Source organism: Streptomyces sp. NPDC057438 (assembly GCF_042802995.1).
Lineage (GTDB): Bacteria > Actinomycetota > Actinomycetes > Streptomycetales > Streptomycetaceae > Streptomyces.
Genome location: NZ_JBHVDD010000045.1, coordinates 1 through 57,671 on the forward strand (window position 1 = coordinate 1; position 57,671 = coordinate 57,671).

A 57,671-nucleotide genomic window follows, 5' to 3' on the forward strand; every position below is an offset into this window, starting at 1 on the left:
CACGGGTACGTCCCCGTGCGCGCCGGGGCTCGAACCAACTGGACATTTCTCCCATGCGCACGAACACGAAGAAGAAGACGTTCGCGGCCGGCGCCCTGCTGGTCACGGCCGTCCTCGGCCTCTCGGCCTGCGGCTCGGGCGGCGCCTCCACGACGTCGGTCGCCGAGGTCACCGACACCGGCCCCCAGAGGCACTCCACGGTCCTCGACCAGCCGTTCACCAAGCCGGACCTGGTCCTCACCGACACCCACGGCAAGCCGTACGACCTCCGCAAGGAGACCGAGGGCAAGCCGACACTGATCTACTTCGGCTACACCAACTGCCCCGACGTCTGCCCGCTGACCATGAACAACCTGGCGGTCGCGAAGAAGGAGGTGGCAAAGAAGGTGCCGAAGTCGCAGCTGGCGAACCTCCGGCTGGTCTTCGTCACCACCGACCCCGAGCGCGACACCCCGGCGGAACTCGGCAAGTGGCTCAAGGGCATCGACCCCGAGATCGTCGGTCTGACCGGCGACTTCGACGACATCCAGCAGGGCGCCCTCCGCCTCGGCATCTCCATCAACCCGCCCACCAAGAAGAACGGCAAGGTCGTCTCCGAGCACGGCACCCAGGTCATCGCGTTCTCGCCGAAGACCGACGGCGGCTATGTGCTGTACGACGACGAGGCCACCGTGCAGGACTACGAGAAGGACCTGCCGAAACTGCTCAAGGGCGAGAACCCGTGAGGTCACGGCTCGTCGGCCCCGTCCTGGTCACCACCGCCGCACTCGTCCTCGCCGGGTGCGGCTCCGCCGGCTCCTCCTCCGCCGCCGCGAAGCTCTCCGTGAAGTCCGCCTACATGCCCCAGCCCGTCACGGACTCCCTGGCCGCCGGCTATCTCGTCATCGAGAACGACGGCGGCAGGGCGGACGAGCTGACCTCCGTCACCAGCGACATCGCCCAGGACGTCACCGTGCACGAGACCACCGGGCAGTCGATGCAGGAGGTCACCGGTCTGAAGGTGCCCGCCGACGGCGAACTCGTGCTCAAGAGCGGCGGGAACCACCTGATGTTCGAGAACCTGAAGCGCAAGCCGAAGGAGGGCGAGACGGTGTCCCTGCGGTTGAACTTCACCAAGTCCAGGGCCATCACGGTCGAGATGCCCGTGAAGTCGGCGACGTACCAGCCGACCAGCGGGCACTGAGGGAGGGAGCACGGTGAGCCGGTTGAGGCCGTTGCTGTTGCTGTTGTTCGCCGCCGTCGGGGTGCTGCTCGCCGGCGCCGTGCCCGTCTCCGCGCACGCCGCGCTGACCGGCAGCGACCCTCAGCAGGGGTCGGTGGTCCAGGACGCGCCCGACCAGGTGTCGCTCACCTTCTCCGAGAAGGTCGCGATGTCCGACGGCGCGGTGCGCGTGTACGACCCCAAGGGCAAGGAGGCCGACACCGGCAAGGTCACCGAACTGGGCGGCAACAGCTACTCGGTCGGTCTGCACTCGGGCCTGCCCGACGGCACCTTCACCGTCACCTACCAGGTCGTCTCGGCGGACAGCCACCCCGTCTCCGGCGCCTTCACCTTCTCCGTGGGGGCGCCCTCCAAGACGACCGTCGCGGTACCCGAGCAGCAGGCCGGCGGCGGGGTCGTCGGCGGTCTCTACGGATTCGCGCGCTATCTCTCGTACGCCGGTTTCATCGTGCTGGTCGGCGGCGCGGCCTTCGTGCTGGCCTGCTGGCAGCGCGGTGCCGGCGTACGGCCGGTGCAGCGGCTCGTGGTCTCCGGCTGGCTCACGCTGACCACCGCCACCCTCGCCATGCTGCTGCTGCGCGGCTCCTACACCGGCTCCGGCAAGCTGGGCGACGTCTTCGACCTCGACCTCCTGAGCCAGGTCCTCCAGACGAAGACGGGCGCCGCCCTGGTCTCCCGCCTGCTGCTGCTCGCCGCGGCGGCCCTGTTCATCGCGGTGCTGTTCGGCGCGTACGCACGGCGGGACGAGGAGGTCGAGGAGGAGTCCGGGGAGCCTGGCGATCCTGGGAAGACCGTGGAGGCCGTGGAGGCCGACTCCGCGCCCGGGAGCGAGGACGAAGGGGACGAAGGGGACGAGAGCGAAGACGAGGTCGAGGACGACGGCTCGTTCCGACGGGATCTCACCCTCGGGCTGGCCATCGGCGGGGGCGTGGTCTCCGCGGGTCTCGCCGCGAGCTGGGCGATGGCCGAGCACGCCTCGACCGGCATCCAGACAGGCATCTCGATGCCCGTCGACATCCTGCACCTGCTGGCGGTCGCCGCCTGGCTGGGCGGCCTGGCGACACTGCTCGTGGCACTGTTCCGGGTGCCGGTGGACGCCCAGATCGAGAGCGCGGCCGTACGACGGTTCTCACGGGTCGCGTTCGGCAGCGTGCTCGTACTGACCGCGACCGGCATCTACCAGTCATGGCGCCAGGTCGGCACCTGGTCCGCGCTCACCGGCACCTCGTACGGGCAGTTGCTGCTCGTGAAGATCGGCCTGGTCGCCGTACTGGTCGGGATCGCGTGGATCTCCCGCCGGTGGACCGCGCAGCTGGCGGAAGCACCGGCGGCAGCGGAGACGGATACCTCCGAGGCCGCGGAGAACACGCAGAACGCACCGGACGCGGGAGCCGTGGCGGAGAAGGAGCCGGCGGCTGCGCGTGCCACCGTCGGGTCCGCGGGGAGCACGAGCGGTGGTGCCGGAAAGGCGGCCGACGACGGTTCCGAGCGGGCCGCCCAGCTCGCCCGGCAGCGCGCCGCGGTGGCGAGCACTCGGGAGAAGCGCCTTCGCAACGCCGATCCCGGCCGTAGGGGGCTTCGCCGGTCCGTACTGGCGGAGGCCGGCGTCGCCGTCATCCTGCTCGCCGTCACGACGGCGCTGACCGCTGCCGAACCCGGCCGCACGGTGGAGGAGGCCAAGGCGGCCAACGCCGCCGTGCGGCAGGAGAACGAGACGTCGGGAGCCCTGGCGCTGGACATGTCGTTCGACACGGGCGGCAAGAACGGCAAGGGCGTGGCCCGGCTGCAGATCGACCCCGCGCGCGTGGGCGCCAACGAGATGCACGTCTACGTGCAGGGCCCCGACGGCAAACCCTTCGACGTCCCCGAGGTGAAGGTGGCCTTCACCTTGAAGGCCAAGGAGATCGGCCCCCTGCCCGTCGTCCCCGAGCGCGTCACCACCGGTCACTGGACGGCGAACGGCGTCCAGATCCCCATGGCGGGCGACTGGAACATCGAGATCACCGTACGGACATCTGAGATCGACCAGGTGACCGTCAGCAAGAACGCGAAGATCGGCTGAAACACACCATGGCTGACCAGGATCTTGTCGAAGGCGGTTCCGTCACACCGGACGGGGCGCGGGGCGGTGACGGGCATGCGGCCGGCGCCGGCGCTGATGACAGCGCGGGCTCCGGTGCGCATGCCGGACTCGCGGTCCGTGCCGGGCGCACGGTCGGTGCCGGGCAGGCAAACGGTGCCGCACGGTCGCGAGCGGCCGAGCACGACGCGCGGCCGTCGTCCGGCCCTTCGGGGGCGGGAGGAAACGGTGACACCTCCGCCGCCGGTGGGGCCATCTCACGCCGCCTGCTGCTGGGTACCGCCGGCGCGACCGGCCTCGCGCTGGGCGCGGCAGGCGCCGCCGCCGGTTACGCGGCCGGGTCCTCCTCCTCGTCCTCCTCGGGCGAGAAGGTCACGCCGCTCTCCTCCCTCGGTGCGGGGGAGGAGAGGTTTCACGTGAAACATCAGCCGGGGATCACCACTCCCCTCCAGGCCCGCGGCCACCTCGTCGCGTTCGACCTGGCCGCCGGGGTGGGGCGCAAGGAGGCGGCCGCCCTGCTGCGCCGCTGGTCGGACACGGCCCGGCGGCTGATGGCGGGCGAGCCCACGGCTCAGGACGACACCGATATCGCCCGTGACGCCGGACCGTCCTCCCTGACGGTCACCTTCGGGTTCGGACACAGCTTCTTCGCCCGTACCGGTCTGGAGAAGCAGCGCCCGGAATCCCTGGATCCGCTGCCCGACTTCTCCTCGGACCAGCTCGACAGGACGCGCAGCGACGGCGATCTGTGGGTACAGATCGGAGCCGACGACGCACTCGTCGCCTTCCACGCCCTGCGCGCGATCCAGAAGGACGCGGGCAGCGCGGCCCGGGTGCGCTGGCAGATGAACGGCTTCAACCGTTCGCCGGGCGCCACGGCCCACCCCATGACGGCACGGAACCTGATGGGCCAGATCGACGGCACCCGCAACCCGAAGCCGGCCGAGTCCGACTTCGACGAGCGGATCTTCGTACCCGCGTCCGCCTCCCCGGCCACCTCCGGCGACCCGGAGTGGATGGCGAACGGCTCCTACGCCGTCGTACGCCGCATCCGCATGCTCCTGGACGACTGGGAACAGCTCTCGGTCAAGGCGCAGGAAGGTGTCATCGGGCGGCGCAAGTCCGACGGCGCGCCATTGAGCGGCGGCAAGGAGGCGACCGAGACGACCGCGATGGACCTGGAGAAGACCGACGCCCAGGGCAATCTCCTCGTGCCGATCAACGCGCACGCCCGTATCACCCGTCCGGATCAGAACGGCGGCGCGGCCATGCTCCGCCGCCCGTTCTCCTTCCACGACGGCATCGACGCGAAGGGGGTGCCCGACGCCGGCCTCCTCTTCGTCTGCTGGCAGGCCGACCCCCTCCGCGGCTTCGTCACCGTCCAGCGCAAACTCGACCGCGGCGACGCCCTCTCCACGTTCATCCGCCACGAGTCCAGCGGCCTCTTCGCGGTGCCCGGCGGCGCGGCGGAGGGGGAGTACGTGGGGCAGCGGCTACTGGAAGGGTGACCGGTGCGTAGCCGGCCGGTGGGTGGCCGGCCGGTGCGTAGCCGGCCGGTGGGTGGCCGACCGGTGCGTAGCCGGCCGGTGGGTGGCCGACCGGTGGGCGGGTGGCCGGTGCGTAGCCGGCCGGTGGGTGGCCGACCGGTGGGCGGGTGGCCGGTGGGTGGGTGGCCGACCGGTGGGTGGGTGGCCGGTGGGTGGTGAGCCGGCCCGTAGGTGCGACGACCGCCCTCGGAATCTCGGGATCGGTCCGACGCCGGGCCCCGAGGAGGCATGCGGGTGCCTCGCGACTCCCCCCGCGGGCCCTGCGTCGCTCGCAGGGGTGGTGGGACCGCATGCGTGCGCCGGGGCCCCGCAAGGCCATTAGGGTGAGCCCATGCCAGCCAGCTACGTGTACCTCGGCCCCGAGGGCACCTTCACCGAGGTCGCCCTGCGCACGCTGCCGGAGGCCGCGACCCGCGAGCTCGTCCCGATGGTGTCCGTTCCCGCAGCGCTCGACGCCGTCCGCAACGGCGAGGCCGAGGCAGCGTTCGTCCCGATCGAGAACTCCGTCGAGGGCGGCATCACGACCACCCTCGACGAGCTGGTCGCCGGCGCCCCGCTGATGATCTACCGCGAGGTGCTCCTGTCGATCACCTTCGCGCTGCTGGTCCGGCCGGGCACCAAGCTGTCGGAGATCAAGACGGTCACCGCGCACCCGGCCGCCCAGCCGCAGGTCCGCAACTGGATGAAGGCCCACCTCTCCCCGGACGTCGTCTGGGAGTCCGCCGCCTCGAACGCCGACGGCGCCCGCCTCGTCCAGGAGGGCCGTTACGATGCCGCCTTCGCCGGGGAGTTCGCGGCCGCGCGGTACGGCCTGGAGGCACTGCAGACCGAGATCCATGACGCGGAGAACGCCCAGACCCGGTTCGTCCTGGTCGGCCGCCCCGCCCGGCCCGCCGCCCCGACGGGCTCCGACAAGACGTCCGTCGTCATCTGGCAGCGCGACGACCACCCCGGCGGACTGCGCGACCTCCTCGGCGAATTCGCCGTCCGCGGCGTCAACCTCATGCTGCTGCAGTCCCGCCCGACCGGCGAGGGCATCGGCAACTACTGCTTCGCCATCGACGCCGAGGGCCATATCTCCGACCGCCGGGTGGCCGAGGCCCTGATGGGCCTCAAGCGGATCTGCCTCCAGGTCCGTTTCCTCGGTTCGTACCCGCGTGCGGACGCCGCCACCGCGAAGATCCGGCCGACTCTGCCGGGCACCTCAGAGGCCGAGTTCGTGGCCGCGGCGGACTGGGTGGCGCGCTGCCAGGACGGCCGGTTCTAGAGCGACGGGCCCCACTGGCAGCGGGCCCCCGCTGATGGCGGATGCAGGACAGCTTCTTCCCGGGATCCGAGCCGGCGCGCCTGCCGCGCAGGTAGACCCGGCGCGCCTGCCGCCAGTCCTACCTGCCTATTTTCTTTGTCCACAGAAGTTATCCACAGGGCGGCTTCTCGACCTGGGGACAAGTCGACAACACATCACTACACAGTCGACAAATCCCCTTGGTGGCCGCCGGTGCGTCCACAACCCCGTAGGTCACTCTTCGTCCACGCGTTTCCCCCGTCAATCCTTTAGAGCGACCCATTTACCTGCGAATCCACTCGAAAGTGGGCGTGAAGGCGGTTTGAGCCGGGAATCCTCAAGCGGGCCCCCGACGCCCCTGCCGACCCGCCCCGTAGTCCACAGATCTTTCGCACAGCCTGTGGATAACTCTGCGAGACTGCGGACCGCTGTGGACGACCGATCCTCAAGTCCCCTACGCGACAAGGGAGTCGAGTCAACCAGGCGCCGCGATCCCCCCTCTTTCAGGGGGCCGCCCTCCCCTCATTGACTTTCACCACCCCTGCCGCCTGGTCCGCCTCGGGGCCCGCCTCCCCCTCTTCCGCCCTCGACATTCCGGTCGAAAACCCACAGAAAAGGTCATGCGGTGAATTCGATTCGTGGGCCGGAAGCACGCACCGGTAGCCTTGGAGGGTGATTGACCTTCGCCTGCTCCGTGAGGACCCCGACCGTGTGCGCGCCTCCCAGCGCGCCCGTGGAGAGGACGTCGCGCTCGTCGACTCCCTCCTGTCCGCCGACGAGCGGCGCAGGTCCTCCGGCGTCCGCTTCGACGAGCTCCGCGCCGAGCAGAGGTCGCTCGGCAAGCTGATCCCCAAGGCCTCCGCCGAGGAGAAGGCCGAGCTGCTCAAGCGCGCGGAACAGCTCAAGGCCGACGTCAAGGCCGCCGACGCCGAGCGCGACGCGGCCAACACCGAGACCCAGGAGCTCCTCCTCCAGCTCGGCAACCTCGTCCACCCCGACGTCCCCGTCGGCGGCGAGGAGGACTTCGTCACGCTGGAGACCCACGGCGAGATCCGTGACTTCGCGGCCGAGGGCTTCGAGCCGAAGGACCACCTCGAACTCGGCACGATCCTCGGCGCCATCGACACCGAACGCGGCGCCAAGGTCTCGGGCTCGCGCTTCTACTTCCTGACGGGCGTCGGAGCCCTCCTCGAACTCGCCCTGGTCAACGCGGCGATCGCCCAGGCCACCGCGGCCGGCTTCACCCCGATGCTGACCCCGGCGCTGGTCCGCCCGCAGTCGATGGCCGGCACCGGCTTCCTCGGCCAGGCCGCCCAGGACGTGTACCACCTCGACAAGGACGACCTCTACCTGGTCGGCACCTCCGAGGTCGCGCTGGCGGCGTACCACATGGACGAGATCATCGACGCCGACCGCCTTCCCCTGCGCTACGCCGGTTTCTCCCCCTGCTTCCGCCGCGAGGCCGGTTCGCACGGCAAGGACACCCGAGGCATCTTCCGCGTCCACCAGTTCGACAAGGTCGAGATGTTCTCGTACGTGGCGCCGGAGGACTCCCAGGCCGAGCACCAGCGCCTGCTGGACTGGGAGAAGCAGTGGCTGACGTCGCTGGAACTGCCCTTCCGCGTCATCGACGTCGCCTCCGCCGACCTCGGCTCCTCGGCCTCGCGCAAGTTCGACTGCGAGGCGTGGATCCCCACCCAGGGCAAGTACCGCGAGCTGACCTCGACCTCCGACTGCACCGAGTTCCAGTCGCGGCGTCTGCAGATCCGCGTCCGTGACGGCAAGCAGGTCAAGCCGCTGGCCACGCTCAACGGCACGCTCTGCGCCGTCCCGCGCACGATCGTGGCCATCCTGGAGAACCACCAGCAGGCTGACGGCTCCGTCCGCGTCCCCGAGGTCCTGCGCCCCTACCTGGGCGGCCGCGAGGTACTGGAGCCGGTGGCCAAGTGAGCGAAGCGGCTGCCGCCGGGGGTACCACGGACTCCGGGACGACCGCGACGACCGCGCCGTCCGGAACGACCGCGCCGTCCGGGACGCCCGAGGTCCGCGCATCTTCCGTGCGGCCCTCGGGCTTCCCGTACAAGCTGATCGCGACCGACCTCGACGGAACGCTCCTGCGCTCCGACGACTCCATCTCCCGGCGCACCCGTGAGGCGCTCACCGCGGCCACCGCCGCGGGGGCCGCCCACATCGTCGTCACCGGCCGCGCCGTCCCGTGGACCCGCCACATCCTCGACGACCTCGGCTACACGGGCCTGGCCGTCTGCGGCCAGGGAGCCCAGGTCTACGACGCCGGTGAGCACCGTCTGCTCACGGCCGTCACCCTGGACCGGCAGCTCGCCGCCGTGGCCCTCGCCAAGATCGAGGCGGCGGTCGGCCCCCTGCATCTGGCGGCCAGCCGGGCGGGCCTGGAAGGCGAAATACTCGTCGGCCCCGGGTACGCCCTGCACGGATCCCTCCCCACCACCCCGCTCACGGACGTGTCCGACCTCTGGGCGGCCCCGCTGAACAAGATCTACATACAGCACCCCACCCTGACCACCGACGAGCTCGCCGAAGCCTCCCGCCAGGCCGCCGGCGGCTTCGTCACGGTCGCCATGGCCGGCGAGGGCATCGTGGAACTCCTCCCGCTCGGCCTCACCAAGGCCACCGGTCTCTCCCTCGCCGCCCGCCGCCTCGGTGCGAAGCGCACCGACACCATCGCCTTCGGCGACATGCCGAACGACATCCCCATGTTCACCTGGTCCACCCACGGCGTGGCCATGGCCAACGCCCACGCCGACCTCAAGGCCATCGCCGACGAGGTCACCGCCTCCAACGACGACGACGGCATCGCCGCGGTACTGGACCGCCTGCTCGCCTAGCCCCCGCCCGAACGCACGGCGCCCAGCCGGACCAGCCGGGACACACCGAGACCCCGGGCAGACCGGACGGGCGTCGGCACGGGGCATCGGGACGGGGCATCGGGACGGGGTGCGTTCGCCTTACGGCCTGCGGGCCGCCGGGGGCCGACGCCACCGCACGCTGGGAAGCCGCGGGAGCGGACGACAGCGAGACCACCCGGTAGCGGGCGGCGCGAACGGCGGGGTGAGCGCGGTGTCGGGCGGAGTCGACAGCGGCGCGAACGCGGGGCGGGGTTGCGGAAGCCTGCCCCCCGGGCAGTGGAACGTGCGGCCGGGCAGCCGGTGCCGGGCGCCACGATGTGTGCGGCGGCCCCAGCACAGCCGGAGTGCCCCGGCGCGTACCCCCAGCCCAGAGGTCGGGCCAGGTCACGGCTCCAGCGAAACGGCGGAGGATGCACGAATCGAACGTGCGCGGGCAAAACCCGACCACGGCTTAGCAAGCCGGTGCCTTACCACTCGGCCAATCCTCCGGGTGGGCGGCCCACGCGAGGTGACTCGCGCGCTCGAAGCGGCCGCCCCGGGCAGCCCCCCGCTGGGGGTGCGGACTCGACGGAGGGGTAACTACTCCGGAACCCGCCGTAGGCTGCCCTGCGGGGAACTCGACGTACTGCGCCTGAAGGACAGCATCATCGGGCTCCTCTCCCAGCACGTGGCGCCGACTCGATCCGGCGACCTGGACATCAACCACTCTGCCCGGCGGGCGAGTTGTCCGCCACCGAATATCCCTCGCCCGGCCGCCGCCCGACGGGGACTGTCACCGGCGGCGCCACCTGCGACGCCGCGCCTTGCTGAAGAACCACCCGGCGGGCGGCTCGTCCGAACGCCAGGGCTGAGGATCGGGCGCCTCCTGCCGCCAACGCGCCGCGAGCATCCGTGCCCGCGCCGACGGCTCGGCGGTCTCGGCGTCCCGTATGAAGTCCTCGTCCAGTACGACGTCGTCCCAGGCGCCCTGCCCTGGGACCGCTCCTCGCCCGGGGCCCTCCTCGGCACCCGCCACCCCGCCGGAGCCCGAACCCGCACCGGCCCCGAAGCCACCGCCTGCCGTGGCTGGGCGTTCGACACCCCCTCCGGACAACGAGCCCGGGTCATCCCTGCCGGTGCCGTCGGCCCCCGTCCTCGGTGCGTCGCCGCCCTCGGGCGCCACCTCTGTCGCCATCCCCGTGCCTCCTGCCTCCGGGCCGCCCCTTCCGGCCGCGTACGCCTCCGTGTCTCCCGTCGCCCAGTGTGCCCGGACGCGCGTGAAGCCCTGGTCAAGATCGGAGAGGTGGGTCTCCGGGGCTGAGCGCCCCGGAGCGTGCCGTCACTCCTCGCCGGCCAGCTTCAGTGTCCGCAGCTTCTGCCCCGCGTACCAGGTCGCTCCCGCCGTGACCACCGTCAGCAGAATCACCGCGGTCGGCAGCCCCACGTCGGACGTCACCAGACCGCCATCGGTGACTTTCTGAGCGACGGCGAGCGACCACTGTTGAACACTGAGCGTGCGCGCCCCGTCCACCAAGGACCCGAAGAGCGCCTCCCAGACGAGCGCGTACACGAGCCCGAAGACGACCGCGTGCCGGGTGACCGTACCCAGCAGCAGGAACATCGCCGCGTACGCGATCGAGGCCACCAGTGCCGCCACCATGTAGGCGACCGCGATCTGTTGTCCGTTGCCGTTCAGGATCAGGCCCGCGACGAGGGTCGGCACGGCCGAGAACGCCATGGTCACGGCGATGGCCACGATCAGCTTGGTGAAGATGATCGTCGGCCGCTTCACCGGCTTCGCCAGCAGATACACCACGGAACCGTCGTCGATCTCCGGCCCGATCGCACCGGTCCCGGCGATGACGCCGATGATCGGCACCATCGTGGCGAGAGCGAACCCTCCGAGGAGGTCCGCGGCCACCTGGTCGTCGGCTCCGCTCAGGGCACGTACGGCCACCGAGAGCAGGATCAGCAGGGCGGGAAGCGCACTGAGAATGAGAGCCCGACGGCGGCCGAGCAGAGCCCGGTAGGTGAGCCGGGCGACTGTGGGGTCGTACATTTTCGGCCTCCTACGCCGCGACGAGATACGAGAAGACGGACTCGAGCGACTCGTCCGACGGCGAGACCGTGAGCAGACGGATGCCGTGGTCCCGGGCCACCCTCGGCAACAGCGTCGTGAACCTGCCGAAGTCGACGGCCTGGATACGCAACGCGCCCTCGGCCAGGTCCACCTCGATCCCGGCGGTCGACGGGTCGGCGATCAGTGCGGCGGCCAGTGCACGGTCGTCGCTGGAGCGCACCAGATAGCGGTGCGGGCGGTCGGTCATCAGGCGGCGAATACGCCGGAAGTCACCGCTCGCCGCGTGCCGGCCGGCGACGATCACCTCGATATGGGCCGCCAACTGCTCGACCTCTTCGAGGATGTGGGACGAGAACAGCACCGTGCGGCCCTCGTCGCCCATGCGCCGCAGCAGATCCATGAGCTGCATGCGCTGACGGGGGTCCATGCCGTTGAAGGGCTCGTCCAGCAGGAGCAGGGACGGCTCGTGGACCAAGGCGGACGCCATCTTCACTCGCTGGCGCATGCCTTTGGAGTACGTCGAGATCTTGCGGTCCTGCGCGTACTCCATCTCCACCGTGGCGAGCGCCCGCTGGGCGGCCCTGGCCCCGAGGCCATGCAACTCGGCATTGGCGACGACGAACTCGCGGCCGGTGAGGAAGTCGTACATCGCCTCGCGCTCGGGGACGATGCCGATGTGCTTGTAGATCTGCTCGTTGCGCCACACCGGCGTCCCGTCGAGGGTGACGGAGCCCGTGGACGGGGCGAGGAATCCGCCCATCATGTTGATGAGGGTGGACTTGCCGGCGCCGTTCGGGCCGAGCAGGCCGGTGACACCGGGGCCGATCGTCATCGTGACGTCGTTGACCGCCACCACGTTGCCGAACCAGCGTGAGACGTGGTCGATGTTGAGGGTGGTCACAGCCCGACCTTCCGGTAGCGGCGCATCAGCAGGCCGTAGGAGCCGACGATGAGACCCAGGACGACGAAGAGGTAGAGGACTCCCTGCCCGCTGGAGGGCCCGTGTCCGCCGGGGAAGGCGGAGGCGGCGCCCAGGAAGGCGGTCTGTACGCCGTCTATCAGGGTGATCGGCGAGAAGAGGCCGAGCCAGGGCACAGCGCCGGCACTGGACTGCTCGTCCGCGATGGCCTGGACGACGGACACGGCCCCGTAGGAGATGGTCAGAACGGCGATGACGGCCGCGATGCCGAAGCCGCGTCGCGGAGTGACCGCCGAGATCACCAGGCCGATGCCGGCGAAGAGGAGCGACAGCAGTGCCACGGCCACCAGTCCCTGTGCCAGTCCCTTGGTCTGGTCGGTGAAGTCGAACTTGGCCAGCAACGCGCCCACATAGAGCACGAGCAGGGGCACCGCGGTCAGGATGAAGAGCGCCGAGGTCAGCGCCGCGAACTTCGCGCGTACGTAGTCGGCGGTCTCGATCGGTCGCGAGAAGTAGAGCGGGACGGTCTTGAAGCGCAGGTCGCGCGAGACGGCCTGCGGTGCCTGGGAGGCGACATACAGGCCGATGACGGCCTGCATGATGACCGCGTACTCGGTGTACTTGACGGGCAGGTCCGTGATGGGCAGGCCCTGGGACTGGGTGGCGATCGCAACCGCCACCATGATGGCCGCCGGCACGCACATCACCGCGAACAGCAGCATGGGCAGCACCTTGGACTTGGCCGAGCGGCCCAGTCCATAGGCACCGCGCAGGGACTGGGAGTACAGCGAGCGGCGGGCGTAGGCGCGACCCAGGCGGGGGCCGTCGTACGAGCGGTATCCGATGTTGTGGATGCGGCTCTGCTCGCCCGTGCGAGCGGGCTGTCCGGTGAGGGCCGATGCTGCTGCACCGTGCTGCTCAACCGCCATGGCCGACCGCCTCCTTCCCTGCGTCCTGGGCGCTGCGAGTGCCCGTCTGCTCGTCGTTGTCCTGGAAGACCTCGGCGATCTGGTGCCTGCGCTGCTCCATGCGGACGAGGCCGAGCCCCAGGTCGGCGACGACGTCGCGGACCAGGTCGTAGGTTTCGTCCCCCTGGGCGGTGATCAGCAGGATGTGTCCGGCGCCCGGGAGGCCGCTTCCCTCGGACACGGTCACCCCGCGTGCGTGGAGCGCCGTGCGCAGGGCATCAGTGCCGTCGGGGTATTCGTCGCTGTCGGTGACCTCGATCGCGAGGGTCGCCGTGCTCTGGGTGAAGTCCCTGGTGGAACTGGACCGCAGGAGCTTGCCGCCGTCGACCACGACGACGTGGTCGCAGGTGCGTTCCAGCTCGCCGAGCAGATGCGAGGTGACGAGCACCGAGATGCCGAAGTCGGTGTGGATGCGGCGGATCAGGCCGAGCATCTCGTCCCGGCCGACCGGGTCCAGGCCGTTGGTCGGCTCGTCCAGGAAGACCAGCTGCGGGTCGTGCACCAAGGCCTGGGCGAGTTTCACCCGCTGCTTCATGCCCGTGGAGTAGCCGCCTATGGGGCGGTACCGCTCCTCGTACAGGCCGACATGGCGCAGGGTGTCCGCGGTGCGCTCACGCGCGGCCGTCGGAGGGAGTCCCGACATGCGGGCCATGTGCACGACGAACTCGGTGGCCGAGACGTCGGGCGGCAGGCAGTCGTGCTCCGGCATGTACCCCACGCGCTCACGGATGGTGCCGCCCTTGGTGGCGACGTCCAGTCCGAGCACCTCGGCACGGCCCTCCGAGGCGGGGGACAGACCCAGCAGGATTTTGATCAGTGTGGACTTGCCGGCGCCATTGGCACCGACGAGTCCCGTCACACCGGGTCCGATGTCCACGGAGAGCCGGTCAAGAGCGGTCACCCTCGGGAACCGCTTGCTCAGGCTTTCGGTCGCGATCACAGTCACGATCTAGACATTAGGACCACGGACCCGCCGCGGTCGTCACCCCGCAGAGCTGTCTCCGCATCACTCTCGAGTCGTACGGGCCCGTAGGGGGCATCCACCGCCGGGCCCCCTAGGGGTCACCCTGAAGGTCGAACCGGGACGAGAGGCCGTGCCACAGGACGGCGGCCGTCATGGTGGGAACGCTCGGCATCGCCGTTTCGTGCCCAACCGGGCGTGCCCTTCTCGTCCTCGTGGGTTCTCCACAGCCGTCGCCACCCCATTGACGCAGCCGCCCATCACTGTCACATTCATTGATGTCACATTGCGAACACGGACCGTAGTCGATGAGGACAGGTGGGGCAGTGAGTGACATGACCTCGGCGTCGATCGGCGGACTCACCGCGGAGCTGCGAGGTTTCCGGCAGGTCCAGACGCTCGCGTACGAGTGCGCCGAAGCGGTCGCGGCTCAGCTGAAGCCGGGCGTGACCGAGCGCGAAGCGGCCCGGATGCAGCGCCGGTGGCTGAGCGAGCGCGGTGTGCGGGACTGGTTCCACCTGCCGTTCGCATGGTTCGGGGACCGCACGGCGTTCGTGAACTTCCGGGTGCCGCTGCAGTTCTTCCCCACCGACCGCCGCCTCGAAGCGGGAATGCCCTTCATCCTCGACATGGCCCCCATATACAAGGGCTATACGGCGGACATCGGCTACTCGGGCTGCCTCGGGCCGAGCCCGCTGCACGACAGGCTGATGACGGACCTTCGAGCACACCGCGAGCTGATCCTGCGCGAGGTGCGCGAGCGCCGGTCGTTGCGCGAGATCTATGAGGACGTGGACCGCCTCATGGTCCGTCAGGGGTATGCCAACCGCCATCGCGCCTACCCCTTCGGCGTCATCGCGCACAAGGTGGACCGGGTCAGGGAACGCCGCTGGTCACCGCAAGTGTTCGGGTTCGGTACCCAGGCGTTGAAGGGGCTCGCGTCCGACGCTCTGCGCGGGCACCGCGACGGCTGGTCGCCGCTGTGGTCGCCGTACCGGTTCTCCGATCACCCGCCCCGGCCGGGACTGTGGGCGGTCGAGCCCCACCTCGGCTTCCGGGGCACGGGCGTGAAGTTCGAGGAGATCCTCGTCGTCACCGACTCGAGAGAGGCCGAGGAGAGCGCATTCTGGCTCGACGACGACCTGCCGCACGTCCGGCGGTGGGCGGAGGAGACGTGCCGATGACCGAAGGGGGAAGCATGAGGGACGCGCTGGGACTCCAAGGCGCGCGTATGCGCCGGGTGCGCGCGGACGGGGTCGAGCTGTGCGTGGCCGAGCTGGGCGACCCCGAGCAACCGACCGTGCTGCTCGTGCACGGTTATCCCGACACCAAGGAGGTCTGGTCCGAGGTCGCCGCACGGCTGGCGGAGCGCTTCCACGTGGTGCTGTACGACGTGCGCGGGCACGGCGGGTCGACGGCGCCCGAGCCGCTGCGCGGCGGTTTCACCCTGGAGAAGCTGACGGACGACTTCCTGGCGGTGGCGGACGCGGTCAGCCCGAGCCGCCCCGTCCACCTGGTGGGGCACGACTGGGGCTCCGTACAGGGCTGGGAGTTCGTGACGGTCGAGCGCACCGAGGGACGTATCGCGTCCTTCACCTCGATGTCGGGCCCGTCCCTCGACCACATGGGGCACTGGATCAAGCGGCGGGTGAAGCGCCCGACCCCGCGCCGGATCGGTCAACTCCTCGGTCAGGGCGCCAGATCCTGGTACATCTACGTGCTGCACACGCCGGCACTGCCCGAGCTCGCCTGGCGCGGCCCCCTCGGTCGGCATTGGCCCGGCCTGGTCCGACGGGCCGAGAGGCTGCCCCGGGGCGGCTACCCCAGCCCGTCGCTGCCCACGGACGCCGCGCACGGGGCGTGGCTGTACCGGGACAACATGCGTACCCGTCTGGCCCGCCCCCGGGACGACGCGTACGCCCACGCGCCCGTGCAGCTCATCACTCCCTTGGGCGACCAGTTCCTCTCCGAGCAGCTGCACGACGACCTGGAATCGTGGGCTCCGCAGCTCACCCGCCGCACTCTGCCCGCCAAGCACTGGATCCCGCGTACGCGACCCGATCAACTCGCCTCCTGGATAACCGAGTTCGTCACGGCGACCGAGGGCGGGCGGCCCGCACCGGTGTCCACCGGGACGTACGCGGACCGGTTCGGTGGCCAGTTGGTGCTGGTGACGGGTGCGGCCTCCGGGATCGGCCGGGCCACGGCCTTCGCGTTCGCCGAGGCCGGGGCACGCATCGTCGCCGTCGACCTCGACGCCGAAGGAGCCGCCCGGACAGCGGAGTTGTCCCGGTTGATCGGGGCGCCCGCTGCCTGGGCCGAGGTGGCCGACGTCTCGGACGAGCAGGCCATGGTGAAGCTCGCCGAGAAGGTCGCCGCCGAGTACGGCGTGGTCGACGTGCTGGTGAACAACGCGGGAATCGGGCTGTCGGGGTCCTTCCTCGACACCACCACGGAGGACTGGCGGAAGGTCCTCGACGTGAACCTGTGGGGTGTGATCCACGGCTGCCGGCTGTTCGGCAGGCAGATGGCCGAGCGCGGCCAGGGCGGTCACATCGTCAACACCGCCTCGGCCGCCGCCTATCTGCCCTCCAGGTCATTGCCCGCGTACAGCACCTCCAAGGCGGCCGTCCTGATGCTGAGCGAGTGCCTGCGCGCGGAGCTGGCCGGACGGGGCATCGGGGTGTCGGCGATCTGTCCCGGCATCGTCAACACCAACATCACCTCGACGGCGCGCTTCGCCGGCGTCGAACCCGAGGAGGAGAAACGCCGGCAGCGGAGGACCGCGAGGCTGTACGGACTGCGGAACTACCCGCCGGAGAACGTCGCGGCCGCGGTTCTGCGCGCGGTCGTCCACAACCAGGCAGTCGTGCCCGTCACCCCGGAAGCCCGCGCGGGTCGTTTCCTGTCCCGGTTCGCCCCGCGGGCCCTGCGCGCACTCGCCCGGCTGGAGCCACCGCTGTGAGCCCCGGGGCGGGCGGGACCGGAAACAGGCACCACGGGGGCAGTCCACGCGGGGTTTCCCTCGACCGGCAGAGGAAGGAACGCGGGGCGGACGTCGCCCGCAGCCCGCGCGCGCACTCCCGCCCCTCGCGGGAGGGATCGCCGCACAAGAGAGCCGACCGCAGGGAGAGTTCACCGGCGGCGTCGCGGCACGCCACCGCCGGTGCGCGCACACCGGCGTGGACCCGGTGCGGGCACGTGCGGCAGCCCGACGCTCGTCGGCGGAGAGAGGCACGAGGGTGGTGAACGACCAACCGGCCGGGCCCGCTTACCGCATCGAGGACCTGGCGCACCACAGCGGCGCCACGGTCAGGACGATCCGCGCCTACCAGGATCGGGGGCTGCTGCCCCGCCCCCAGCGGCACGGCCGGGCCAACGTGTACGCGGACGCACATCTGACCAGACTGCGCCAGATCGCCGACCTCCTCGACCGCGGCTACACCCTGGCTTCCATCAAGGAGCTTCTGGAAGCCTGGGACACAGGCCGTGGCCTCGGCGGAGTACTGGGTCTGGCCGCGGAGGTCGACGGGCCGTGGACCGACGAGAAGGCGGTACGGATCTCACGGGCCGAGTTGGTCGAGCGGTTCGGCGGCGTTCCGGACGAGGCGGCGGTGGCGGACGCCATCCGGCTGGGTGTGCTGGAGCGGGTCCCCGGCGAGGAAGACCTCTTTCTCGTACCGAGCCCCCAGGAGCTGTCCGTGGCCGCGGAGTTGCACGGAGCAGGAGTGCCGCTGTCGGCGATCACCGGTCATCTACGGGAGTTGAGGGACCAGGTCGAACATATCGCCACCCGTTTCCTGGAGTTCACCACCGAGCACGTCTTCGCCCGCTACATCGGGGCGCACCAGCCACCGACCGAGGACGACGCGGTCGAGGCGGCGGCACTCGTCCGACGGCTGCGGCCGCTCGCTCAGCAGACGGTGGACGTCGAACTCGCTCGCGCGATGCGGCTGTTCGCCACGCGGCAGCTGCGCCGACACCTGAACCCCGGAGCCCCCGTCGAACCCGTCGACGAGTCGTGCTCCGTACGCATACCGGCCTCCACGATGCGGGCTGTCGAGAAGCTGGTTGGGTCGGCACGAGCTGCGGCTTTCATCACCGCCGCAGCCGAACGGGAGGTGCAGTCACGCACCTTGGATGCTCTGGCATCAAATATGCATGAAAGCAACAAACTTGACTAATTACCCTATATTCGGCGGCGAGTTGTCCACAGAATCTGCAATTCCCCTGTGGATAAACGCACTTCGCTGTGGATCAAACATCGGGATCAAAATCAAGTGCGTGACGCGGGTCTCTGCAGGCACGCTGACGGCATGAACGAACGACGCACCGTGAGAGTGTCCAAGTACCTCTCCAAGCACCTCCGGCACCAGCCGGAGAGGATCGGGATCACCCTCGACGAGGGCGGCTGGATCGGGATCGACACCCTCATCGAGGCGGCCGCCGCCCACGGCTTCCCCTTCACCAGGGCGGAGCTCGACCACGTGGTCGAGGCCAACGACAAGCAGCGCTTCGCCGTCCAGGGCGACCGCATCCGCGCCAGCCAGGGCCACACCGTCGACGTGGACCTCGGCCTCCCGTCGGCGACCCCGCCGCCGTACCTGTACCACGGAACCGTGTCGGCCTTCCTCGGTGCGATCCGTGCCGAGGGCCTGCGCCCCATGAACCGGCACGACGTGCACCTCTCACCCGACCTCGAGACCGCCACGCGCGTCGGTGCCCGCCGCGGCCGCCCCGTCGTGCTCTCGGTGGACGCCGGTGCCATGCACCGGGACGGTCACGTCTTCCGCGTGAGTGCCAACGGGGTGTGGCTGACCGAGGCGGTTCCGCCCCGGTACCTGCTGTTCCCCGAGGCGCGCTGAGCGGAACCGTCCGACGGCCGGACGTAGGCTCGTCGCATGAGTCTGCGCCTGAGCACCGTGATCCTCCCGTACCTCCGCTGGCACGAGGGGGGCCGTGACAACTGGCAGCGGGCCGAGCAGCTCGGGTTCCACACAGCGTTCACGTACGACCATCTGTCGTGGCGCACCTTCCGGGACGGACCCTGGTTCGGCGCCGTGCCCACCCTGACCGCGGCAGCCGCCGCCACCGAACGCATCCGCCTCGGCACGCTCGTGACCTCGCCGAACTTCCGGCACCCGGTGACCCTCGCCAAGGAACTGATCTCCCTCGACGACATCTCGGGCGGCCGGATCACCCTCGGCGTCGGGGCGGGCGGCACCGGCTTCGACGCCACCGCGCTCGGCCAGGAGCCGTGGACACCGCGTGAGCGCGCCGACCGTCTGGCCGAGTTCGTCCCCCTGCTCGACCGGCTGCTCACCGAGGATTCCGTCTCCTACGAGGGCGACCACTACTCCGCCCACGAGGCCCGCAACATCCCCGGCTGCGTCCAGCGCCCCCGGTTGCCCTTCGCGGTGGCCGCCAACGGCCCGCGCGGAATGCGGCTGGCCGCCCGGTACGGGCAGGCGTGGGTGACCACCGGAGACCCGAAGCTGTTCGAGTCGGGCACCCCCGAGCAGTCGGTCCACGCCATCCGCGGCCAGCTCGAGAGGCTGGCCGACACAGCCGCCACGCTCGGCCGGGACGCCGCCCGGCTCGACAAGATCCTCCTCACGGGCTTCACCCCGGACCGCGGCCGACCGCTCGAGTCACTGGACGCGTTCGTGGACTTCGCGGGCCGCCACACCGAACTGGGCATCACGGACATCGTGGTCCACTGGCCGGTCCCGGGCTCGGACTTCGCCGCGGACGAGAAGGTCTTCGAGCGGATCGCCATGGAGGCACCGGCGCAGCTGGCCTGAGAGCGGCGCGGATCGGCCGCGGACGAGGCGCGCCCCACCGGCCGCGCCCGCTCAAAGCGGCCCGCGGAGGGCTGCCGCGGCGTCACGGGCGACGGGCGTCCCGGACCAGTGATCACTCACCTGTGCGGCCGCCCGCACGACCGTGCGCGCATATGCGCGACAATGGGGCCCGTGACCTCAGCGACGCGACAGCCCGAGACCCCGGCCCCGACCGTCCCGCTCCGGCTGATAGCCACGGACCTCGACGGCACCCTGCTCCGTGACGACAAGTCGGTCTCCCCCCGCACCGTCGCCGCCCTCGCGGCCGCGGAGGAGGCCGGCGTCGAGGTCTTCTTCGTGACCGGCCGGCCCGCCCGCTGGATGGACGTCGTCAGTGAACACGTGCACGGCCACGGCCTGGCGATCTGCGGCAACGGCGCCGCGGTGGTCGACCTGCACGGCGGTCCCGGTGCCCATCGCTTCGTCAAGGTCCGGGAGCTGGCGAGAGAGAACGCGCTCGACGCGGTACGGCTGCTGCGCGAGGCAGCGCCGGGCACGGTCTACGCAGTCGAGCAGACGTTTGGATTCAATCAGGAACCCGAGTATCCGAAGCTCCACATGGAGATCCCCGGCACTCTCGCGCCCGCGGAGAAACTGCTGGCCCCGGGGGGCGTGGCGGACGACGAGCCGGTACTGAAGATCCTCGCGTACCACCCGTCGATCGACCCCGACGACTTCCTCGCCACCGCCCGGATCGCCGTCGGCGACCGTGCCACCATCACCCGTTCCAGCCCCAGCGCCCTACTGGAGATCAGCGGGCCCGACGTCTCCAAGGCCAGCACCCTCGCCCTCTGCTGCGCCGAGCGCGGCATCTCCCACGAGGAGGTCGTCGCCTTCGGAGACATGCCGAACGACGTCGAGATGCTCACCTGGGCCGGCCGGTCGTACGCCATGGGCAACGCGCACCCGGACGTCCTCGCCGCGGCTTCGGGCCGGACCGTGGCCAACAACGAGGACGGTGTGGCGGTCGTCATCGAGCAACTGCTGGCGGAACGCCTGTAGCCGACGCCCACCGACCCCACGAGCGCCGAGTCGCCATCGACGTCCGCAGACGGTGACCGCCCCGCTCCGGCCGACCGCCGCTCCGCCAGGCGCCCATGGCTGCTGGTGGCCGACCCGCCGGCTACAGCTCCACCCCGTGGTCCCGCAGCCACGGCTCGGGATCCACGCCCGACCCCAGCTCCGGAGTGACACGTACCTCGAAGTGCAGGTGGGGGCCGGTGGAGTTGCCGGTGGTGCCCGACTGGCCGATCCACTGTCCCGCCGTCACGCGATCACCCTGGTCGACGGTGACGGCGGCAAGGTGCGCGTACTGCGTGTAGTACCCGTCCGCGTGCTCGACGACGATCTGGATGCCGAAGGCGCCCCCGCACGAGACCTTGACCACACGTCCCGCCCCGACGGCCCGCACGGGCGTACCGATCGGCACCGCGAAGTCCTGTCCTGTGTGCCGACTGACCCAGCGCTCACCACCGCTGCCGTACCCCGCGGAGAGCTCGTACCGGTCCACGGGCGTGACCCACGCGCTCGAAGGCCCTTCGTCCGGCTGGTCGAGCCGGACGGTTCCCCGGCAGGCACCGGCCGAGACCGACGCGTCCGCCTCTCCCTGAAGCGTCCACTGCGCCTCCTCCAGCTTCTGGTGGATCGCCTGTTTGATCTCGCCGAGCCCGGTCCTCCACTCCTCCAGCGCCCGCCATGCCGCGGCCGCCTTCGCCTCGTCCCTGGCGAGCCTCGCCTCCGCGCGACGATTCCTGCTCACGGCGTTGTTGACCGCCAGATCGGCCTGCCAAGCGGCCCGCCGGCCGCGCATCAAGTCCTCGGGGTTCTCCGCGAGCAGCATCTGCGCGGTGTACGGCACGCCGCCTCCCTCCCGGTACTGGGCGCGCGCGATCCGGCCGAGATCGGCGTTCAGCGCCGCGATGTGCTTCCGCTCCCGGGCGAGCAGCTTCTCCAGCCGCCGCGCCTTCGTCCTCTGGGCCGCGGCGGCCCGTCGCCCCGCCTCGTACCGCTGGGTCGCCACCGCCGCCTCGTCGAACAGCCGCGCCACTCGGGCACTGGTCCCTGCCTCACCGGACGAGCCCGCGGCCTCACCGCTGTCGGCCATCGTCGGCCCGGCCTGGAGAACAGCCGCCGCGCAGAGCAGCACCACGGCGAACAGCGGGTTCCGGCGGGAGAGGCGCATGTCAGCGATCGTGACCCGGCCCGGCGCCGCAGTCCTGTCCGAGTCGTACGCCTGGGGGAAACGGTGCCTCGGACGGGTCAAGGAGCTGGGCCGAACAGGGGCCCTGATACGGCGTGTTCGGCGGAGACTTGCCGACGATCCCGGGCCCCCCGTGATGGGCCGGATCGCGGGTCGGCCGTCCGTCGCGACTCGCCTCCACGGCGAGGGCCGACGCGGCCGCTACGGCGCCCGGCGAAGCGTCAACCCCCCGACGCGGCCGCTACGGCGCACGGCCAAACGCCCGCCGGGCCGCCGCCATGGCGGCGGTGGCCAGGAGCGCAGCGACGCGCTCAGACTCGTGCCAGCAGCTCTCCCGCCGCCTCCCGCTCGGCCATCGCCCTCAAGGGCCCGTCCACCGCGATCAGTTCGGCATAGGCCCCGCGCTGCACGACGCGCCCCTCCGCAAGCACGACGACCTCGTCCACGGCCTCCAGTCCGGCCAGCCGATGGGTGATCAGCAGAGTCGTGCGGCCCTCGGTCGCGGCCAGCAGGTCCGCGGTGAGCGCATCGGCGGTCGGCAGGTCCAGGTGTTCCGCGGGCTCGTCGAGGACGAGGACCGGGAAGCCGGCCAACAGCGCGCGGGCGAGGGCGAGTCGCTGGCGCTGGCCGCCGGACAGCCGCGCCCCGTGTTCCCCGATCAGGGTGTCCAGCCCGTCCGGCAGTTCATCGGCCCAGTCGAGCAGCCGCGCCCGCGCGAGCGCGTCCCGCAGCTCCGCCTCACTCGCGTCCTTCCGAGCGAGCAGCAGGTTCTCCCGCACCGAGCTGTCGAAAAGGTGCGCGTCCTGGGCACACAACCCCACGAACCGCCGTACGGCATCTCCTTCGAGCGCGTGCGCGTCCACACCACCCAGCGTGTAGGTCCCCTCCCGTGCGTCCAGGAAGCGCAGCAGTACCTGTGCGAGCGTGGTCTTGCCCGCTCCCGAGACACCGACCACGGCGACCCTGCGCCCTTGTTCCAGGGTGAGATCCAGGTCGGCGAGCGCGTCACGGTCCTGCCCCGCATACCGCGCGCCGAGCGCTGCCAGCCGCAGCGGGAACGGCGAGACCGGTGCGTCGGCCGGCTCCTCCGGTTCGTGTACGGGTTCGGGGGCGTCCAGCACCTCGTACACCCGCTCCGCGCTCCTGCGCACCCGCTGGCGGAACTGCACGGCCGAGGGCATCCCCAGCACCGCCTCGAAGGCGGCCAGCGGGGTGAGCACGACGACGGCCATGGCCACACCGCTCAGCCGTCCGGTGGCGACGGCCTGTGCCCCGAGGAGCGCGGTGACGGCGACGGTGAGCCCGGACACGAGCGCGGTGAGCCCGTCGCCGAGCGCGGTGGCGGTGGCGGCGCGGGAGGTGATGCGGGTGAGCACCTGGTCGGCCTTCCGTGCCTCGGCCGTGCGCGCCGGCAGGGCACCCGCGACCGTCAACTCGGCGGTGCCGGTGAGCAGATCGGCCACACGGGTGGCGAGGACTCCGCGGGCCGGCGCCAGCCGGTTCTCCGCCCGCCTGGCCACGGCCCCCGTGACGAGGGGCACCCCGGCCCCGGCTGCGAACAGTCCGACGGCGAGCGCGGCTCCGGCCTCGGGCAGCAGCCAGGCCGTGAACCCGACCGAGGCCGCGGAGACCACCGTCGCGGCGCCCGCGGGAAGCAGCCAGCGAACCCAGTAGTCCTGCAGCGCGTCCACATCGGTGACCAACCGCGAGAGCAGGTCGCCCCGCCGTGTCGTCCGCAGCCCCGCGGGGGCCAGCCGCTCCAGCCGGCGGTAGACGGCCACCCTGGTGTCGGCCAGCATCCGCAGCACGGTGTCGTGCGACACCAGCCGCTCCGCGTACCGGAACACCGCCCGCCCGATCCCGAACGCCCGCGTCGCCGTCACCGCGACCATCAGATACAGAACCGGGGGCTGCTGAGAGGCTCGTGAGATCAGCCACCCGGATGTCGCCATCAGACCCACGGCGCTGCCCAGTGCGAGACTGCCCAGCAACAGGGCGAGGGTGAGCCGGCCGCGGCGCGGCCCGGCCATGGTGCGGACACGGCCGAGTACGGGTCGCCGGGAGGCGCCGGACGGCACCCCGGAGCGAGCCAGCACGCTCCCGGCACCGGCTCCTGCCCGCGGTCCTGCGTCCGCCGCAGCGGCATCCTGGGAGTCAAGCACGACTTCCGTGTCCGCCGCCCCCGCATCTAGGGCCCTCACGACCGCGCCACCGGATCGGCCGGATACCAACGACTCCTCGGCCGCCCGCCCCGCCAGCCGCACCACGCGGTCCGCCACCCCCAGCAGCGCCGGACGGTGGACCACCAACAGCACGGTCCGCCCCACCGAAAGCCGCCGTACCGCCTCCACGACCTCGGCCTCGGTCTCTCCGTCCAGCGAGGCCGTCGGTTCGTCGAGCAGCAGCACGGGCCGGTCGGCGAGGAACGCACGGGCGAGGGCGAGCCGTTGCCGCTGTCCGGCGGAGAGACCGGCGCCGTCCTCACCGAGGACCGTCTTGGCCCCGGCGGGGAGCGCGTCCACGAACCCCAGCGCCCCCGCATCACCGAGCGCCCGCCGTACGGCCGCGTCGTCCGCGTCAGGACGGGCCAGTCGCACGTTCTCGGCGATCGACCCGGCGAACAGGTGCGGCCGCTGCGGCACCCAGGCGATACGCGAACGCCACTCGGCCAGGTCGAGCGAGGAGAGGTCCGCCGCCCCGACCCGAACCCCACCCTCCGTGATCTTCGTGAACCCCAGAAGCACGTTCAGCAGCGTCGACTTGCCCGCGCCACTCGGCCCGACGAGGGCCACCGTCTCGCCTGAGCCCACGGTGAAGGACACGTGTGAGACGGCGTCGTACGACCGCTCGGGGTAGCGGACGGTCACCCCGTCGAAGTGGAGGCCACCGGCGTCCGGCACCGCCCCGGTCCCCGAGGCCGGCACCGGTGTCTCCAGTACCTCGAAGATCTCCTCGGCAGCCGCGAGTCCCTCGGCCGCCGCGTGGAACTGGGCACCCACCTGCCGGACCGGCAGATACGCCTCGGGGGCCAGCACCAGGACGACCAGCCCGATGTACAGGTCCATCTCGCCGTGCACGAGCCGCATGCCGATGGTGACCGCGACCAGCGCGACCGAGATCGTGGCGAGCAGTTCCAGGGCGAAGGAGGACAGGAAGGCTATTCGCAGCGTCCGCATGGTCGCCTGGCGGTACTCGCCGGTGATCCGTTTGATCGACTCGGCCTGGGCCTTGGCCCGACCGAACACCTTCAGTGTCGGCAGCCCGGCGACGACGTCCAGGAAGTGTCCCGACAGCTGCGACAAGAGCCGCCACTGACGGTCCATCTGCGCACGGGTGGCCCAGCCGATGAGCACCATGAAGACCGGGATCAGCGGCAGCGTGCCGACGATGATCGCCGCCGACACCCAGTCCTCGGTGACGATCCGTGCCAGCACCGCGACGGGCACGACGACGGCAAGGCCCAGCTGGGGCAGGTAGCGCGAGAAGTAGTCGTCGAGCGCGTCGACGCCCCGGGTGGCGAGGGCGACCAGCGAGCCGGTGCGCTGCCCGCTCAGCCAGCCAGGTCCCAGCGCGGTGGACCGCTCCAGCAGCCGCCCCCGCAGCTCGGACTTCACCGCCGCACTCGCACGGTGAGCCGCCAGCTCGGTGAGCCAGGAGACCAGGGCCCGCCCCAGCGCGACCGCCGCCAGGAGCAGCAGGGGAGTGCGGAGTTCACCGACCGGCATCCCGTGCTGGAAGGCGCCGACCACCACTTCCGCGATGAGCATGGCCTGCGCGATGACCAGCGTGGCTCCGACCACCCCCAAGCCGACGACGACCACCAGGAAGAAGCGGGTGGCGCGCGCGTACCGCAACAGTCGTGGGTCGATCGGTTTCACGTGAAACACCCTCTTCTTCGCAGGCATGTTTCACGTGAAACATGCCTCTTCAGCCGGGAGGGGGTGTGTTTCACGTGAAACATCACCGAACGCACCCCCGGCCATGACTCGGTACGGCTCGACTCAGTGCGCCGACTCGGCGATGTGCTGCGTACCGATCCGCTTGCGGAACACCCAGTACGTCCATCCCTGGTAGAGCATCACGACCGGTGTGGCGATGGCCGCACACCACGTCATGATCTTCAAGGTGTACGGGCTGGACGAGGCATTGCTGACCGTGAGACTCCAGTCCGCGTTCAGCGAGGACGGCATGACGTTCGGGAAGAGCGTCAGGAAGAGCATCGAGACGGCAGCCACGATGGTGACCCCCGACAGGGCGAAGGCCCAGCCCTCACGTCCCGCTCGCACCGCCGCCAGCGCGGTCAGCAGTGCCGCGACCGCCACGGCCGCCGCGACCAGCGACACACCGTCGCCCTTCTCGATCTGGGTCCACAGCAGGAAGATCAGTGCGAGCCCTGCCGTCACGGCTCCGACGCGCAGCGCCAGTTTCCGCGCCCGTTCCCGGATGGCCCCCACGGTCTTGAGGCCGACGAACACCGTGCCGTGGAAGGTGAACAGCGTCAGTGTGACCAGCCCGCCCAGCAGGGCGTAAGGGTTCAACAGGTCTGTCAGACCGCCCACGTACTCGAAGTCCCGGTCGATCTTCACTCCCCGCACGATGTTGGCGAAGGCCACACCCCACAGGAATGCCGGGAGCAATGAGGTCCAGAAGATCGCCGTCTCCCAGTTGCGCTGCCAGTTCTCCTCGGGCCGCTTCACCCGGTACTCGAAGGCGACTCCACGGACGATCAGGCAGACCAGGATGAGCAGCAGCGGCAGATAGAAGCCGGAGAAGAGCGTGGCGTACCACTCGGGAAAGGCGGCGAAGGTCGCGCCGCCCGCCGACAGCAGCCATACCTCGTTGCCGTCCCAGACGGGCCCGATGGTGTTGATGAGGACCCGCTTCTCCGGACGGTTGCGGGCCAGCAGTTTGGTGAGGACACCGACCCCGAAGTCGAAGCCCTCCAGGAAGAAGTAGCCGATCCACAGGACGGCGATGAGGACGAACCAGACGTCGTGAAGTTCCATGACTGTGCTCCCTCGGCCCGGTGCGGCCTAGTACGAGAAGGCCATCGGCTTGTCGGCGTCACGGGAGTCGCCGCCGATCTTGGTGGGCGGGTTGAGGTCGGCCTCCGTCAGCTCCGGCGGCCCCGCCTTGACGTACTTCACGAGCAGCTTCACCTCGACGACGGCGAGGACGGCGTACAGGGCGGTGAAGACGAGCATCGAGGTGATGATCTCGCCCTGGGAGACACCGGGGGAGACCGCGTCCTCGGTGCGCAGCACGCCGTAGACGACCCACGGCTGGCGTCCCATCTCGGTGAAGATCCAGCCCCAGGAGCTCGCGATCAGCGGGAAGCCCAGGGTCAGGACCGCGATGCGCCAGTACCACTTGGTGAGGGTCGGACCGAGGGCCTTCCCCGGCAGCAGCACCAGATGGGGCACCTCCTCGTCGCCGACCCGCAGGTGCTGAGGCAGCAGGAACTTCCGGCGGGTGAGCCAGAGGCCGGCCGCGCCGATCGCGACGGACGCCATGCCGAAGCCGATCATCCAGCGGAAGCCCCAGTAGGCGACGGGGATGTTGGGCCGGTAGTCACCGGGCCCGAACTTCTCCTGCTCGGATTTGTTGACGTCGTTGATGCCGGGGACGTACGAGTCGAAGTCGTCGTTGGCGAGGAAGGACAGCAGGCCAGGGATCTCGATGGCGACCTTGTTGTGCCCCTCGTCGACGTCGCCGTAGGCGAAGACGGAGAAGGGTGCGGGCGCCTCGCCGTCCCACAGCGCCTCGGCGGCGGCCATCTTCATCGGCTGCTGCTTGAACATGACCTTTCCGAGCAGGTCGCCGCTGATCGCGGTGAGCATGCCGGCGATCACCACGGTGACCAGGCCGAGTCGCAGCGAGGTCTTCATCACCGGGATGTGCTTCTTGCGGGCCAGATGGAAGGCGGCGATGCCGACCATGAAGGCGCCACCGGCGAGGAAGGCCGCCGAGAGGGTGTGAAAGACCTGGGTGAGCGCGGTGTTCTGGGTCAGGACGAGCCAGAAGTCGGTCAGCTCGGCCCGGCCCTTCGCCTCGTTGATCCGGTAGCCGACCGGGTGCTGCATCCAGGAGTTGGCCGCGAGGATGAAGTACGCCGACAGGATCGTGCCGATGGAGACCATCCAGATGCAGGCCAGATGGATCTTCTGCGGGAGCTTGTCCCAGCCGAAGATCCACAGACCGATGAAGGTGGACTCGAAGAAAAAGGCGATCAGTGCTTCGAAGGCGAGCGGAGCCCCGAAGACATCACCGACGAAGCGTGAGTAGTCGGACCAGTTCATACCGAACTGGAACTCCTGCACGATGCCGGTGACGACGCCCATCGCGATGTTGATCAGGAAGAGCTTGCCCCAGAACTTGGTGGCCTTGAGGTACTTCTCGTTCCCCGAGCGCACCCACGCGGTCTGCAGGCCGGCGGTGAGCGCGGCGAGCGAGATCGTGAGGGGGACGAAGAGGAAGTGGTAGACGGTCGTGATACCGAACTGCCACCGCGCCAGGGTCTCCGGCGCCAGAGCGAGGTCCACGTCTTCTCCTTCCATGCTGTGGCACTGCCGCAGCCTGTCCCGCCTGTCACGTACATCTCAGGGCAACCGGGACGCGCTTGTGAATGCATTCACATTCACAAGCAAGTATGACGCATGCCTGTTCGAGACGGGAGCGGGGGGTGCACAAAAGCAGGGGGCCCGGAGAAGAATCCCCGAACCCCCTGGTCAGAAGCGTCTGAACCCTCAGATCTCCTTGCGGAACTCCTCCGTCACCTTCAGGAAGATGTCGTTCGCCTCGGTCTCGCCGATCGTCACGCGCACGCCCTCCCCGGGGAAGGGCCGCACGACGACACCTGCCTGCTCACACGCGCCGGCGAATTCGACCGTGCGCTCCCCCAGCCGCAGCCACACGAAGTTGGCCTGGGTCTCCGGCACCGTCCACCCCTGGCCGCGCAGCGCCTCGACGACCCGCTTCCGCTCGCAGACCAGCGAGCCGACCCGGCCGATCAGCTCGTCCTCGGCCCGCAGCGAGGCGACCGCGGCGTCCTGTGCGAGTTGGCTCACACCGAACGGCACCGCCGTCTTGCGCAGAGCGGCCGCCACCGGCTCATGAGCGATCGCGAAGCCGACCCGGAGGCCCGCGAGGCCGTACGCCTTGGAGAAGGTGCGCAGCACACAGACGTTCGATCGCTCGCGGTAGAACTCGACGCCGTCCGGAACCTCTACATCCCTGACGAACTCCCGGTACGCCTCGTCCAGCACCACCAGGACATCGCCGGGCACCCGGTCGAGGAAGCGCTCCAGCTCGGCTCGGCGGACCGCCGTACCCGTCGGGTTGTTCGGGTTGCAGACGAAAATCAGCCGGGTCCGGTCGGTGATCGCGTCCGCCATCGCGTCCAGGTCGTGCACATCGCCCGGCGTCAGCGGCACCTGTACGGACGTGGCCCCGCTGATCTGCGTGATGATCGGGTACGCCTCGAACGACCGCCAGGCGTAGATCACCTCGTCACCCGGGCCCGAGGTCGCCTGCAGCAACTGCTGGGCGACGCCGACCGACCCGGTGCCCGTCGCCAGGTCCGTGACCGGCACACCGAAGCGGTCCGCGAGTTCGCTCACGAGCCCTGTGCACGCCATGTCCGGGTACCGGTTGAAGGACGCGGCCGACCCCGTCACGGTCTCCAGCACTCCGGGCAGCGGCGGATACGGGTTCTCGTTGGAGGACAGCTTGTACGCCACCGGGCCGCCCGCCGCGGCCGGCTTGCCGGGCCTGTAGGTGGGGATACCCTCCAGCTCGGCTCGCAGCTTGGGGCTCGTCTCGCTCACCGCAGTCCTCCTCGTCGACGTAATGCTTCTCACCTTATGAGGATTCGGCGCCGCTGCGAATGGCCTGTGGACAACCGCGTGCGCCCGATGCCCCCACCCCTGTCGTCACATCCGCCCCACGGGCATCAAGGCACGAAGGTGTACGAAATAGGGGGCGCATCGCTTCCGAGCGCACGCGCCGGTGGCTCACGCCGTAGCGCGCATCACCCGTGCAGGTGAGTTGAGACCTCTTCGAGACATGAGCTACTTGGCAGGCCCATGCGCGTCGACAAGTCACGTACTGGCATTGGATCGTTCAACTCCCTTGCAATGCAAGGAATTTGCACCCAAGTGACCATGCAGAAACGTGCCTGTCAACGACTGCATATGCGTCCGCACTACCCCACCGCATGAGCCCTACTATCGGCTCGCCATGACAGCAGCAGGGAAGCACCAGGTGAGCCGCGCGGAAACTCCCCGCCGAGGCAGCCGGTCAGGCCGGGCGGGCATCCGGGACGTGGCCGCCGCCGCCGGAGTCTCCATCACGACCGTTTCCGACGCCCTCAACGGCAAGGGCCGGCTCCCGGACGCCACCCGACGCCATGTACGCGAGGTCGCCGACCGACTTGGCTACCGCCCCTCGGCGGCAGCCCGAACCCTCAGAACCGGCAAGTCCGGCCTCATCGGCCTGACCGTGACCACGTACGGGGATGAACCTTTCACCTTCACCGAGTTCGCGTACTTCGCGGAGATGGCGCGGGCCGCCACGTCGGCCGCGCTCGCCCGGGGCTACGCCCTGGTCATCCTCCCCGCGACCTCGCGGCATGACGTGTGGTCGAACGTGGCCCTGGACGGCACGGTGGTCATCGACCCCTCCGACCACGACCCGGTCGTCAGTGAACTGGTCCGCCAGGGCTTACCCGTGGTCTCCGACGGCCGTCCGGGCGGCACCCTGCCGGTCACCGCGTGGGTCGACAACGACCACGAGGCCGCCGTCCTGGACATCCTCGACCACCTGGCCGACGCGGGCGCCCGCCGGATCGGCCTCCTCACGGGCACGACGACGGACACGTACACGCATCTGTCCACCACCGCATACCTGCGCTGGTGCGAGCGCGTGGGCCAGGATCCGGTGTACGAGGCCTATCCGGCGCACGATCCGTGCGCGGGGGCCGTGGCCGCCGACCGGCTGCTGGCCCGCCCGGACCGCCCGGACGCGGTCTACGGCCTCTTCGACCCGAACGGCACCGATCTGTTGGCCGCCGCCCGGCGGTACGGTCTGCGCGTCCCCGACGACCTGCTGCTCGTCTGCTGCAGCGAGTCCACCGTGTACGCGACCACCGAACCTCCGATCACCACGCTCTCGCTCAAGCCGCGCAGGATCGGCACAGCCGTGGTCCAGCTCCTCATCGACGCCATCGAAGGGCTCGAATCGGACCAACCGGTGGAGCAGGTGATACCGACGGAACTGATCGTGCGGACCTCGTCCGAGCGGCGCCCACCGCGTACGACGGTCAGTCCGCCACGGTCACCCGAAGAGGGTTGACGCCCGAACTGAGGATCCGAACGGGATTTGGGCGGGGAGAGCCCCGCCCAATTCGGGAGAAAACCGCGGTGAACTGGGGCCCTGCGCCATTTCACCACCCCTGGGTCATCACATGGCGCGATCCGCATTCCTATGATGGGCGCACACACCGGCGGGCCGCTGCGACCAGGCAGTCCGATCCGGTGCAGATGCGGGCGATGGTGGTGGAGGGGTCGATGACGCAGGGGGCCGGTCAGGGACCCGAGGTGCGGACGCCGACGGTGCGCGATTTCCGTGTGCCCGCGTACGTCCACGAGGCCGGTCCGTACGGACAGACCACAGAACCGGGCGAGGTCTCCGGGCCCGCCGACGAATCCGAGGGTTACCCCGAGGGGTACACCCCGACGCAGCGCGACCTGCCGGTGATCAACCGGGGTGACACGCTGCAGGTCGTGATCGACCCGGAGGCCGCGGTGGCCGAACAGCCCTCCGCCCGGCCGGGCCCCCTCTTCGTCGTCGGGGACGTCCACGGCTACCTCGACGAGCTCCTCGCCGCGCTCCACGAGAAGGGGCTCGTCGACGACGCGGGCAACTGGTCGGCGGGCACCGCCCGGCTCTGGTTCCTCGGTGACTTCACCGACCGGGGCCCGGACGGCATCGGCGTCATCGACCTCGTGATGCGCCTGTCCGCCGAGGCGGCCGCCGCCGGCGGCTACTGCAAGGCCCTCATGGGCAACCACGAACTGCTGCTGCTCGGCGCCAAGCGGTTCGGCGACACCCCCGTCAACTCCGGCGCGGGCACCGCCACCTTCCAGGCCGCCTGGCTCCTCAACGGCGGCCAGAAGACCGACATGGACCGCCTCCAGGACCACCACCTGCAGTGGATGGCCCGCCTGGACGCCATGGAGGAGGTCGACGGCCACCTCTTGGTGCACTCCGACACCACCGCCTACCGCGACTACGGCGACTCCATCGAGGCCGTCAACGACACCGTCCGCGAGACGATCACGCGCAACGACCCGGACGAGGTCTGGGACCTCTTCCGCAAGTTCACCCGGCGCTTCTCCTTCCGCGACGAGGGCGGCGCCGATGCGGTGCGCTCACTGTTGGAGACCTACGGCGGCACCCGCATCGTGCACGGCCACAGCCCCATCCCGTACCTGCTGGGTGAGGTCGGCTCGGAGGACGGCGAGGACGGAACGGGCCCCTCGGTCGACGGTCCGTACACCTACGCGGACGGTCTGGCCGTCGCCATGGACGGCGGTGTGACCATGGCAGGAAAGCTGCTGGTCCAGGAACTCCCGCTGCGTCCCTGAGCCGACGACGGGCAGGCGTGAGACGTCGGAAGACTTCGTCGGCCAGGGGCCAATTTCTTCGAACCCCCTGTCACCTCCTGCCGTCACCGCTCTACCATCGGCTTATCCGTAGCAGGCTCCCCTCCGTTTCTGCCCGACGGCTCGTCAGCATGCCGAGCCACAAGCCCTACGGAGCATCGGGGGATGCACATGAACAGCGTTCCGCAGCACCTGCTCAGTGAGGACCGCCAGGAGTTCGAGCGGATCCTCGGTGACGTGCTGCGCTCCGCACCACACCGCCCGGAATTCGCCGCCGGCCTCCAGCGGCTCAACACCGAACAGCTGCGCACCATGGCGCTCAACGCCACGGCGATCATCACAGCCGCCGCGGCCACCGAGTACCAGTACTACGTAAAGGTCCGCGACGAGTTCCGCAGCCCCCCGTCGGCCACCGCGCCCGCCCCTGAGCGGACGACGTCCGGCACCGGCGAACCGGACGGCACCGCAGTGAGCCTCGCGGCCACCGTGGGCGAGGTCACCGAGGCGGCCGGCGCGGGCGCCGGTGCCATCGCCGCGGTACTCGCTCCCGTCCTCGCCGGGACCGCCGCGGTGCTCTTCCTGCTGCTGGGGTATGTCATGAAGGCGCTCGACCCCGAGCGGGCGATCGCCGAGACCCTGCTCACCACGGGGTGGGTCTTCGGCGCGGTCACCGCGGCCGCGATCCTGGTGGCCGCCATCGGTCTCCTGCTCACCGCCCTGCGGAACAACGCCACCGCCCTCCTGGACGACGGAGCCCGCAGCGAGCTGAACGAGGAAGTGACCCGGGCCAGGGAAGCCTGGCGCGACACGCTTCTGGAGCGCGGCATCCTGCCGTTCCTCCGCGACGCCCTCGCCAACCCGAGCCCGGCACTGCTGAACGAGCCGGACCCGCCGGCTCCGCCCAGCCGTATGCCGCACCTCGGATACAACCGCCCGAGCTTCAGCAGCAGCCCGGACAGCGGCAGCTCACGCTCCCGCCCCAGCTTCAGCAGTCCGGACTTCTCCAGCCCGGACTTCGGCGGACCGGAACACCAGCCCGAATAGGACCGACGCGCCGGCCGCCCTCCCGGACATCTGGCGGGCACCGGCATCCTCCCGCCCAACCCGCACCTGTCCGCAGCAGACCGCACGGCAGCCGCCCGCCCAGGCGGCGCGCCCTTCTGTCCGAGGGGGCGCGGCCTTCTGTCCGGTGGCCGACCAGGAAGATCCCTCGTCGCACGGGCGGCGACGACCATGGTCCGCACCTCGTGCGTCGTCGGCGGCGGTCCCGGCTTCGACGCGCCCCGATCCAGGCCCGCCGCATGCCGGAGAGAGCCTCGCACAGCCATGGGAGAGCGCCGAGAGAAGCCCGAGATCATCGGATCAGATGATGCCCGCCCGACCGGCGGCAGTCACCCAGGCCGGGAACTCGGACAGGAGACGGTCGTACAGCTCCTGGTCGGGAACGGTACCGATGTCGTCCACGGCGAAGAATCCCACGTTGTCGACGCGACGGCCGGGCAACGTGTCGAAGCGTTCCAGCACTCCGTAGTTGGCCCGTCCCAGCCCCACGAACTGCCAGAAGATCGGCTCCTCTACGGCATCCCTCAGTTCTCGCTCGATCAGGGCGTCGCGGTAGACACCTCCGTCGGAGAAGAACAGGACCAAAGTGGGGGCATCGGCCGGATTTCCCCGGACGTAGGTACGAACCTGGGCGATCGCCTTCTGTTCCTCGTTCTGGATACCGACCGTCCGCATGTCGACCTGGCCTTCCACCAGCCCTCTGGCCGGCTTCTTGCCACGGCGGAAGAGGCTCATCTGCCCTACCCGCACATGCAGTTGCAGCCAGGCCGGAAGCTCCCCGATGCGCAGGTCGGGCAGCCGCGCCGCGTGCGAAGCGAAGGTCCAGGCCTGCATCTGACCGTCGTCGTCCAGCTGCGCGGCAACCGCCGCCATGCGCTCCACCACGTCGGCGACGATGCCCTTGGAGTAGAGGAAGGACATGGATCCGGAGGCATCCAGGACCAGAACGACGCGGGCGGTGACTCCCTCCGCACCGTGCTTCCTGAGACTGACGGCCACCTGTTCCTTACGCAGTGACAGACGCTTGCGCATGTCGACGGGCAGCCGTTCCTCGTCCTTGTCCAGACGCGGGCCTGCCGGTGCCGAGGCAGGCGCCGGTGACGGCGCTGCAAGAGGTCGCCCGGCGGCCGGAACGGTGGGTGCCGTGGCCGGAACAGGCGGCGTGGCAGTCGGCGGGACCACGGACGGATCCGAGGACGGGTCGTCGACGGTGATGCCGAAATCGGAGGCCAGCCCCGCGAGTCCTGAGGCGTATCCCTGGCCGACCGCACGGAACTTCCACTGCCCCGCCCGCAGATACAGCTCGCCGCCGATGAACGCGGTCTCCGTCCCCGCCTCCATGGCGAAGTGCGCGATCTCGGTCCGAGTCCCCGCGTCCCACAGCCGCAAGGTCAGTCCGGGCACCTGGCCGAATGTCCCGCCGTCGGCCGACGCACACAGCAGGACCCGCTCGACCACGGGTTCGAGCGCACGCAGGTCCACCTCGACCGTGTCGGTCAGGGCACCGTCGGCACTCTGCTTCCCACGGTGTGCCACGGCGTTCGACGCGTGCCGAGGCTGGTTGTAGAAGACGAAGTCACCGTCGTCGCGTACGCGTCCGACATCGGTGAGCAGCAACGCGGAAGCGTCGACATCGGGTACGCCGGGGCCTTCGGACCACGTCAGTTCGACACGTACCGAAGAGGAGTCGACGGGAAGGTTGGCACCCTTGCTCAGTGCTCTCGCTGTCATGGAGGCAGTCTGCCCGCCGAGGGCGCGGGAGGGCAGACCTGCCGCGATCCGGACAGACCTGCCGCGGTCCGCCGGCGGGTGATGCCCCGGAACGCCGGGGCATCACACGCCGGCCCTCACTCCGCCAGCGGCAGATACACCCGGTTCCCGCCCTGTGCGAACTCCTTGGACTTCTGGAGCATCCCCTCGGCTATCTCGTCCTGGGACGTCCCCTCGGCCGCCGCGCCACCGAACCGCTCCGTGATGCTGCGGCTGATCTTCATCGAGCAGAACTTCGGCCCGCACATGGAGCAGAAGTGGGCCGTCTTGGCCGGCTCCGCCGGGAGCGTCTCGTCGTGGAACGCACGAGCCGTGTCGGGATCGAGGGCCAGGTTGAACTGGTCCTCCCAGCGGAACTCGAAGCGGGCGTCCGACAACGCGTCGTCCCACGCCTGTGCGCCCGGGTGCCCCTTGGCCAGGTCCGCCGCATGAGCAGCGATCTTGTAGGTGATGACGCCCGTCTTCACGTCGTCACGATCGGGCAGCCCCAGGTGCTCCTTGGGCGTGACATAGCAGAGCATCGCGGTGCCCCACCACGCGATCATCGCGGCACCGATGCCCGAGGTGATGTGGTCGTACGCCGGGGCGATATCCGTGGTCAGCGGGCCGAGCGTATAGAACGGAGCCTCGTCGCAGATCTCCTGCTGCAGCTCGATGTTCTCCTTGATCTTGTGCATCGGGACATGTCCCGGGCCCTCGATCATCGTCTGTACCTGGAAACCCTTGGCGATCGCGTTGAGTTCCCCGAGCGTGCGCAACTCCGCGAACTGCGCCTCGTCGTTGGCGTCCGCGATGGACCCCGGCCGCAGACCGTCGCCCAGCGAGTACGTCACGTCGTAGGCGGCGAGGATCTCGCACAGTTCCGCGAAGTTCTCGTAGAGGAACGACTCCTTGTGGTGGGCCAGGCACCAGGCCGCCATGATCGAGCCGCCGCGCGAGACGATGCCGGTCTTTCGGTTCGCGGTGAGCGGTACGTACGCCAGGCGCACACCCGCGTGGACCGTCATGTAGTCGACGCCCTGCTCGGCCTGCTCGATGACCGTGTCCTTGTAGATCTCCCAGGTCAGCTCCTCGGCCCGGCCGTCGACCTTCTCCAGTGCCTGGTAGAGCGGCACGGTGCCGATGGGCACGGGGGAGTTGCGCAGCACCCACTCGCGGGTGGTGTGGATGTTCCGGCCCGTGGACAGGTCCATGACCGTGTCGGCGCCCCAGCGGGTCGCCCAGGTCATCTTCTCGACCTCCTCCTCGATGGAGGAGGTGACCGCGGAGTTGCCGATGTTGGCGTTGACCTTCACCAGGAACCGCTTGCCGATGATCATCGGCTCGATCTCCGGGTGGTTCACGTTCGCGGGCAGTACGGCCCTGCCCGCGGCGATCTCCTCACGGACGACCTCGGGCGAGACGTTCTCCCGTACGGCCACGTACTCCATCTCCGGGGTGATCTCCCCGCGCCGTGCGTAGGCGAGCTGCGTCACCGCCCGGCCGTCGCGGCTCCGGAGCGGCTGACGTGGCCGCCCCGGGAACACCGCGTCGAGGTTGCGCAGTCCGCCGCGCGGCGAGGTGTGCTTGATCCCGTCGTCCTCGGGGCGCACGGGGCGGCCCGCGTACTCCTCGGTGTCTCCCCGGGCGATGATCCAGTTCTCGCGAACGGGAAGCAGCCCCCGCCGCACGTCGGTCTCCACCGCCGGATCGGTGTACGGGCCGGAGGTGTCGTACAAGGTGACGGACTGTCCGTTGGTCAGGTGCACCTGGCGGACCGGCACCCGCAGATCGGGGCGAGAGCCCTCGATGTACGCCTTGTGCCAGCCGATGGACTTCCCGGCCTCCAGGGGCTGTTGACTCGCGGTTTCTTCGCCCTCGGACGGAGCGGATGTCCCGCCCGTCTGACTGGAGGCAGGCGTGCGTGTGTCCTCGATGGTCATGAGACCTACTCCCTACGCCGGCATTACCCGGTAACAGGTTCAGCGGTCGACGCAGCGATTTCCGCCCGGCGATGTTCCACGTGAAACATCGCGTCTGCGGAGGTCAGCGCCCTCTCAGCCCGGTGCTCCGAGCTCCCGCGTGTGCAAAGGTGCCTCCACGCTAGCGGCAGATGTGGCGCGGTGAACAGTGGGCATCGCTCGTTCTTGCGATGATCGGTCGGTGACCACGACGCAGCAGCCCCCACCTCCGCCCCCCGAGCCTCCCCACGGTCATGGCCCCGGAAGCGGTCATGGGCATGGATCCGACGGCGGCCACGGCTACGGTCCAGGAGGCGGCCACGGCTCCGGCGGCGGCCGGGGCTCCGGGGACGGCCACGGACACGGCCCGTCCTCCGGCGGCCACGGGCACTCCCACAGTCACGGCCCGGCCGCTCCCGTTTCGCAGCACCTGCGCAAGGTCATCGCGGCGGTGCTGATCCCCTTCGCGACCGCAGTCGTCGTCGGCCTCGTCGTGCTCTGGCCCGGCGGCGCCCCCGGGCACGAGCGCACCGGTGTGGGCTTCGACCGGCAGACACAGCAGGCCACTGTCACAAAGGTCGACGAGGTCGCCTGTTCGTCGGTGAACGCCTCGGGCGATTCCCCGACCGGCAACACCTCCACCGCCGAGGGATCCTCCGCCCAGCAACAGGCCGACGGCACCTGCAAGAAGGCCACGATCCGCGTCGACACCGGCGACGACAAGGGCCGTACGTTCACAGAGATCGTTCAGCCGGACCAGTCGCGGCAACTGGAGCAGGGCCAGGAGGTCGTGGTCGCGTACGAGCCCGCCGCGCCCAAGGACCTGCAGTACTCGGTCACCGATGTGAACCGGAAGCTCCCGATGGCTCTGCTCGCCGGGATCTTCGCCCTCGCCGTCGTGGTGGTGGGCCGGATGCGCGGTGTCATGGCCCTGGTGGCGCTCGCCATCAGCTTCATGGTGCTGACCCTCTTCATCCTGCCGGCCATCCTCCAGGGCTCGAACCCCCTGGTGGTGGCGGTGATCGGGGCAAGCGCCATCATGCTGATCGCCCTGTACATGTGCCATGGGCTCTCGGCCCGGACCTCCGTGGCGGTCATCGGCACCCTGATCTCGCTGCTACTCATCGGCCTGCTGGGTTCGGGCTTCATCGGCTGGGCCTATCTGACCGGCAACACCGACGACAACACCGGTCTGATCCACGGGCTGTACCCGACGATCGACATGAGCGGTCTGCTGCTCGCGGGCGTCATCATCGGCTCGCTCGGTGTACTCGACGACGTGACGGTCACCCAGACCTCGGCGGTCTGGGAGCTGCACGAGGCCAATCCGGCGATGGGCTGGCGGGGGCTGTACCGCGCCGGCATCCGGATCGGCAGGGACCACATCGCGTCGGTGGTCAACACCCTCGTCCTCGCCTACGCCGGTGCCGCGCTGCCCCTGCTGCTGCTCTTCTCGATCGCGCAGAGCAGTGTCGGCACGGTCGCCAACAGCGAACTGGTCGCCGAGGAGATCGTGCGCACGCTCGTCGGTTCGATCGGTCTGGTGGCTTCGGTGCCGGTGACCACCGCGCTGGCAGCCCTGGTCGTCTCGGCCGACCGCCCGGGTGCCCCCGAAGCGGCCGCCGTGCCCGCTCCGGCACGTGGGGGACGAGGCCGCCGCCGCAAGCGCTGAAGCGTTACGGCACCCCGGCGCCGTAACGGTTCATCCCGCGCTCTGCTCCTCCGCCAGGATGCGGTCCAGAGCCTCGTCGAGCAGCGTGTCGAAGTCGGCGAGGGAGCGCTCCTGCCCCAGCGGCACGAGCTTGTCCGTACGGTCGAGGAAGGCCACCAGCGGCGCCGTGCCGACCCGGAACATGGCCTGGTCGGTGCCCACCTGAAGCCGGATCAGGACCTCGCCGAAGGTTTCCGGCTCGGCGGGCGCGATGTGCACGTCCCCGTCCCCGCACGGCCGTCCGACACCGTCGATGAGAAGCTCCCGCCCGAAGGCCCAGGTCACCGGGGCATCGCCGGGGAGGTGAAAGGTCAGGCGCACGGCATAGGGATCGCAGGTCTCGTAACGGAGCTCCACCGGGATGCGGAAGGAGAGCTCCTCCGAGACGAGGAAGCTCATCATGACCTCTGCCTGTACCGACTCGCGCATCGCCTACCCCGCCGTGTTCGTCGACTGGCCAGGAATCATCCGCCTGACACCTCTGGAAGTTTGCTGAAAGTACACGAGAGATCACAAGGAGTGATTTTTCAGATGCTGATAGAGATCGCGAGTGTCCCTAGCAGGTTTCCGATCTCGGTCTGCAACTGGCGGGCGAGGGGCAGCAGCCGGTCCGCCTGGTGCGAGGGCAGCGAGATGGCGAGCGTCCCGGCGGTCGGCCCCACGGTGACGGGCAGAGCGGCGCAGACCGTGCCCAGGGCGTACTCCTGTCGCTCCACGACCGGTTCCATCCGTCCCATGCGGTCCAGGCGCCGCAGCAGCGTCTCGTCGTCACGGACGGTGTACGGGGTGAGGGACCGCACCGGATAGCGGTCCAGGTGGTCGCGGCGAGCCTCGTCGCTCAACTGGGACAGCAGACACTGCCCGATGGCGTGGGCGTGACCCGTCTCGCGGAAGTCGGCCCACTCCGCGACCGCCGGCATGTTCGGGCTGTCGGCGACGCACTTGACCTCGATCTCACCGTCCCGGTAGATCGCGAAGTACACCGGCACGCCCAGGGTGTCCCGCCAGTGCGCCAGAGCCTCACTCACCGTGCTGCGACGTTTCTGCTGCGCTCCGCTGCTGCTCAGCCGCTCGGCCGCCTCGCCCAGGAAGAACAGCCCCTTCTCGCGGCGCAGATAGCCTTCATGGACCAGGGTGCGGAGCAGGTGGTACGCCGTGGGCAGCGCGAGCCCGGCGTCCCGTGCCAACTGTTTGGCGGGTGCGCCGTGTTCCCGCTCCGCCACGGCCTCCAGCAGTCGCATCGCGCGCTGCACGGAGCCGATCAGAGTGCCGGAGTTCGCCTCCGCCGCGGTGGGTGGCGCGGGGGACGGGATACGGGCCCCACGCACCGGACCGTGTCCGGGCGGCGCCCCGGGGCGTACGGGCCCCGACGGCGGCCGGGACCTGGTCGGCGGCGCCAGTGGCTGTGTCTGCGCGCGAACCGTCGGAGCAGATGCCCGGGTCCGCGGCTGTGTCTGTGCCCGCGTCTCTGTCTGTGGACGCGTGGGTGTCGCCGCGGGGTCGGGGCATCGCGCCTTCTCCTCCCCCGGCGACGTGCGCGGCTGGACGGGGGGAGCCGGGGTCTTCGACGTCGTACGTGGCGAGGGCTGAGGGACGAGCGCGTCCGCCTCCCGGACGCGCGCGTGCTCGGCGGCGACCGCCGGTGTCGAACGAGGGCCCGGCTGTGTGGGCGGAACCGCGCTCTGTGCCGACCAAGAGCGGGGCCGGGCGGAAGCGGAATGGGGTTCAGCGGATGCCGTGTCAGCCATGGCCAAGGTCACTCCCGAAGCGCGAGGGGGGCCGCCCGTGCGGGGGACACGGGAGGGAGATGCGCCGCCCGCGGGACCGAACCCGCGACGAGTTCCCGGACTCTAGCCGCCCCTCACCGCTCGTCGACGGCCTCGCCGGGAAACTTCCCCCTGGCGAGGGAACCTCACGTTCCTGTTACCGCCGTGCCCTGACCGGCCTCACCCACTCACGCCTCACCTGTTGCGCGACGCCGAGGCCTCACCAGTCGCCGCGCGAGGTCGAGCCCGTCGTGAACTTCTTGACGACGTAGATCAGTCCGCCGACCAGCGCCACGAAGACGAGCACCTTGAAGAGCAGGCTCACCACGACCTGGACGACGCTGACTATCAGCCCTCCGAACACCAACAGGGCGATGACCGGCACCGCGATCCACTTCACCCACCACGGCATCCCCGCGAAGATCTCCCGCATCGCCCCTGCTCCTTGTGTCTCCACCCGTCGCCCCGCCACCGCGGGGCACTCGTTCCGGGCCTTCTGCTGTCCTGCCTCGATGCTAGGGGGACGCGCGGGCCGTCCGGGGGCTTCGCACCCCTTGTCCGTCCCTGATCGTCCCCCTAGGGAACACCGTGGCGGACGTCAGCCCTCCGGTGGAGAGAACACCACCACGACCCTCAGGTCCTCGGTGATGTGATGGAACTTGTGGGCGACCCCGGCAGGCACGTACACGACACTGCCGCGCGCGACCTGGGTGGTCTCCAGGCCGACCGTGATCGCCGCTCGGCCGCTCACCACGAGGTACACCTCGTCCTGGCTGTGCGGCTTCTGCGGATCGAGTTCGCCGGCATCGAGCGCGTACAGGCCGACCGACATGTTCCGCTCGCGCAGGAACTGCAGATAGGCACCGTCATTGGCGGCGCGTTCCGCCTCCAGTTCATCCAACCGGAATGCCTTCATCGACTTAGTCGCCCCTGCCCAGTGCTCGTACCGATCGCTTCTGCCACGATCAGACACATGATGAATTTCCTAGTCAAGACGATCGCCAACGCGGGCGCCCTGGCGGTCGCCGTCTGGCTGCTCGACAAGATCACACTGACCGGTGACAGCACGGGCAAGGAGGTCGGCACCCTGCTGCTGGTCGCGCTCGTGTTCGGCCTGGTCAACGCCGTGGTCAAGCCGCTCGTGAAGCTGCTGACCCTTCCGCTGTTCATAGTGACGCTCGGGCTGTTCACCCTGGTCGTGAACGCCCTGATGCTGCTCCTCACCTCCTGGCTGGCCGACATCCTCGACCTGAGCTTCCACGTGGAGGGCTTCTGGACCGCCGTCCTCGGTGGGCTGATCATCTCGATCGTCTCCTGGGCGCTCTCCCTCGTCCTGCCCGACGGGGACTGAGGTCCGGCATGACCTATCGAGTCTGTTTCGTCTGTACCGGCAACATCTGCCGTTCCCCGATGGCCGAGTCCGTCTTCCGCGCCCGGCTGGAGGAGGCCGGGCTGGAGGGCCTGGTCGAGGTCGACAGCGCGGGCACCGGCGGCTGGCACGAGGGCGACGCCGCCGATCCGCGCACCGTCTCCGTCCTGGAGGCGAACGGATACTCCGGCGACCACGCGGCGCGTCAGTTCCAGGTCTCCTGGTTCTCCCGCCTCGACCTCGTCATCGCCCTCGACGAGGGCCATCTCAAGGCGCTGCGGCGCCTCGCGCCGACCGCGGCGGACGCGGGCAAGATCCGGCTGCTGCGCTCGTACGACCCCGCCGTCGGCGACGACCTAGACGTTCCGGATCCCTACTACGGGGACAGGGACGGCTTCGAGGAGTGTCTGGAGCTGGTGGAGGCGGCGAGCCCCGGCCTGCTGGCCGCCGTACGCGCCGAGGTGGAGGGACGGGCCGCATGAGCGCGGAGAACCCCGCCGCGGGGCCCGGAGACGGCACCCGCGCGGTGAGGGCGGGCCTGCCCGAGCCCGTCAAGCACGAACCGACCCTCCCCGGGCCGGTCTTCGCCGCCCACTACCACCTGCCGGGCGAGCCCACCGGCCCGTACGCCTACGGGCGCGACCAGAACCCCACCTGGACGCTCCTGGAACGCGCCATCGGCGAACTGGAGGCACCCGGACAGGACGATGCCGAGACGCTCACCTTCTCCTCCGGGATGGCGGCCATCTCGGCGGTCCTCTTCTCCCAGCTGCGCTCCGGCGACGTCCTGGTCCTGCCGAGCGACGGCTACAACGTGCTGCCGCTGGCAGGGGAACAGCTGCGGTCGTACGGCATCGAGGTGCGCAGCGCGCCGACGGGCGGCGACGCCCAGCTCGACGCCCTCGACGGCGCCGGGCTGCTCTGGCTGGAGACACCGTCGAACCCGGGGCTGGACGTGTGCGACGTACGGCGGCTCACCGAGGCGGCACACGCGCGCGGCTGTCTCGTGGCCGTCGACAACACCCTGGCGACCCCGCTCGGGCAGCGGCCGCTGGAGCTGGGCGCCGACTTCGCCGTGGCCAGCGGCACCAAGCAGCTGACCGGACACGGGGACGTGCTCCTCGGATACGTCGTCGGGCGTGACGCCTCACTGATGGCCTCGGTGCGGCGCTGGCGCAAGATCGTCGGCGCGATCCCGGGCCCGATGGAGGCCTGGCTCGCGCATCGGTCGCTCGCCACACTCCAGTTGCGCGCCGACCGGCAGAGCACCAACGCCCTCGCCGTGGCCGAGGCACTCAGCCAACGGCCCGAGGTCACCGGGCTGCGTTACCCGGGGCTTCCCGACGACCCCTCTCACAAGATCGCCTCGCAGCAGATGAGGCGCTATGGCTGCGTGGTGTCGTTCACGTTGCCCACGCGCGCGCGTGCCGACCGTTTCCTCGACGCGCTCCGCCTGGTGGACGACGCCACGAGTTTCGGAGGGGTGCGTTCCACCGCTGAGCGGCGCGGCCGTTGGGGGGGCGACGCGGTTCCGGAGGGTTTCATCCGCTTCTCGGCCGGGGCGGAGGACACAGCCGATCTGGTTGCCGATGTACTGCGTGCGCTGTCGGTGGCCGACGGCTAGCCCGTCACCGCGCACGACGGACGGTCCGAGCCTCCCCCCTCGTGGCTCGGACCGTCCCCGGTTCCGCGCGCGAAGAACCGCGCGAACAAGGCTAGTTGACTCTGTGTCAGTGTCCAATCACAGTAGCGACAGAGGCCTATCGGCTTATTTATGGTTGGTCACTCCGGGGCGGTGAGGGGAGGACAAGCATGGATCTGGCCTTACTGCGCACGTTCGTGACCGTGCACCGGGCCGGCTCCTTCACCCGTGCCGCCGCACTGCTCGGTCTCTCGCAGCCGGCCGTCACGTCGCAGATACGCACCCTGGAACGCCAGCTGGGCCGCCCGCTCTTCCTTCGCCAGGCCCGCGGGGTGATACCGACGACCATCGGCGACGAGCTGGCGCACAAGGCAGCTCCGCATCTCGACGCACTGGTGGAGATCGCCGAGACCGGCCTCGACGACGACTCCTCCTTACGGACCCTCCATCTCGCCGGACCTCCGGAGTTCACCGCCGAGCGGGCCCTGCCCGCCCTCGCCGAGCTGACCGGGGACGACGGCCAGGGCTTCGCCCTGCGGGTGTCCTTCGGCAACTCCGACAAGGCCCTGGAGGGCCTCGCTGCGGGGCACCACGACCTGGCCATCACCACCACCCAGCCTCGCGGCGCACTGCTCACCGCGACCCCCCTCTGCGACGAGGAGCACGTCCTGGTCGCCGCCCCGCGCTGGGCGGACGAGATCGGACCCGAGAAGCTGCGTCACGCGGGGACACACGCACTGCAGGGCCTTCCCGTCGTCGAGGTACACGAGTCAATGCCCTTCGTCGCCCGATTCTGGGCGACGGTCTTCGACACCCGGCCCGCCGCCTCCGGCACCGTCGTGGTCCCCGACCTCCGGGCCGTCCTGGCCTGTGCCGTCTCGGGCGCCGGACTTGCCGTACTGCCCCGCTATCTGTGCGCCACCGCACTGGACCGCGGTGACGTCGTCGCACTCCTCGACCCCGCGGTACCGCCATTGCGGACCTACTTCCTGGTGATCCGAACCGGGACCCTGGCCATGCCGCACCTCGCACGGGCGCACGAATGGCTGCTGGCAGCCGCTGCGAGCTGGTCCTGAGGCAGCGCCCCGGCCACCCGGCCGAGACGAGCGTCGCCGCACGGCCCACCCGTCGGCTCGGGGGAGACACTCTTCCCCTCCGGCGATGTTTCACGTGGAACATGCAGGGCCACATTTCTCCCATGACCGTACGACCCGTGGTCAAGCGCACCGCGCGCGCCGTTCTGCTCGACGGCGACGACCTGATCCTGATCAAGCGGACCAAGCCAGGCATGGATCCCTACTGGCTCACGCCCGGCGGCGGTGTCGAGCCGGAGGACACCACCGTCGTCGACGCACTCCACCGCGAAGTGCATGAGGAACTCGGCGCGAAGATCACCGATGTCGTGCCCTGTTTCGTGGACACCGTCGAGCACATCGGGGAGGACGGCGGCGCCACCGGTGTGAAGGTCCAGCACTTCTTCGTCTGCCGCCTGGAGTCCATGGACCCCTCCAAGCGGCACGGTCCCGAGATGGACGAGCCCCTGGGCGAGTACGAGATCGTGCGCATCCCCTTCACCCGGGTCGGCATCGCCTCCGTGCATCTCGTCCCGCTCTCCCTGCGGCACTACCTGGACGGCAACATCGAGGGCGTGCGGGCGATGCACGCGCCGGACCTGGGCTGACGCAGCGGTCGCAGGGGCGCTCGGTACGGCGCAGCCGGGAGTCAGTCTCCGGCCGCCACCAGTTCCTCGACCGAGTCGTGCCGTATGCGGTCCGCGGGGATGCCCGCGTCCTTCAACGCGTCGACACCGCTGCGGATCATGCCGGGCGGACCGGACAGATATGCGTCGTACCCGTTCCAGGGCCCGTGGTCACGTATCGCATCGGGCAGTTGGAGCAGCCCGTGCCGGTCCACGACCGGGCGGACCTCCAGCCACGAATTGCTCTGCTGCAGCCGCAGCAGAGTGTCGAGATCGTAGAGGTCCTGGCCTGTGCGGGCCCCGTAGAAGACTTCCACCGGGCGGTTCCGCCCGTGCTCGGCCACATCCTCCACCATGGCCTTGATGGGGGCGATTCCGGTGCCGCCGCCCAGACAGAGCAGTCCGCTGTCGGTGGTGTGATCGACCGTCATCGCGCCGGCCGGCGGGCCCAGTCGCAGGACGTCACCGGGCCGGGCACGGTGCACGAGGGCGTTGGAGACCCAGCCCGCGGAGATCGCCTTCACATGGAACGTCAGCAGCCCGTCCGAGCGGGGCGCCGAGGCGAACGAGTAGTGCCGCCAGATCCGCGGCCACCAGGGGGTCTCCAGGCTGGTGTACTGCCCGGCGAGGAAGGGATACGGCTGGTTCGGACGGACGGTGATCACCGCTATCTCCGCGGTCCTCGGATCGTGCGAGACGACCTCGGCCAGCCACCAGGGCGGCGCCCGCAGTTCGTCCGCAGCCGCCGCGTCGATCATCACCTGGGAGATGGTCGTGTACGCCCGGACCCAGGCCGCCTCGGTCTCGTCGTTCCAGCTCGCCTTGGCGTACCGGCTCAGCGCGCCGATCAGGCACTCGCCGACGGCCGGGTAGTGATCGGCCTGCGTACCGTACTTACGGTGGCCGCGACCGAGATTCTGCAGGTAGTCGACGAGGACCGGAGTGTTGTCGATGTGCTCGGCAGCGGTCAGCAGCGCCTTGAGCAGGCGGTCGCGCTGGGCGTCCATCGCCGGAGGGAACATCGACCGCAGCTCCGGGTGCTGGACGAAGAGCAGCGCGTAGAAGTACGAGGTGACCTTGTCGGCAACGGGCCCGACCTCGGCCATCGTCCGCTGGATGAGAACGGCGTCGGGAGAGGCCGTGGGGCTGCCCGACGAGGTGGGCACGTGGGCGTCGAAGACGGAACGCTCGGAACCGTACTCCTCGGCGGGCTGCGCGACCCGGGCGGGCGGGGAGTGCGGCGGGACACCGGGAGGAGGGTTCACGGAGCTCTGTATTCGCTCCCGTACCGCGCCTGCCCCGGCCCCCTCGGCACCGCTCGGCGGATCCAAGGAACGGCCCACGGGCCGCAGGCCGGCGAGGCGGTACCCCTCGAGCTCCTGTTCCTCGCCTGGGGAGGACGGAGAGGTGCGCGGTGTGAACCAGCCGCCTCCGTCGCTGCCCCCCGAAGTACCGTTGCCGGCCGACGCGGTGGTCGGAGCGTCCATGGTCTGCCTCGCCTCGAACATCTTTCGGTCGATCTACGTACGCCCCACTCGGAAGTCGCACGCTTTCCCCCGCGGACGGCCTTGCTTTTCCCCGTTCGTTCCCCGTTGGCCAATGCGGCCACATTCAATCCGGTCCCACTCCGTACAAACGCGTAGGCGAGAGTGTGACGTGCGCCGCAGCAGTCACCGCAGCGTTCCACAACGCACGAACGCGCCCGGCTCGTAGCGGCAAACGCGGGTCCCTGATCTTCCTGTCCGGTTAGGCTGCATTGAGCTGCGTTCGTACCCCTCACAGGAGACGGCCGCATCTCACTTCGGACACGAACCGGACTCGACCCTACCGGCAGGAACGCCACACACAAGTCCCCCCATCGCGTGCCGGGATTTCCGCGAAAGCGAATCAGTGATTCCTCGGCTGCCGGGCGCGGCGCACCAATTCACAGATGTCCCACAGATCCCGCCCGTGCACGAGTGGGTGTCCGGCCTCAGTCCCGAGCGTCGTGTCCCCCATGGTTCTCGGCCACGGCAAGCCGGTCCCTCCATGCCCGGAGACGGGATGTTTCACGTGAAACATCGGCCTGCGCACTGCACCGCGGCGCCCGGCATGGCCAAAAGGGTGTGCGTCCACCCGCAAACCGGTGGACGCCAAGGCCCACGTCGGACAGCCTGACCTGCGTGCCGACATCTTCCCCCGCCGCTCTGCCCATCCGCCGTCTGACTCCTCGCGATCGCGCCGCCTGCGCCGACCTGTCCGAGGACCGGGGCTGGCCCCGGGAGGAGCACAAGTGGGGGCTCCTCCTCTCGGCCGGCATCGGCTACGGCGTCGATGCTCCCGAGGGCGGTCTCGTCACCGCCTGCGTGGTCACCGAGTACGGCCCCGCGGGCCACCCGGAGCTGGGGGCGATCGGCATGGTGCTGGTCGCCGAGCGGTATGCCCGCCAGGGCATCGGCCGCCGTTTGATGCGCCATGTGCTCGCGGAGATGGGCACGACTCCGCTGACCCTGCATGCGACCCCGTACGGACGCCCGCTCTACGAGGAGCTGGGTTTCAAGGTCACCGGGCAGGCCGAAATGATTCGCGGGCACTTCACACCCGCAGAACCTGACTCCGAGGTCCGCACTCGCCCTGCCACGGCCGGGGATCTGACCACCATCCTCGGGCTCGACGGAGAGGTCTTCGGCACAGACCGCACCCACATGCTCACCCGGCTTCCCGCCTTCGCCGATCAGCTGCGCGTGGCCGAGGAGAACGGCAGGATCATCGGATACGCGGCTGCCTGGCCCAACGTGGACGACCATGTCGTCGGCCCGCTGATCGCCCGTGACACTCGGACGGCGAAGGCACTCATCGCCTCCCTGGCCGCCCACACCGACCGGCCTCTGCGCACCGACATCGACGTACGTCACGAGGATCTGCTGGCGTGGGCGAAGGAACGGGGTCTGGCATCGATCGCCTTCAACTCGGTGATGACCTATGGGCTCGCCGAACTGCCGGGTGACTGGACCCGGCGGTACGCCCCGCTGACCGTGGCTGCGGGCTGAGGCACGGATCCTGCGATGCCGACGGCGGTCAGTGGTGAACGACCGCCTGCCGTGCGCTCACCCCGGCGTCCTCGACAGCGGTGCCCGTGACATTCCCCCCGCGTTCCAGCATCGACGCGACGAACGCCAGAACGAGCGCGCTCCCGGCGAGGGCTGCGCCGACCCAGTTCGGCGCCGTGTAGCCGAGACCGGCGTCGATGACGAGCCCGCCGAGCCAGGCGGCGAGCGCGTTGCCGAGGTTGAAGGCACCGATGTTCACGGCCGAGGCCAGGGTGGGGGCTCCGTGCGCCTGGTCGAGGACCCGCTTCTGCAGCGGCGGCACGGTCGCGAAGCCCAGAGCGCCGACCAGCGTGACGGTCACCGACGCGGCGATCTTGTCGTGGGCGGTGAACGAGAACAGGGCGAGGACGACGGCGAGTGCACCCAGTGAGACGTACAGCATGGGCATCAGCGCGCGGTCGGCGTATGTGCCGCCCACGAGGTTCCCACCGACCATGCCCAGCCCGAAGAGGACGAGAAGCCAGGTGACGGAGGAGTCGGCGAAGCCGGCGACGTGCGTCATCATCGGCGCGATGTAGGTGATGGCCGCGAACACGCCTCCGAAGCCCAGCACTGTCATCGCCATGGCCAGCAGAACCTGGATGTTCCTGAAGGCGGCCAGTTCGTCGCGGAGGCGGACGTCCTGCGGCTTCGGCAGATCGGGGACGAGCCGGGCGATGCCCACCAGGCCCGCGGCACCGAGCGCGGCGACCCCGGCGAACGTGATCCGCCAGCCCAAGCACTGTCCGATCAGGGTACCCAGCGGCACTCCGACGACGTTCGCGACGGTCAGTCCGCTGAACATCATCGCGATGGCCGCGGCCTTCCGGTCCGGGGCGACGAGTTCGGCCGCGACCACCGAGCCGATTCCGAAGAAGGCGCCATGCGCCAGTGAGGCGACCACACGGCCGAGCAGCATGACGGAGAAGGTGGGGGCGAATGTGGAGAGCAGATTGCCCACGATGAAGAGCCCCATCAGGAGCATGAGCATCCGTTTGCGGGACACCCTCGTCCCCAGCGCGGTCATGAACGGCGCTCCGAAGACGACGCCGAGTGCGTAGCCGGTCACGAGGAATCCGGCGGCGGGGATGGAGACCCCGAACTCGCCCGCGACCTCGGGCAGCACTCCCATGATCACGAACTCGGTCGTACCGATGCCGAAGGCGCCGGTCGCCAGTGCCAGGAGCGCGAGAGACATGAGGGCAGGCCTTCCAGAAGAGTGCAGATGCGCTTATCCAGCGTACACATTACTTGCAGACGCTCTATATCGGCTGGCGCGGACAATTGCATGCGTGCCCTATCCTGGGAGTGAGCAGCCCCGGGACGGAGGAACACCGATGACAGCGACGGATCCCGCGCTCACCGCCCTCGCTCAGGGATGGTGCGCCCTCTCCCTGTTGCACGGGCGGATCGAGGCCCGCATCGAACGCGCGCTGCAGTCCGGTCACGGCCTCAGCGTGCGGGAGTACTCCCTGCTGGACGTGCTGAGCCGCCAGCACGACGGCGAGGGCGGGCACCTCCAGATGAAGCAGGTCGCCGACGCGGTCGTCCTCAGCCAGAGCGCCACCACCCGGCTGGTCACCCGTCTCGAGGACCGTGGTCTGCTTGCGCGCTATCTGTGCCCGACCGACCGCCGGGGCATCTACACCGACGTCTCCGAAGCGGGCCTGCTGCTCCTCGCCGAGGCCCGCCCCACCAATGACGCCGCCCTGCGAGAGGCGCTGAACGAGGCGGCCAGGAATCCCGAACTGGCCCCCCTGGTACGCGTCGTGGAGTCGCGGAACGTGTCCGCCTAGGGTGGGCTCATGCGAGACCTCGACATCCGTCCGGCGACCGAGGACGACCTCCCGGAGATCGTCGCGATGCTGGCCGACGACCCTTTGGGCGCCCAGCGTGAATCGCCGGACGACCTCACCCCGTACCTCTCAGCGCTGAAGCGCCTCAGCGGCGACCCCCATCAGCATGTGGTGGTCGCCGTCCGCGAGAACCGCGTCGTCGGCACACTCCAGCTGACGATCATTCCCGGCCTGTCCAGGCGTGGCTCCACCCGTTCGGTCATCGAAGGCGTGCGGGTGCATGCCGACGAGCGCAGCAGCGGTCTCGGCACGCAGCTCATCGAGTGGGCGGTCGACTCCTCGCGGCGCCTGGGATGCCAGTTGGTGCAGCTGACGTCCGACGCCACGCGCGCCGACGCCCACCGCTTCTACGAGCGGCTCGGCTTCGAAGCGACCCACGTGGGCTTCAAGCTGCCTCTCTGAGCAGTGATCCTGAGCTACGGCGGGGTCCGTTTCACGTGAAACACCGCGAACGTGACCCCCACCGCGCCCCAGCCACGCCTAGGAGATGCCGCGCCACCCCTCAGGGTCCACTCCGCCGGGCACCGGAGCGCCCTCCTCGTACGGCTGACGCGTGAACACGAACGATCCGAGGTCCAGGTGGCTCACGGTCCCGTCCGGCCTTCTTACGGCCCGCAGGAGCTCTCCGGCGAAGTAGCCGTTGAGCCCGGTCCAGCTGCCGTCGCCGTTGGCACGGAAGCGAGCGCCGCGCAGGGTGGCGGAGAGGGGGTCCAGCGAGAGCCCGCCGTCCGCGGCGAGACGCAACGCGAAGCTGTACGTCCCCCAGTACCAGGGCCCGACCAGCTCCAGGATCGAGGCGTCCACGTCGGGAAGCGGCCGCCACGGCTCGGGGATCCGCGGCTCGGCCTCCGCCACGATGCGTACGAGATCGGCGGCCACCTCCGACACCACGGGCCCCGAGGTGCAGTTGGTCAGCACCACGGCCGCCACGTCGTCCTCGACGCTGATGGTGAGCTGTGCGAGAAAGCCGGGCACCGAACCGCCGTGACCGACGAGGAACCGGCCGCCCCGGTGCTGCAGCTGCATGCCGAGCCCGTACGCCGCACCGGCCGACACGTCGGCGGCCTCCCCCGGCGCTGCGGGCGTGCGCATCTCCCGGACGGAATCCGCGCCCAGCACCCGGTCGTCCCCCCTGGCCAGGAAGACCGCGAAGCGCGCCAGGTCGGACGTGGTCGACCAGAGCTGGCCGGCGGGCCCCATACGGCCCAGATCCTCGACCTGCTCCGGCAGCATCACGTCCGCCCAGGGATGGACGGCCCAGCCACCGGCGTGCGGTGCCTCCGGGTGCCACGAGGTACGGCGCAGCCCCAACGGTTCGAGCACCTCACGCCGCAGGACGTCCTCCCAGGCCGCGCCCCGCATCTGCTCCACGAGCGCGCCGAGGAGGGTGAAACCCGGGTTGGAGTAGTGAAAGCGACGGCCCACGGGATGGCGGTGAGGCTGCTCGCCGAGCACGTCGGCGAGTGTCGGCCGCAGGGCGCCCGGGGTGCGTTCCCACCAGGGCGACGGCGACTCGGCGGCCAGTCCGCCCGTGTGCGCGAGCAGTTCGGCGATGGTGGCCTCGCCCGCGCCGGTGCCCGGAAGGTGCTTCTCCAGGGGGTCGCCGAGATCCAGCAGGCCCTCGTCGCGCAGCCGCAGGACCAGGACCGCGGTGAAGGTCTTGGTGATCGAGCCGATCCGGTACTGCACGTTCTCGTCCGGGGCATGCCCCTCCACCGAGGTCCGCGCCCCGTTCCACACCGTCTCCCCGTCCCTGACCACCGCCGCGACCAGGGACGGTGTGCGTCCCTCTGCCTGGGCGACGGCGATGCGGTGCAGCAGAGCCCGGCCTGTGGCGGGAAGCAGCTCTTGTCGAGGTGTTGTCATGCGCCCAGTCCATCGGGCCCGACACCGTGCGTCGAGCGCATTTCGCCGCGTCAGGTCTGTGCCATGTCCACGAATCGCGAGTAGTGGCCCTGGAAGGCGACCGTGATGGTCGCCGTCGGGCCGTTACGGTGCTTGCCCACGATGATGTCCGCCTCGCCCGCGCGCGGTGATTCCTTCTCGTACGCGTCCTCGCGGTGCAGCAGGATCACCATGTCCGCGTCCTGCTCGATCGATCCCGACTCACGCAGGTCGGACACCATGGGCTTCTTGTCCGTACGCTGCTCGGGTCCACGGTTGAGCTGCGAGAGCGCGATCACCGGCAGCTCCAGCTCCTTGGCCAGCAGCTTCAGGTTTCGCGACATGTCGGAGACCTCCTGCTGGCGGCTCTCGGACCGTTTTCCACCGGACTGCATGAGCTGCAGGTAGTCGATGATGACAAGCTTCAGGTCGTTGCGTTGCTTCAGGCGCCGGCACTTGGCACGGATCTCCATCATCGACAGGTTCGGGGAGTCGTCGATGTAGAGCGGTGCGGCCGAGACGTCCGGCATCCGGCGGGCCAGGCGCGTCCAGTCCTCGTCCGTCATCGTGCCGGACCGCATGTGGTGCAGGGCGACACGGGCCTCGGCCGACAGCAGTCGCATCGCGATCTCGTTACGGCCCATTTCGAGCGAGAAGATCACGCTCGGCATGTTGTGCTTGATCGAACAGGCTCGGGCGAAGTCCAGTGCCAGGGTCGACTTACCCATGGCGGGTCGAGCCGCGATGATGATCATCTGGCCGGGATGCAGGCCGTTGGTGAGCTGGTCGAGATCGGTGAAACCGGTCGGCACGCCGGTCATCTCACCCGACCGCGAACCGATCGCCTCGATCTCGTCGAGCGCGCCCTCCATGATGTCGCCGAGCGGCAGATAGTCCTCGGTGGTGCGCTGTTCGGTGACCGCGAAGATCTCGGCCTGCGCCCTGTTGACGATCTCGTCGACGTCGTCGTCGGCCGCGTACCCCATCTGCGTGATGCGGGTGCCGGCCTCGACCAGACGGCGCAGGACGGCCCGCTCGTGGACGATCTCCGCGTAGTACTCGGCGTTCGCCGCCGTCGGCACCGTCTGGACGAGGGTGTGCAGATACGAGGCCCCGCCAACCTTGGTGATCTCGCCGCGCTTGGTGAGCTCGGCGGCGATGGTGATCGGGTCGGCCGGCTCACCCTTGGCGTAGATGTCGAGAATCGCCTGGTAGATGGTCTCATGAGCCGGCTTGTAGAAGTCGGGGCCCTTGAGGATCTCGACCACGTCGGCAATGGCGTCCTTGGACAGCAGCATGCCGCCGAGGACGGACTGTTCGGCGTCGAGGTCCTGCGGGGGGACACGCTCGAAAGCCGAACCCCCGCCGTCCCACTCCCCGTTGTCCCTGCCACGGTCGTGCCGCTCCTCCCTGGCGCGGCCTCCGCCCTCCTGACGTCGCCGGGAAGCGGGCAGACGATCACCGGGCCCGGTGTCGGCCCACGGGTCGTCCAAGGGCTCGGAAATGCTCACCGAGCGACCTCCTCCCGTCCGCCGAGCGGACCCTCGCCGTGCTTCTCATTTCTACGGCACGACACTGACAAATAAGAGGCCCAACTCCGGTTCTGGCGCGTCGGTTTTGCGAGGTTTTCGTGATCTGCCGAGGAGTGGGCGCCGCACCACCGTAGGCCCGTCGGCACCTTCAGCCAATCTGGTTATCCACAGGCCATGTGGACGACGGCCCAGATGCTGTGGAGAACCCGGCAAAACCTGTGCACGACTCGGTGGACAGCCCTGTGAACAAGACCTCGCTCCACCCAGCAAGAAAGCTCTGAGCTGCACCTTTACCGCCCATCGGCTGTGCAGGAGAAAAACTTTTGCGACCAGATCAAGATCATCGCGATCTCCCCGCGAGGCCGCGCTCGACCAGGCATCACGTAATGGTCACTACCCCATTGCATCTCTTACCTGTGGAAGATTAGATTGGTGGTCATGACACAGGCTTCCGCGCCCCCCAAGGCCACTCGGCGTCGGCACGATCGCGAGATCATCACGCTGGCCGTTCCGGCCTTCGGCGCGCTCGTCGCCGAGCCGCTGTTCCTGATGGTCGACACCGCTGTCGTCGGCCATCTCGGCACCGCGCAACTGGCCGGCCTCGGTGTCGCTTCAGCCCTTCTCGTCACTGCAGTGAGCGTCTTCGTCTTTCTCGCCTACGCCACCACGGCCGCCGTCGCCCGACGTGTCGGAGCCGGAGACATCAGAGCCGCCATCCGGCAGGGCATCGACGGCATCTGGCTCGCTCTGCTGCTGGGCGTCGCCGTCGTGGCCGTCGTCATGCCCACGGCGCCCACACTCGTCGCCCTCTTCGGTTCCTCGGAGACAGCGGCTCCCTATGCCACGACCTACCTACGGATCTCGGCACTCGGTATCCCGGCCATGCTCGTCGTGCTCGCCGCCACCGGTGTGCTGCGCGGGCTCCAGGACACAAAGACTCCTCTGTACGTCGCCGTTGCGGGCTTCGTGGCCAACGGCGCGCTGAACGCGTTCCTTGTCTACGGCGCCGATCTCGGCATCGCCGGATCAGCCTGGGGAACGGTCATCGCCCAACTCGGCATGGCGGTCGCCTACCTCTGGGTCGTGATCCGCGGTGCCCGCAGACATGGCGCCTCTCTGCGGCCGGACGGCGACGGGATACGCGCCTCGGCTCAGGCTGGGGTGCCCTTGCTGGTCCGCACGCTCTCCCTCCGCGCTGTCCTTATGATCGCCACTGCGGTGGCCGCCCGGCTCGGGGACGAGGACATCGCCGCGCACCAGATCATCCTCTCGCTCTGGAGCCTGCTCGCCTTCGCCCTGGACGCGATCGCCATCGCCGGACAGGCCATCATCGGCCGGTACCTCGGGGCGGGCGATGCCCAGGGGGCCCGCGAAGCCTGCCGCCGAATGGTGCAGTGGGGGATCGCCACCGGCTCGGTGCTCGGGTCGCTGGTGATTCTTGCCCGGCCCGTATTCATTCCGCTGTTCACGGACGACCCGACCGTGCAGGAAGCCGCGCTCCCCGCTCTGATCGTGGTGGCGCTCGCCCAGCCGATCTCCGGGATCGTCTTCGTGTTGGACGGCGTACTCATGGGCGCGGGCGACGGGCCTTATCTCGCCCGGGCCATGCTGCTCACCCTTGCGGTGTTCATCCCGGCCGCCCTGCTCGTCCCCGCCCTCGGCGCGGGTCTGACCGCTCTCTGGGGCGCCATGACGCTGATGATGGCGACGCGCATGCTGACTCTCTGGCTCCGATCCCGTTCAGGCCTCTGGATCGTCACGGGGGCGACGCGCTGACAGCAGGCAGGAGCCAGTGACGTTTCACGTGAAACATCACCCGCTTCACTCTGTTTCTCGTCGGACAGTCGCTCCGCCGTCGACTCTGGGCCGTTTGACGCCGGGGCCGCAGCAGATGCCCGGGCAAGCGTATGGGGCCGCACCCTGTGAAGGCTGCGGCCCCATATGTCGCTTGAGCGAGACGGCCCTTAGGCCGCGATGACCTCGATGTTGACCTTGGCGGCAACCTCGGGGTGCAGACGCACGGACGTCTCGTGGGCGCCCAGCGTCTTGATCGGAGAGGTCAGCTCGATGCGGCGCTTGTCGACCTCGGGGCCACCGGAAGCCTTGATCGCGGAAGCGATGTCGGCGGGGGTGACGGAACCGAAAAGCCGACCGGCGTCGCCGGAGCGGACAGCCAGACGCACCTTGACGGCCTCGAGCTGGCCCTTGACCTGATTGGCCTGCTCGATGGTCTGGATCTCGTGAATCTTGCGAGCACGACGGATCTGCTCGACGTCCTTCTCGCCGCCCTTGGTCCAGCGGATCGCGAACTTCCGCGGGATCAGGTAGTTGCGAGCGTAGCCGTCCTTGACGTCGACGACGTCGCCGGCAGCGCCGAGGCCGGAGACCTCGTGGGTAAGGATGATCTTCATTGGTCGGTCACCCTTTCCTTAGCGCGCGGTGGACGTGTAGGGCAGCAGCGCCATCTCACGGCTGTTCTTGACGGCCGTGGCGACGTCACGCTGGTGCTGCGTGCAGTTGCCGGTCACGCGGCGGGCACGGATCTTGCCGCGGTCGGAAATGAACTTCCGCAGCATGTTCGTGTCCTTGTAGTCCACGTACGTGACCTTGTCCTTGCAGAATGCGCAGACCTTCTTCTTAGGCTTGCGCACAGGCGGCTTCGCCATGGTGTTTCTCCTGTGTGATCAAGAAGTTTGGGGGTGCGCCCCCGCCCTCGTCCTCCAAGGCCGGTGACCCGGCCCGGGAGGCCTTAGAAGGGGGGCTCGTCCGAGTAGCCGCCACCGCCGCCGGAGCTGCCGCCCCAGCCGCCGCCACCGCCGCCCTGGTTGCCACCGGCGGGTGCGCCGCTGGCCCACGGGTCGTCGGCGGGAGCGCCGCCGCCCTGCTGGCCGCCACCGGAGCCTCCGCCCCAGCCGCCGCCACCCTGGCCGCCGCCGTTACCGCCACCACCGCCGTAACCACCCTGGCCACCGCGGCCACCGCCGGCGGTCTTGGTGACCTTGGCCGTGGCACTGCGCAGGCTGGCGCCGACTTCCTCGACGTCCAGCTCGTAGACCGTGCGCTTGACGCCCTCACGGTCCTCGTAGGACCGCTGCTTCAGCCGGCCCTGCACGATGACGCGCATGCCTCGCTGGAGCGACTCGGCGACATTCTCCGCCGCCTGACGCCAGACCGAGCAGGTCAGGAACAGGCTCTCGCCGTCCTTCCACTCGTTGGTCTGACGGTCGAAGGTGCGGGGGGTGGACGCGACACGGAACTTCGCGACCGCCGCACCGGAAGGGGTGAAGCGCAGCTCGGGGTCATCGACAAGATTGCCGACGACCGTGATGACGGTCTCGCCTGCCATGGGGGTACCTCTCGGCGGGTTTGCTGCTGGCTGCTTGTGCTGCTACTCGAATCCCGGGACCAGCTGAGCGGAAGCTCAGTGGGTCTCGGGGCGGAGGACCTTGGTCCGGAGGACCGACTCGTTCAGGTTCATCTGGCGGTCGAGCTCCTTGACGACCGCAGGCTCGGCCTGCAGGTCGATGACCGAGTAGATGCCCTCGGGCTTCTTCTTGATCTCGTACGAGAGACGACGACGGCCCCAGGTGTCGACCTTCTCGACCTTTCCGTTGCCCTCACGGACGACGGAGAGGAAGTTCTCGATCAGGGGGGCGACAGCGCGCTCCTCCAGATCGGGGTCGAGGATGACCATCACCTCGTAGTGACGCATGTGGAACCCACCTCCTTCGGACTCAGC

50 protein-coding genes, 1 tRNA gene and 1 riboswitch are annotated in these 57,671 nt (G+C 69.7%); of the genes, 26 read left to right on the forward strand and 25 right to left on the reverse strand.

Annotation, left to right across the window (positions count from 1 at the left end; translation table 11 throughout):
- The first annotated feature begins 53 nt into the window (after nt 1-53).
- The 7 genes from ACFU5F_RS23645 to ACFU5F_RS23675 all read left to right on the forward strand — a co-directional run bounded on the left by ACFU5F_RS23645 (nt 54) and on the right by ACFU5F_RS23675 (nt 8,998).
- Entirely contained in the window at nt 54-725 is a 672-nt protein-coding gene (locus ACFU5F_RS23645; protein ID WP_383890589.1) for an SCO family protein, read from the forward strand.
- Nucleotides 722-1,183: a copper chaperone PCu(A)C gene (locus ACFU5F_RS23650; protein ID WP_383890592.1), complete on the forward strand. Its 462-nt coding sequence runs from the start codon at nt 722-724 to the stop codon at nt 1,181-1,183. The genes ACFU5F_RS23645 and ACFU5F_RS23650 overlap by 4 nt, the downstream gene beginning before the upstream one ends.
- Nucleotides 1,184-1,196: 13 nt before the next feature.
- Complete coding sequence (locus tag ACFU5F_RS23655; protein WP_383890595.1) at nt 1,197-3,284, forward strand: copper resistance CopC/CopD family protein; 2,088 nt, start codon at nt 1,197-1,199, stop codon at nt 3,282-3,284.
- Nucleotides 3,285-3,292: 8 nt separating this feature from the next.
- Nucleotides 3,293-4,810 carry an iron uptake transporter deferrochelatase/peroxidase subunit gene (gene efeB / locus ACFU5F_RS23660; RefSeq protein ID WP_383890597.1) on the forward strand — a complete coding sequence of 506 codons (1,518 nt, stop codon included), beginning with the start codon at nt 3,293-3,295 and terminating at the stop codon, nt 4,808-4,810.
- 370 nt (nt 4,811-5,180) lie between these two features.
- Entirely contained in the window at nt 5,181-6,116 is a 936-nt protein-coding gene (pheA, locus tag ACFU5F_RS23665; protein WP_383890600.1) for a prephenate dehydratase, read from the forward strand.
- A 690-nt stretch (nt 6,117-6,806) separates the two neighbouring features.
- Nucleotides 6,807-8,084 (forward strand): serine--tRNA ligase, encoded by a 1,278-nt coding sequence (gene serS / locus ACFU5F_RS23670; protein WP_383890602.1) that lies wholly within the window; start codon nt 6,807-6,809, stop codon nt 8,082-8,084.
- A 107-nt stretch (nt 8,085-8,191) separates the two neighbouring features.
- Nucleotides 8,192-8,998, forward strand: a complete 807-nt coding sequence (locus ACFU5F_RS23675; RefSeq protein WP_383890711.1) for an HAD family hydrolase — start codon at nt 8,192-8,194, stop codon at nt 8,996-8,998.
- Nucleotides 8,999-9,423: 425 nt separating this feature from the next.
- On the opposite strand, the gene ACFU5F_RS23680 is transcribed toward ACFU5F_RS23675, so the two are convergent.
- The 6 genes from ACFU5F_RS23680 to ACFU5F_RS23705 form a co-directional block, all read right to left on the reverse strand.
- Nucleotides 9,424-9,507: transfer RNA gene (locus ACFU5F_RS23680), tRNA-Ser, on the reverse strand.
- Between the two features lie 284 nt (nt 9,508-9,791).
- Nucleotides 9,792-10,034 carry a hypothetical protein gene (locus ACFU5F_RS23685; RefSeq protein WP_383890714.1) on the reverse strand — a complete coding sequence of 81 codons (243 nt, stop codon included), beginning with the start codon at nt 10,032-10,034 and terminating at the stop codon, nt 9,792-9,794.
- A 303-nt stretch (nt 10,035-10,337) separates the two neighbouring features.
- Nucleotides 10,338-11,057: an ABC transporter permease gene (locus tag ACFU5F_RS23690; protein WP_383890604.1), complete on the reverse strand. Its 720-nt coding sequence runs from the start codon at nt 11,055-11,057 to the stop codon at nt 10,338-10,340.
- 10 nt (nt 11,058-11,067) lie between these two features.
- Nucleotides 11,068-11,979, reverse strand: coding sequence for an ABC transporter ATP-binding protein (locus tag ACFU5F_RS23695; RefSeq protein ID WP_383890607.1), 912 nt, complete (start codon nt 11,977-11,979; stop codon nt 11,068-11,070).
- Nucleotides 11,976-12,926, reverse strand: a complete 951-nt coding sequence (locus tag ACFU5F_RS23700; protein ID WP_383890610.1) for an ABC transporter permease subunit — start codon at nt 12,924-12,926, stop codon at nt 11,976-11,978. The genes ACFU5F_RS23695 and ACFU5F_RS23700 overlap by 4 nt, the downstream gene beginning before the upstream one ends.
- On the reverse strand, nt 12,916-13,905 hold the full coding sequence (locus tag ACFU5F_RS23705; protein ID WP_383890717.1) for an ABC transporter ATP-binding protein: 990 nt from the start codon (nt 13,903-13,905) through the stop codon (nt 12,916-12,918). Before ACFU5F_RS23705 ends, ACFU5F_RS23700 begins: the two co-directional genes overlap by 11 nt.
- A gap of 356 nt (nt 13,906-14,261) precedes the next feature.
- On the opposite strand from ACFU5F_RS23705, the gene ACFU5F_RS23710 reads away from it, so the two are divergent.
- The 6 genes from ACFU5F_RS23710 (at nt 14,262) to ACFU5F_RS23735 (ending at nt 20,771) form a co-directional block, all read left to right on the forward strand.
- Nucleotides 14,262-15,110, forward strand: a complete 849-nt coding sequence (locus ACFU5F_RS23710) for a M24 family metallopeptidase (protein WP_383890720.1) — start codon at nt 14,262-14,264, stop codon at nt 15,108-15,110.
- On the forward strand, nt 15,107-16,891 hold the full coding sequence (locus tag ACFU5F_RS23715; RefSeq protein ID WP_383890613.1) for an SDR family oxidoreductase: 1,785 nt from the start codon (nt 15,107-15,109) through the stop codon (nt 16,889-16,891). The genes ACFU5F_RS23710 and ACFU5F_RS23715 overlap by 4 nt, the downstream gene beginning before the upstream one ends.
- A gap of 277 nt (nt 16,892-17,168) precedes the next feature.
- Nucleotides 17,169-18,110, forward strand: coding sequence for a MerR family transcriptional regulator (locus tag ACFU5F_RS23720; protein WP_383890616.1), 942 nt, complete (start codon nt 17,169-17,171; stop codon nt 18,108-18,110).
- 132 nt (nt 18,111-18,242) lie between these two features.
- On the forward strand, nt 18,243-18,791 hold the full coding sequence (locus ACFU5F_RS23725) for an RNA 2'-phosphotransferase (RefSeq protein ID WP_383890618.1): 549 nt from the start codon (nt 18,243-18,245) through the stop codon (nt 18,789-18,791).
- A gap of 36 nt (nt 18,792-18,827) precedes the next feature.
- Nucleotides 18,828-19,730 (forward strand): LLM class flavin-dependent oxidoreductase, encoded by a 903-nt coding sequence (locus ACFU5F_RS23730; protein ID WP_383890621.1) that lies wholly within the window; start codon nt 18,828-18,830, stop codon nt 19,728-19,730.
- 171 nt (nt 19,731-19,901) lie between these two features.
- Complete coding sequence (locus ACFU5F_RS23735; RefSeq protein WP_383890623.1) at nt 19,902-20,771, forward strand: Cof-type HAD-IIB family hydrolase; 870 nt, start codon at nt 19,902-19,904, stop codon at nt 20,769-20,771.
- Nucleotides 20,772-20,892: 121 nt separating this feature from the next.
- On the opposite strand, the gene ACFU5F_RS23740 is transcribed toward ACFU5F_RS23735, so the two are convergent.
- The 5 genes from ACFU5F_RS23740 to hisC all read right to left on the reverse strand — a co-directional run bounded on the left by ACFU5F_RS23740 (nt 20,893) and on the right by hisC (nt 29,795).
- Nucleotides 20,893-21,951: a M23 family metallopeptidase gene (locus ACFU5F_RS23740; RefSeq protein ID WP_383890626.1), complete on the reverse strand. Its 1,059-nt coding sequence runs from the start codon at nt 21,949-21,951 to the stop codon at nt 20,893-20,895.
- A 329-nt stretch (nt 21,952-22,280) separates the two neighbouring features.
- Nucleotides 22,281-25,856, reverse strand: a complete 3,576-nt coding sequence (gene cydD / locus ACFU5F_RS23745; protein WP_383890628.1) for a thiol reductant ABC exporter subunit CydD — start codon at nt 25,854-25,856, stop codon at nt 22,281-22,283.
- 114 nt (nt 25,857-25,970) lie between these two features.
- The gene (gene cydB, locus ACFU5F_RS23750) at nt 25,971-26,975 is read right to left on the reverse strand and encodes a cytochrome d ubiquinol oxidase subunit II (RefSeq protein WP_383890631.1); all 1,005 of its coding nucleotides are present in this window, start codon (nt 26,973-26,975) and stop codon (nt 25,971-25,973) included.
- Between the two features lie 27 nt (nt 26,976-27,002).
- A complete protein-coding gene (locus ACFU5F_RS23755) occupies nt 27,003-28,511 on the reverse strand; it encodes a cytochrome ubiquinol oxidase subunit I (protein ID WP_383890633.1) in 1,509 nt (502 codons plus the stop codon).
- A gap of 204 nt (nt 28,512-28,715) precedes the next feature.
- On the reverse strand, nt 28,716-29,795 hold the full coding sequence (gene hisC, locus ACFU5F_RS23760) for a histidinol-phosphate transaminase (RefSeq protein ID WP_383890636.1): 1,080 nt from the start codon (nt 29,793-29,795) through the stop codon (nt 28,716-28,718).
- 412 nt (nt 29,796-30,207) lie between these two features.
- Here hisC and ACFU5F_RS23765 point away from each other — a divergent pair, with 412 nt between their 5' ends.
- The 3 genes from ACFU5F_RS23765 to ACFU5F_RS23775 all read left to right on the forward strand — a co-directional run bounded on the left by ACFU5F_RS23765 (nt 30,208) and on the right by ACFU5F_RS23775 (nt 33,677).
- A complete protein-coding gene (locus tag ACFU5F_RS23765; RefSeq protein ID WP_383890639.1) occupies nt 30,208-31,320 on the forward strand; it encodes a LacI family DNA-binding transcriptional regulator in 1,113 nt (370 codons plus the stop codon).
- Nucleotides 31,321-31,520: 200 nt separating this feature from the next.
- Nucleotides 31,521-32,615 (forward strand): metallophosphoesterase family protein, encoded by a 1,095-nt coding sequence (locus ACFU5F_RS23770; RefSeq protein WP_383890723.1) that lies wholly within the window; start codon nt 31,521-31,523, stop codon nt 32,613-32,615.
- 183 nt (nt 32,616-32,798) lie between these two features.
- On the forward strand, nt 32,799-33,677 hold the full coding sequence (locus tag ACFU5F_RS23775; RefSeq protein ID WP_383890641.1) for a hypothetical protein: 879 nt from the start codon (nt 32,799-32,801) through the stop codon (nt 33,675-33,677).
- 318 nt (nt 33,678-33,995) lie between these two features.
- Here ACFU5F_RS23775 and ACFU5F_RS23780 read toward each other — a convergent pair whose 3' ends face one another.
- Nucleotides 33,996-35,426, reverse strand: a complete 1,431-nt coding sequence (locus tag ACFU5F_RS23780) for a VWA domain-containing protein (protein WP_383890643.1) — start codon at nt 35,424-35,426, stop codon at nt 33,996-33,998.
- A gap of 116 nt (nt 35,427-35,542) precedes the next feature.
- Nucleotides 35,543-37,387: a phosphomethylpyrimidine synthase ThiC gene (gene thiC, locus ACFU5F_RS23785; protein ID WP_383890646.1), complete on the reverse strand. Its 1,845-nt coding sequence runs from the start codon at nt 37,385-37,387 to the stop codon at nt 35,543-35,545.
- A riboswitch (TPP riboswitch) is annotated at nt 37,380-37,536 on the reverse strand. It overlaps the preceding gene by 8 nt.
- 71 nt (nt 37,537-37,607) lie before the next feature.
- Between thiC and ACFU5F_RS23790 the strand changes: the two genes are divergently transcribed.
- On the forward strand, nt 37,608-39,077 hold the full coding sequence (locus tag ACFU5F_RS23790; protein WP_383890649.1) for a YibE/F family protein: 1,470 nt from the start codon (nt 37,608-37,610) through the stop codon (nt 39,075-39,077).
- Nucleotides 39,078-39,107: 30 nt separating this feature from the next.
- Here the strand turns inward: ACFU5F_RS23790 and ACFU5F_RS23795 are convergent, their stop codons facing one another.
- From ACFU5F_RS23795 to ACFU5F_RS23810, 4 genes are all read right to left on the reverse strand, one after another.
- Nucleotides 39,108-39,545, reverse strand: a complete 438-nt coding sequence (locus ACFU5F_RS23795) for an SsgA family sporulation/cell division regulator (protein ID WP_383890652.1) — start codon at nt 39,543-39,545, stop codon at nt 39,108-39,110.
- 98 nt (nt 39,546-39,643) lie between these two features.
- A complete protein-coding gene (locus ACFU5F_RS23800; RefSeq protein ID WP_383890654.1) occupies nt 39,644-40,369 on the reverse strand; it encodes an IclR family transcriptional regulator in 726 nt (241 codons plus the stop codon).
- Nucleotides 40,370-41,102: 733 nt separating this feature from the next.
- Nucleotides 41,103-41,315 (reverse strand): DUF5326 family protein, encoded by a 213-nt coding sequence (locus ACFU5F_RS23805; RefSeq protein WP_383890656.1) that lies wholly within the window; start codon nt 41,313-41,315, stop codon nt 41,103-41,105.
- 165 nt (nt 41,316-41,480) lie between these two features.
- Entirely contained in the window at nt 41,481-41,798 is a 318-nt protein-coding gene (locus ACFU5F_RS23810) for a cupin domain-containing protein (protein WP_383890659.1), read from the reverse strand.
- A gap of 57 nt (nt 41,799-41,855) precedes the next feature.
- Between ACFU5F_RS23810 and ACFU5F_RS23815 the strand changes: the two genes are divergently transcribed.
- The 5 genes from ACFU5F_RS23815 to ACFU5F_RS23835 all read left to right on the forward strand — a co-directional run bounded on the left by ACFU5F_RS23815 (nt 41,856) and on the right by ACFU5F_RS23835 (nt 45,574).
- Nucleotides 41,856-42,233, forward strand: a complete 378-nt coding sequence (locus ACFU5F_RS23815) for a phage holin family protein (protein WP_383890661.1) — start codon at nt 41,856-41,858, stop codon at nt 42,231-42,233.
- Nucleotides 42,234-42,241: 8 nt separating this feature from the next.
- Nucleotides 42,242-42,733, forward strand: coding sequence for a low molecular weight protein-tyrosine-phosphatase (locus ACFU5F_RS23820; RefSeq protein WP_383890664.1), 492 nt, complete (start codon nt 42,242-42,244; stop codon nt 42,731-42,733).
- The gene (locus tag ACFU5F_RS23825; protein ID WP_383890666.1) at nt 42,730-43,875 is read left to right on the forward strand and encodes a cystathionine gamma-lyase; all 1,146 of its coding nucleotides are present in this window, start codon (nt 42,730-42,732) and stop codon (nt 43,873-43,875) included. Before ACFU5F_RS23820 ends, ACFU5F_RS23825 begins: the two co-directional genes overlap by 4 nt.
- Before the next feature lie 188 nt (nt 43,876-44,063).
- Nucleotides 44,064-44,969 carry a LysR family transcriptional regulator gene (locus ACFU5F_RS23830; protein ID WP_383890669.1) on the forward strand — a complete coding sequence of 302 codons (906 nt, stop codon included), beginning with the start codon at nt 44,064-44,066 and terminating at the stop codon, nt 44,967-44,969.
- Between the two features lie 122 nt (nt 44,970-45,091).
- Nucleotides 45,092-45,574, forward strand: coding sequence for an NUDIX domain-containing protein (locus ACFU5F_RS23835; RefSeq protein ID WP_013002277.1), 483 nt, complete (start codon nt 45,092-45,094; stop codon nt 45,572-45,574).
- A gap of 41 nt (nt 45,575-45,615) precedes the next feature.
- Here the strand turns inward: ACFU5F_RS23835 and ACFU5F_RS23840 are convergent, their stop codons facing one another.
- Nucleotides 45,616-47,100 (reverse strand): globin domain-containing protein, encoded by a 1,485-nt coding sequence (locus tag ACFU5F_RS23840; RefSeq protein ID WP_383890673.1) that lies wholly within the window; start codon nt 47,098-47,100, stop codon nt 45,616-45,618.
- Between the two features lie 654 nt (nt 47,101-47,754).
- Between ACFU5F_RS23840 and ACFU5F_RS23845 the strand changes: the two genes are divergently transcribed.
- Entirely contained in the window at nt 47,755-48,621 is an 867-nt protein-coding gene (locus ACFU5F_RS23845) for a GNAT family N-acetyltransferase (protein ID WP_383890676.1), read from the forward strand.
- 28 nt (nt 48,622-48,649) lie between these two features.
- On the opposite strand, the gene ACFU5F_RS23850 is transcribed toward ACFU5F_RS23845, so the two are convergent.
- Nucleotides 48,650-49,858 (reverse strand): MFS transporter, encoded by a 1,209-nt coding sequence (locus ACFU5F_RS23850; RefSeq protein WP_383890678.1) that lies wholly within the window; start codon nt 49,856-49,858, stop codon nt 48,650-48,652.
- A gap of 139 nt (nt 49,859-49,997) precedes the next feature.
- On the opposite strand from ACFU5F_RS23850, the gene ACFU5F_RS23855 reads away from it, so the two are divergent.
- Nucleotides 49,998-50,456 carry a MarR family winged helix-turn-helix transcriptional regulator gene (locus ACFU5F_RS23855; RefSeq protein ID WP_383890681.1) on the forward strand — a complete coding sequence of 153 codons (459 nt, stop codon included), beginning with the start codon at nt 49,998-50,000 and terminating at the stop codon, nt 50,454-50,456.
- Nucleotides 50,457-50,465: 9 nt separating this feature from the next.
- Nucleotides 50,466-50,918, forward strand: coding sequence for a GNAT family N-acetyltransferase (locus ACFU5F_RS23860; RefSeq protein ID WP_383890684.1), 453 nt, complete (start codon nt 50,466-50,468; stop codon nt 50,916-50,918).
- A gap of 78 nt (nt 50,919-50,996) precedes the next feature.
- On the opposite strand, the gene ACFU5F_RS23865 is transcribed toward ACFU5F_RS23860, so the two are convergent.
- Together ACFU5F_RS23865 and dnaB are read right to left on the reverse strand one after the other, a co-directional pair.
- The gene (locus ACFU5F_RS23865) at nt 50,997-52,382 is read right to left on the reverse strand and encodes a serine hydrolase domain-containing protein (RefSeq protein WP_383890687.1); all 1,386 of its coding nucleotides are present in this window, start codon (nt 52,380-52,382) and stop codon (nt 50,997-50,999) included.
- 50 nt (nt 52,383-52,432) lie between these two features.
- Nucleotides 52,433-53,911, reverse strand: coding sequence for a replicative DNA helicase (gene dnaB, locus ACFU5F_RS23870; RefSeq protein WP_383890690.1), 1,479 nt, complete (start codon nt 53,909-53,911; stop codon nt 52,433-52,435).
- Nucleotides 53,912-54,361: 450 nt separating this feature from the next.
- Here dnaB and ACFU5F_RS23875 point away from each other — a divergent pair, with 450 nt between their 5' ends.
- Complete coding sequence (locus tag ACFU5F_RS23875) at nt 54,362-55,708, forward strand: MATE family efflux transporter (RefSeq protein ID WP_383890693.1); 1,347 nt, start codon at nt 54,362-54,364, stop codon at nt 55,706-55,708.
- A 188-nt stretch (nt 55,709-55,896) separates the two neighbouring features.
- Here ACFU5F_RS23875 and rplI read toward each other — a convergent pair whose 3' ends face one another.
- The 4 genes from rplI to rpsF form a co-directional block, all read right to left on the reverse strand.
- The gene (gene rplI, locus ACFU5F_RS23880) at nt 55,897-56,343 is read right to left on the reverse strand and encodes a 50S ribosomal protein L9 (RefSeq protein WP_005482940.1); all 447 of its coding nucleotides are present in this window, start codon (nt 56,341-56,343) and stop codon (nt 55,897-55,899) included.
- Between the two features lie 18 nt (nt 56,344-56,361).
- Nucleotides 56,362-56,598, reverse strand: coding sequence for a 30S ribosomal protein S18 (gene rpsR, locus ACFU5F_RS23885; RefSeq protein WP_003949403.1), 237 nt, complete (start codon nt 56,596-56,598; stop codon nt 56,362-56,364).
- Nucleotides 56,599-56,681: 83 nt separating this feature from the next.
- Nucleotides 56,682-57,278, reverse strand: coding sequence for a single-stranded DNA-binding protein (locus tag ACFU5F_RS23890; protein ID WP_037726038.1), 597 nt, complete (start codon nt 57,276-57,278; stop codon nt 56,682-56,684).
- A 75-nt stretch (nt 57,279-57,353) separates the two neighbouring features.
- A complete protein-coding gene (gene rpsF / locus ACFU5F_RS23895) occupies nt 57,354-57,644 on the reverse strand; it encodes a 30S ribosomal protein S6 (RefSeq protein WP_005482942.1) in 291 nt (96 codons plus the stop codon).
- Nucleotides 57,645-57,671 lie beyond the last annotated feature (27 nt).

Bases quoted from the DNA above. Each gene is read 5' to 3' on its own strand.
- pheA (WP_383890600.1), top strand. From the start codon at position 5,181: ATGCCAGCCAGCTACGTGTACCTCGGCCCCGAGGGCACCTTCACCGAG.
- cydB (WP_383890631.1), bottom strand. From the start codon at position 26,975: ATGGAACTTCACGACGTCTGGTTCGTCCTCATCGCCGTCCTGTGGATC.
- ACFU5F_RS23835 (WP_013002277.1), top strand. From the start codon at position 45,092: ATGACCGTACGACCCGTGGTCAAGCGCACCGCGCGCGCCGTTCTGCTC.
- ACFU5F_RS23830 (WP_383890669.1), top strand. From the start codon at position 44,064: ATGGATCTGGCCTTACTGCGCACGTTCGTGACCGTGCACCGGGCCGGC.
- rpsF (WP_005482942.1), bottom strand. From the start codon at position 57,644: ATGCGTCACTACGAGGTGATGGTCATCCTCGACCCCGATCTGGAGGAG.
- ACFU5F_RS23825 (WP_383890666.1), top strand. From the start codon at position 42,730: ATGAGCGCGGAGAACCCCGCCGCGGGGCCCGGAGACGGCACCCGCGCG.
- ACFU5F_RS23765 (WP_383890639.1), top strand. From the start codon at position 30,208: ATGACAGCAGCAGGGAAGCACCAGGTGAGCCGCGCGGAAACTCCCCGC.
- ACFU5F_RS23815 (WP_383890661.1), top strand. From the start codon at position 41,856: ATGATGAATTTCCTAGTCAAGACGATCGCCAACGCGGGCGCCCTGGCG.
- ACFU5F_RS23890 (WP_037726038.1), bottom strand. From the start codon at position 57,278: ATGGCAGGCGAGACCGTCATCACGGTCGTCGGCAATCTTGTCGATGAC.
- ACFU5F_RS23725 (WP_383890618.1), top strand. From the start codon at position 18,243: ATGAACGAACGACGCACCGTGAGAGTGTCCAAGTACCTCTCCAAGCAC.
- rplI (WP_005482940.1), bottom strand. From the start codon at position 56,343: ATGAAGATCATCCTTACCCACGAGGTCTCCGGCCTCGGCGCTGCCGGC.
- ACFU5F_RS23775 (WP_383890641.1), top strand. From the start codon at position 32,799: ATGCACATGAACAGCGTTCCGCAGCACCTGCTCAGTGAGGACCGCCAG.
- ACFU5F_RS23805 (WP_383890656.1), bottom strand. From the start codon at position 41,315: ATGCGGGAGATCTTCGCGGGGATGCCGTGGTGGGTGAAGTGGATCGCG.
- ACFU5F_RS23855 (WP_383890681.1), top strand. From the start codon at position 49,998: ATGACAGCGACGGATCCCGCGCTCACCGCCCTCGCTCAGGGATGGTGC.
- ACFU5F_RS23865 (WP_383890687.1), bottom strand. From the start codon at position 52,382: ATGACAACACCTCGACAAGAGCTGCTTCCCGCCACAGGCCGGGCTCTG.
- ACFU5F_RS23810 (WP_383890659.1), bottom strand. From the start codon at position 41,798: ATGAAGGCATTCCGGTTGGATGAACTGGAGGCGGAACGCGCCGCCAAT.
- thiC (WP_383890646.1), bottom strand. From the start codon at position 37,387: ATGACCATCGAGGACACACGCACGCCTGCCTCCAGTCAGACGGGCGGG.
- ACFU5F_RS23795 (WP_383890652.1), bottom strand. From the start codon at position 39,545: ATGCGCGAGTCGGTACAGGCAGAGGTCATGATGAGCTTCCTCGTCTCG.
- ACFU5F_RS23820 (WP_383890664.1), top strand. From the start codon at position 42,242: ATGACCTATCGAGTCTGTTTCGTCTGTACCGGCAACATCTGCCGTTCC.
- ACFU5F_RS23850 (WP_383890678.1), bottom strand. From the start codon at position 49,858: ATGTCTCTCGCGCTCCTGGCACTGGCGACCGGCGCCTTCGGCATCGGT.
- ACFU5F_RS23740 (WP_383890626.1), bottom strand. From the start codon at position 21,951: ATGCGCCTCTCCCGCCGGAACCCGCTGTTCGCCGTGGTGCTGCTCTGC.
- ACFU5F_RS23690 (WP_383890604.1), bottom strand. From the start codon at position 11,057: ATGTACGACCCCACAGTCGCCCGGCTCACCTACCGGGCTCTGCTCGGC.
- ACFU5F_RS23780 (WP_383890643.1), bottom strand. From the start codon at position 35,426: ATGACAGCGAGAGCACTGAGCAAGGGTGCCAACCTTCCCGTCGACTCC.
- efeB (WP_383890597.1), top strand. From the start codon at position 3,293: ATGGCTGACCAGGATCTTGTCGAAGGCGGTTCCGTCACACCGGACGGG.
- ACFU5F_RS23700 (WP_383890610.1), bottom strand. From the start codon at position 12,926: ATGGCGGTTGAGCAGCACGGTGCAGCAGCATCGGCCCTCACCGGACAG.
- ACFU5F_RS23715 (WP_383890613.1), top strand. From the start codon at position 15,107: ATGACCGAAGGGGGAAGCATGAGGGACGCGCTGGGACTCCAAGGCGCG.
- ACFU5F_RS23840 (WP_383890673.1), bottom strand. From the start codon at position 47,100: ATGTTCGAGGCGAGGCAGACCATGGACGCTCCGACCACCGCGTCGGCC.
- ACFU5F_RS23860 (WP_383890684.1), top strand. From the start codon at position 50,466: ATGCGAGACCTCGACATCCGTCCGGCGACCGAGGACGACCTCCCGGAG.
- ACFU5F_RS23710 (WP_383890720.1), top strand. From the start codon at position 14,262: ATGACCTCGGCGTCGATCGGCGGACTCACCGCGGAGCTGCGAGGTTTC.
- ACFU5F_RS23645 (WP_383890589.1), top strand. From the start codon at position 54: ATGCGCACGAACACGAAGAAGAAGACGTTCGCGGCCGGCGCCCTGCTG.
- rpsR (WP_003949403.1), bottom strand. From the start codon at position 56,598: ATGGCGAAGCCGCCTGTGCGCAAGCCTAAGAAGAAGGTCTGCGCATTC.
- ACFU5F_RS23730 (WP_383890621.1), top strand. From the start codon at position 18,828: ATGAGTCTGCGCCTGAGCACCGTGATCCTCCCGTACCTCCGCTGGCAC.